This is a genomic window from Verrucomicrobiia bacterium, from assembly GCA_036268055.1.
GTDB lineage: Bacteria > Verrucomicrobiota > Verrucomicrobiia > Limisphaerales > Pedosphaeraceae > DATAUW01.
In genome coordinates, this window is the sequence record DATAUW010000009.1 from 1 (window position 1) to 57,671 (window position 57,671).

The 57,671-nt window shown below is 55.0% G+C and carries 44 protein-coding genes, 1 tRNA gene and 2 pseudogenes (1 of these 47 running past the window's edge); 26 read left to right on the top strand and 21 right to left on the bottom strand.

Translation table 11 applies throughout. The features are described 5' to 3' along the window. The 5 genes from VH413_03265 to VH413_03285 form a co-directional block, all read left to right on the top strand. Positions 1 to 1,042, top strand: a 1,042-nt coding sequence (locus VH413_03265) for a GspE/PulE family protein (GenBank protein ID HEX3797697.1), incomplete at its 5' end; no start/stop codon positions are given. Positions 1,043 to 1,133: 91 nt separating this feature from the next. Beyond that, positions 1,134 to 2,921: a hypothetical protein gene (locus VH413_03270; protein ID HEX3797698.1), complete on the top strand. Its 1,788-nt coding sequence runs from the start codon at positions 1,134 to 1,136 to the stop codon at positions 2,919 to 2,921. After that, positions 2,918 to 3,664, top strand: coding sequence for a hypothetical protein (locus VH413_03275; protein HEX3797699.1), 747 nt, complete (start codon positions 2,918 to 2,920; stop codon positions 3,662 to 3,664). The genes VH413_03270 and VH413_03275 overlap by 4 nt, the downstream gene beginning before the upstream one ends. Further along, positions 3,661 to 5,943, top strand: coding sequence for a secretin N-terminal domain-containing protein (locus tag VH413_03280; protein ID HEX3797700.1), 2,283 nt, complete (start codon positions 3,661 to 3,663; stop codon positions 5,941 to 5,943). Before VH413_03275 ends, VH413_03280 begins: the two co-directional genes overlap by 4 nt. 49 nt (positions 5,944 to 5,992) lie before the next feature. Then, a complete protein-coding gene (locus tag VH413_03285; GenBank protein ID HEX3797701.1) occupies positions 5,993 to 8,839 on the top strand; it encodes a carboxypeptidase-like regulatory domain-containing protein in 2,847 nt (948 codons plus the stop codon). Positions 8,840 to 8,918: 79 nt separating this feature from the next. Here VH413_03285 and VH413_03290 read toward each other — a convergent pair whose 3' ends face one another. Beyond that, complete coding sequence (locus VH413_03290; protein HEX3797702.1) at positions 8,919 to 9,959, bottom strand: hypothetical protein; 1,041 nt, start codon at positions 9,957 to 9,959, stop codon at positions 8,919 to 8,921. 139 nt (positions 9,960 to 10,098) lie between these two features. Here VH413_03290 and VH413_03295 point away from each other — a divergent pair, with 139 nt between their 5' ends. From VH413_03295 to VH413_03305, 3 genes are all read left to right on the top strand, one after another. Next, positions 10,099 to 10,815, top strand: a complete 717-nt coding sequence (locus tag VH413_03295; GenBank protein HEX3797703.1) for a tetratricopeptide repeat protein — start codon at positions 10,099 to 10,101, stop codon at positions 10,813 to 10,815. Positions 10,816 to 10,903: 88 nt separating this feature from the next. Continuing rightward, entirely contained in the window at positions 10,904 to 12,193 is a 1,290-nt protein-coding gene (locus VH413_03300; protein HEX3797704.1) for a UDP-glucose/GDP-mannose dehydrogenase family protein, read from the top strand. Between the two features lie 34 nt (positions 12,194 to 12,227). Beyond that, positions 12,228 to 12,677, top strand: a complete 450-nt coding sequence (locus VH413_03305; protein ID HEX3797705.1) for a (deoxy)nucleoside triphosphate pyrophosphohydrolase — start codon at positions 12,228 to 12,230, stop codon at positions 12,675 to 12,677. A gap of 178 nt (positions 12,678 to 12,855) precedes the next feature. Here the strand turns inward: VH413_03305 and VH413_03310 are convergent, their stop codons facing one another. The 4 genes and pseudogenes from VH413_03310 to VH413_03325 form a co-directional block, all read right to left on the bottom strand. Continuing rightward, positions 12,856 to 14,028, bottom strand: coding sequence for a nucleoside-diphosphate kinase (locus tag VH413_03310; GenBank protein ID HEX3797706.1), 1,173 nt, complete (start codon positions 14,026 to 14,028; stop codon positions 12,856 to 12,858). 81 nt (positions 14,029 to 14,109) lie between these two features. Beyond that, positions 14,110 to 14,250, bottom strand: a pseudogene (locus VH413_03315) (DUF5679 domain-containing protein). 170 nt (positions 14,251 to 14,420) lie between these two features. After that, complete coding sequence (locus VH413_03320) at positions 14,421 to 15,941, bottom strand: long-chain fatty acid--CoA ligase (GenBank protein ID HEX3797707.1); 1,521 nt, start codon at positions 15,939 to 15,941, stop codon at positions 14,421 to 14,423. Between the two features lie 107 nt (positions 15,942 to 16,048). Next, a pseudogene (locus VH413_03325) lies at positions 16,049 to 16,519 on the bottom strand (VOC family protein). A gap of 207 nt (positions 16,520 to 16,726) precedes the next feature. Between VH413_03325 and VH413_03330 the strand changes: the two are divergent. Continuing rightward, positions 16,727 to 17,782, top strand: a complete 1,056-nt coding sequence (locus VH413_03330) for an HRDC domain-containing protein (GenBank protein HEX3797708.1) — start codon at positions 16,727 to 16,729, stop codon at positions 17,780 to 17,782. 155 nt (positions 17,783 to 17,937) lie between these two features. Here VH413_03330 and VH413_03335 read toward each other — a convergent pair whose 3' ends face one another. From VH413_03335 to VH413_03345, 3 genes are all read right to left on the bottom strand, one after another. Continuing rightward, complete coding sequence (locus VH413_03335; GenBank protein HEX3797709.1) at positions 17,938 to 19,197, bottom strand: class I SAM-dependent rRNA methyltransferase; 1,260 nt, start codon at positions 19,195 to 19,197, stop codon at positions 17,938 to 17,940. Between the two features lie 573 nt (positions 19,198 to 19,770). Then, entirely contained in the window at positions 19,771 to 20,652 is an 882-nt protein-coding gene (locus tag VH413_03340; protein HEX3797710.1) for a rhomboid family intramembrane serine protease, read from the bottom strand. A gap of 130 nt (positions 20,653 to 20,782) precedes the next feature. Next, positions 20,783 to 21,202: a MarR family transcriptional regulator gene (locus VH413_03345; protein ID HEX3797711.1), complete on the bottom strand. Its 420-nt coding sequence runs from the start codon at positions 21,200 to 21,202 to the stop codon at positions 20,783 to 20,785. Positions 21,203 to 21,282: 80 nt separating this feature from the next. On the opposite strand from VH413_03345, the gene VH413_03350 reads away from it, so the two are divergent. The 3 genes from VH413_03350 to VH413_03360 all read left to right on the top strand — a co-directional run bounded on the left by VH413_03350 (position 21,283) and on the right by VH413_03360 (position 24,291). After that, the gene (locus VH413_03350; GenBank protein HEX3797712.1) at positions 21,283 to 23,094 is read left to right on the top strand and encodes a chloride channel protein; all 1,812 of its coding nucleotides are present in this window, start codon (positions 21,283 to 21,285) and stop codon (positions 23,092 to 23,094) included. Between the two features lie 158 nt (positions 23,095 to 23,252). Then, entirely contained in the window at positions 23,253 to 23,645 is a 393-nt protein-coding gene (locus VH413_03355; GenBank protein ID HEX3797713.1) for a hypothetical protein, read from the top strand. Continuing rightward, on the top strand, positions 23,635 to 24,291 hold the full coding sequence (locus VH413_03360) for a class I SAM-dependent methyltransferase (protein ID HEX3797714.1): 657 nt from the start codon (positions 23,635 to 23,637) through the stop codon (positions 24,289 to 24,291). The genes VH413_03355 and VH413_03360 overlap by 11 nt, the downstream gene beginning before the upstream one ends. Here the strand turns inward: VH413_03360 and VH413_03365 are convergent. Further along, the gene (locus VH413_03365) at positions 24,281 to 25,840 is read right to left on the bottom strand and encodes an alpha-L-fucosidase (protein HEX3797715.1); all 1,560 of its coding nucleotides are present in this window, start codon (positions 25,838 to 25,840) and stop codon (positions 24,281 to 24,283) included. The genes VH413_03360 and VH413_03365 overlap by 11 nt on opposite strands. 147 nt (positions 25,841 to 25,987) lie before the next feature. Here VH413_03365 and VH413_03370 point away from each other — a divergent pair, with 147 nt between their 5' ends. Genes VH413_03370 through VH413_03380 form a run of 3 tightly spaced genes read left to right on the top strand, consistent with a single transcriptional unit; the run spans position 25,988 to position 28,936 of the window. Continuing rightward, positions 25,988 to 26,827 carry an efflux RND transporter periplasmic adaptor subunit gene (locus VH413_03370; GenBank protein HEX3797716.1) on the top strand — a complete coding sequence of 280 codons (840 nt, stop codon included), beginning with the start codon at positions 25,988 to 25,990 and terminating at the stop codon, positions 26,825 to 26,827. Continuing rightward, on the top strand, positions 26,824 to 27,819 hold the full coding sequence (locus tag VH413_03375) for an ATP-binding cassette domain-containing protein (GenBank protein HEX3797717.1): 996 nt from the start codon (positions 26,824 to 26,826) through the stop codon (positions 27,817 to 27,819). Before VH413_03370 ends, VH413_03375 begins: the two co-directional genes overlap by 4 nt. 4 nt (positions 27,820 to 27,823) lie before the next feature. Continuing rightward, positions 27,824 to 28,936 (top strand): ABC transporter permease, encoded by a 1,113-nt coding sequence (locus tag VH413_03380; GenBank protein ID HEX3797718.1) that lies wholly within the window; start codon positions 27,824 to 27,826, stop codon positions 28,934 to 28,936. Between the two features lie 38 nt (positions 28,937 to 28,974). On the opposite strand, the gene VH413_03385 is transcribed toward VH413_03380, so the two are convergent. Then, positions 28,975 to 29,205, bottom strand: coding sequence for a DUF4926 domain-containing protein (locus VH413_03385; GenBank protein HEX3797719.1), 231 nt, complete (start codon positions 29,203 to 29,205; stop codon positions 28,975 to 28,977). A 754-nt stretch (positions 29,206 to 29,959) separates the two neighbouring features. Here VH413_03385 and VH413_03390 point away from each other — a divergent pair. From VH413_03390 to gyrA, 4 genes are read left to right on the top strand one after another with little or no spacing between them, the layout of a single operon-like run. Next, on the top strand, positions 29,960 to 32,500 hold the full coding sequence (locus VH413_03390) for a DNA gyrase subunit B (protein HEX3797720.1): 2,541 nt from the start codon (positions 29,960 to 29,962) through the stop codon (positions 32,498 to 32,500). Further along, positions 32,500 to 33,078: an AAA family ATPase gene (locus VH413_03395; GenBank protein ID HEX3797721.1), complete on the top strand. Its 579-nt coding sequence runs from the start codon at positions 32,500 to 32,502 to the stop codon at positions 33,076 to 33,078. The genes VH413_03390 and VH413_03395 overlap by 1 nt, the downstream gene beginning before the upstream one ends. Next, positions 33,075 to 33,371: a hypothetical protein gene (locus VH413_03400; GenBank protein ID HEX3797722.1), complete on the top strand. Its 297-nt coding sequence runs from the start codon at positions 33,075 to 33,077 to the stop codon at positions 33,369 to 33,371. Before VH413_03395 ends, VH413_03400 begins: the two co-directional genes overlap by 4 nt. Positions 33,372 to 33,378: 7 nt before the next feature. After that, positions 33,379 to 36,048, top strand: coding sequence for a DNA gyrase subunit A (gene gyrA / locus VH413_03405; GenBank protein ID HEX3797723.1), 2,670 nt, complete (start codon positions 33,379 to 33,381; stop codon positions 36,046 to 36,048). 84 nt (positions 36,049 to 36,132) lie between these two features. Here gyrA and VH413_03410 read toward each other — a convergent pair whose 3' ends face one another. The 5 genes from VH413_03410 to VH413_03430 form a co-directional block, all read right to left on the bottom strand. Then, the gene (locus tag VH413_03410; protein HEX3797724.1) at positions 36,133 to 36,753 is read right to left on the bottom strand and encodes an acyloxyacyl hydrolase; all 621 of its coding nucleotides are present in this window, start codon (positions 36,751 to 36,753) and stop codon (positions 36,133 to 36,135) included. A 132-nt stretch (positions 36,754 to 36,885) separates the two neighbouring features. Beyond that, complete coding sequence (gene pdxH / locus VH413_03415) at positions 36,886 to 37,536, bottom strand: pyridoxamine 5'-phosphate oxidase (protein HEX3797725.1); 651 nt, start codon at positions 37,534 to 37,536, stop codon at positions 36,886 to 36,888. Between the two features lie 40 nt (positions 37,537 to 37,576). Further along, entirely contained in the window at positions 37,577 to 39,517 is a 1,941-nt protein-coding gene (locus tag VH413_03420; GenBank protein HEX3797726.1) for a family 20 glycosylhydrolase, read from the bottom strand. Between the two features lie 15 nt (positions 39,518 to 39,532). Further along, entirely contained in the window at positions 39,533 to 40,087 is a 555-nt protein-coding gene (locus tag VH413_03425) for a 3-isopropylmalate dehydratase (GenBank protein HEX3797727.1), read from the bottom strand. A 63-nt stretch (positions 40,088 to 40,150) separates the two neighbouring features. Next, positions 40,151 to 40,399 (bottom strand): hypothetical protein, encoded by a 249-nt coding sequence (locus VH413_03430; GenBank protein HEX3797728.1) that lies wholly within the window; start codon positions 40,397 to 40,399, stop codon positions 40,151 to 40,153. A gap of 53 nt (positions 40,400 to 40,452) precedes the next feature. On the opposite strand from VH413_03430, the gene serS reads away from it, so the two are divergent. The 5 genes from serS to VH413_03455 all read left to right on the top strand — a co-directional run bounded on the left by serS (position 40,453) and on the right by VH413_03455 (position 46,128). Beyond that, positions 40,453 to 41,754, top strand: a complete 1,302-nt coding sequence (gene serS / locus VH413_03435; protein HEX3797729.1) for a serine--tRNA ligase — start codon at positions 40,453 to 40,455, stop codon at positions 41,752 to 41,754. Positions 41,755 to 41,790: 36 nt separating this feature from the next. Next, complete coding sequence (gene glgA / locus VH413_03440; protein ID HEX3797730.1) at positions 41,791 to 43,230, top strand: glycogen synthase GlgA; 1,440 nt, start codon at positions 41,791 to 41,793, stop codon at positions 43,228 to 43,230. A gap of 52 nt (positions 43,231 to 43,282) precedes the next feature. Then, the gene (locus VH413_03445; protein HEX3797731.1) at positions 43,283 to 44,314 is read left to right on the top strand and encodes a hypothetical protein; all 1,032 of its coding nucleotides are present in this window, start codon (positions 43,283 to 43,285) and stop codon (positions 44,312 to 44,314) included. A 250-nt stretch (positions 44,315 to 44,564) separates the two neighbouring features. Continuing rightward, positions 44,565 to 45,557 (top strand): site-specific DNA-methyltransferase, encoded by a 993-nt coding sequence (locus VH413_03450; protein HEX3797732.1) that lies wholly within the window; start codon positions 44,565 to 44,567, stop codon positions 45,555 to 45,557. Then, positions 45,466 to 46,128: a PmeII family type II restriction endonuclease gene (locus VH413_03455; protein ID HEX3797733.1), complete on the top strand. Its 663-nt coding sequence runs from the start codon at positions 45,466 to 45,468 to the stop codon at positions 46,126 to 46,128. The genes VH413_03450 and VH413_03455 overlap by 92 nt, the downstream gene beginning before the upstream one ends. Before the next feature lie 93 nt (positions 46,129 to 46,221). Here VH413_03455 and lepB (VH413_03460) read toward each other — a convergent pair whose 3' ends face one another. From lepB (VH413_03460) to lepB (VH413_03480), 5 genes are all read right to left on the bottom strand, one after another. After that, on the bottom strand, positions 46,222 to 47,448 hold the full coding sequence (gene lepB, locus VH413_03460) for a signal peptidase I (GenBank protein ID HEX3797734.1): 1,227 nt from the start codon (positions 47,446 to 47,448) through the stop codon (positions 46,222 to 46,224). 31 nt (positions 47,449 to 47,479) lie between these two features. Further along, the gene (gene lepA, locus VH413_03465) at positions 47,480 to 49,270 is read right to left on the bottom strand and encodes a translation elongation factor 4 (GenBank protein HEX3797735.1); all 1,791 of its coding nucleotides are present in this window, start codon (positions 49,268 to 49,270) and stop codon (positions 47,480 to 47,482) included. A 198-nt stretch (positions 49,271 to 49,468) separates the two neighbouring features. After that, on the bottom strand, positions 49,469 to 50,209 hold the full coding sequence (locus tag VH413_03470; GenBank protein ID HEX3797736.1) for a M14 family metallocarboxypeptidase: 741 nt from the start codon (positions 50,207 to 50,209) through the stop codon (positions 49,469 to 49,471). A 96-nt stretch (positions 50,210 to 50,305) separates the two neighbouring features. Beyond that, on the bottom strand, positions 50,306 to 51,409 hold the full coding sequence (bioB, locus tag VH413_03475; GenBank protein ID HEX3797737.1) for a biotin synthase BioB: 1,104 nt from the start codon (positions 51,407 to 51,409) through the stop codon (positions 50,306 to 50,308). A 110-nt stretch (positions 51,410 to 51,519) separates the two neighbouring features. Further along, a complete protein-coding gene (gene lepB, locus VH413_03480) occupies positions 51,520 to 52,134 on the bottom strand; it encodes a signal peptidase I (protein ID HEX3797738.1) in 615 nt (204 codons plus the stop codon). 186 nt (positions 52,135 to 52,320) lie between these two features. On the opposite strand from lepB (VH413_03480), the gene sufT reads away from it, so the two are divergent. Both sufT and VH413_03490 read left to right on the top strand, forming a co-directional pair. Continuing rightward, the gene (gene sufT, locus VH413_03485; GenBank protein HEX3797739.1) at positions 52,321 to 52,863 is read left to right on the top strand and encodes a putative Fe-S cluster assembly protein SufT; all 543 of its coding nucleotides are present in this window, start codon (positions 52,321 to 52,323) and stop codon (positions 52,861 to 52,863) included. Positions 52,864 to 52,950: 87 nt separating this feature from the next. Then, positions 52,951 to 53,026, top strand: a tRNA-Ala gene (locus VH413_03490). An 83-nt stretch (positions 53,027 to 53,109) separates the two neighbouring features. Here VH413_03490 and VH413_03495 read toward each other — a convergent pair. Continuing rightward, positions 53,110 to 57,671: the 3' portion of an NHL repeat-containing protein gene (locus tag VH413_03495; protein HEX3797740.1), read on the bottom strand. The gene runs 10 nt beyond the window's last position; only the last 4,562 of its 4,572 coding nucleotides appear in the window; the start codon falls outside the window, past its right edge; it ends in the stop codon at positions 53,110 to 53,112.

The following is a 57,671-nucleotide window of genomic DNA, read 5'->3' on the forward strand; positions in this document are numbered from 1 at the left end:
GCGTTATCAGGCGGCGTTGATCTCGCGTATCAAGGTCATGTCCGGCATGAACATCGCCGAGAAGCGCTTGCCGCAGGACGGGCGCATCAACGTCCGCATCAAAGGCGAGGAAATCGACATCCGCGTTTCCACGGTGCCGACGGTTTATGGCGAGAGCGTGTCGCTTCGCTTGCTGACGCGCGGCAAGATTTTCCTGAGCTTGGACAAGCTGGGCTTCTCGCAATTGGAAGAGAACGCCATCCGCGATATTATTCTCAAGCCGCACGGAATTTTCCTCGTCACCGGCCCGACCGGTTCCGGCAAATCCACTTCGCTTTACGCGTTTCTCAGCAGCATCAATTCCGTCCACAAGCGCATCATCACGATCGAGGAGCCGGTGGAATATGAATTGAAAGGCATCAACCAGATCGCCGTGCGCGCGGACATCGGGCTGACATTCGCGATGGGCTTGCGCCATATTTTGCGCCAGGACCCGAATGTGATCATGGTCGGGGAAATTCGCGATCTTGAAACGGCGGAAATCGCCATCCGCGCGGCGCTGACGGGTCACTTGGTTTTTAGCACGCTCCACACGAACGACGCGCCGAGCGCATTCACGCGTTTGATTGATATGGGCATCGAGCCGTTCCTGGTGGCATCGTCCGTCGAGGCGGTCATGGCGCAACGCCTTGTCCGAAATATTTGCCAGCATTGCAAGACCGAGCAAAAGGTGGAGCGCGATTATCTCAAGCGCATCGGTTTTCCGGCGGCGGACATCGAGACGGCGAAGTTCTGGCGCGGCGCAGGCTGCGAGGAATGCCGCCAGCTTGGTTATCAGGGACGCCAGGGCATTTACGAATTGCTGATCTTGAATGAGACGTTGCGTCCGCTGATTTTGAATCGTTCCGCGGCCTCGACCATCGCGCAAAAGGCGATGGAAAACGGCATGCGTACTTTGCGGACGGATGGCTGGAACAAGGTCAAAACGGGCAAGACCACCATCGAGGAAGTGTTACGCGTCACGCAGATCGAAGAACACATGGACGCGCTTTCGGACGACTGAAAAAGTTTAACCCAATGATCATCGGTCTTAATCAACGTCGTCCTTCTGCGCCACCGGTGCGCGACAAAATCGCGAAAAATTTTTCTTTCCGATGAGCGCGCATAAACCCACCCCCCGCTGGTTGTCAGTGTTGTGCCTCACACTCGGGCTGATTTTTGTCCTGGGCGCGCTTTACGGCATGACGGACACTGGCATGAAGGGATATGCGCTGTGGAAAAAAGCGCACGCTCCGGTGGCTGCGGTCACACCGCCACCCAAGACTCCGGTAAATCCGAAAGCGCCGAAGACCGCGTCTCCCGCCGCGCCCGCCCCCAAAGTCCATATCTCAATGGATGCCATCGCTCCGCTCGCGGAATATTTTATTGCGGAACTGGTGATGTTTTTCATCGGTGTTCGACTTCTGCAAGTTCCCGGCAAAAAAGCGAAGGCCGCGAAAGAAGCCGCAGCGTTCGGTGAAACGTCGCCGGTTTCTGCCGTGGCGGCGAAGACCGCGCGGGCATCGGCGAAACGCTGGCAGTCGTCAAATGTGTTGCAGGTCGGCGCGGAATCGCGGCGTCTGTGGTCTTTTGGCGCGGCCAAGGGCGGTTTCACTTTGGCGCAGGATCAAAATATTCCCACCGCCGCGCCATTGCCTCCGAACGTGGTGGGACGCGATTGGACCGCGCTCTTTCAACCCAAGCTGAACATCGCGTGGCTGCCGGTTGAGCAAGTGTTCCTGCGCGTCGCGCAACTGCCGATCGCGGATTTTGACGAGACGCTTTCGATGGTCGAGTTGCAACTGGAAAAACTTTCGCCGCTGCCCGTCACACAAATTGTCTGGAGCATTCAAGTCCTGCCGCAACGCGTGGACAATCTGCAAACGATCATCGTCATCATCATGGCGCGCGATCTGGTGGAAAAATTTTTAGGCGAACTTGAAGGGCAGGGGTTTCTTGCCGACCGCTTGGAGTTGCCGATCCTCGACCAGATGCAAGCAACGGCGGTGAAGGCGGACGGCGCGTATATTTATCCTGATGCGACCACGGGAAAATTATCCGCGCTGGTCGCGTGGTGGTATGGCGGCACGTTGCGGAATCTTGGTTTGTTGCACGTTCCCGCTGGCGAACGCCGCGAAGCGGTTCTGCGCGAGCAACTCACGCAAATGGCCTGGTCCGGCGAACTCGAAGGCTGGCTTACGAGCGCGCCGCGCTGGTTTCTTGTCGCGGATGAAGACACGGCCGTGACGTGGGAGCCGTTGTTCCGGTCGTGGCTGGGGACGAATCTGGAAGTGTTGCGGCCAGCGCCGCCGACGCAACTCGCCACGTTGAACGCCAATCGCGCCGCGCGGGCCGAGTCCGGCGCGGGCATTCTCCCGCCGGAATACGCCACACGTTACCAACAGGAGTTCGTGGACCGCCTTTGGATGCGCGGTCTGGGTGTGGTGCTGGCGGCGTATCTGGGCGGAGTGACGATCTATCTCGCGGGCGCGGCGGTGCAGAGTTATCGCGCGGAAACTTTGGTGGAAGAAGTCTCGAGCCATAGCCGCGCCTACACGAATGTGCTGCAACTCAAGGCGCAGTTGGGAATTTTGCAGAACCGGCAGGCGCTTAAATTTGCCTCGCTCGATTGCTGGAAAAAAACCGCGGAATTGCTGCCGGAAAATATTTCCATCGGCACGCTGGAATTCAAGGACGGCAAACATTACAGCTTGAGCGGAACCGCGCAGGCCGATCAAAGCGGCGCGCTGACAGATTTTAACGAGGCCTTGCGCAAGGCCACGCTCGACGGCGAGCCGATGTTTGAAACCCTGAGCCTGCCGCAAATCAAATTAAATCCCGGCGGCGCGACGCTGTCATGGAGTTTTAACGGGGACCTGGCCCGTGCGGAGGAGGCGAAATGAAACGCTTTCTTGCCGGCTTGACCACGCAGGAACGCCGCTGGCTCGTGGGCATTGGCGTCGTGCTGTTCCTGATCATCAATTATTTTTTTGTCTGGTCGCATTTTCACGACTGGGCGCGGAACACGATGCTCATGCAGCGCACGGAAAAAACGAACGAGGTTTATAGCACGGAACTTCGTCATCAGGCGGAATACCAGCGCAAGATCAACGAACTGCAATCAGACGGTTCCTCCGTGCTACCGGAAGACCAGGCGATTGATTTCGTGCATTTCTACAACAGCCGCGCGATCAGCAATAAAATCATCGTCGTCAACCAGGGCGCATTGGTGACGCACACGAATGAATTTTTTCTCGAGCAGCAAATGGGCATCACCATCCAGGCGGATGAAACCAATCTCGTGAAATTTTTGTACAGTCTCGCCGCGGGTAATTCGATGATGCGCGTGCGGGCGATGAGCCTGCATCCCGATCCCAGCCATCGTGAACTCAGCGCGAACGTCACACTCGTGGCGAGTTACCAGAAAAAAAAGCCGGTGCGTGGAGCAACCCCCACTGCGCCGCATACCGTGGCGGTGGCGCCGAAGCCCGCGCCCGCTCCCATCGCCCAAAAACCACCGACGCCACCGGTTGAGCCGCCAACGGCCAATGTGCCGCCGCGCGAACATAGCAATCACATGTCCAATCCCTTTTCCCGACTCCTCGGCACCAATAAAACGGCATCGCTTAAATCAAACAGACCGTGAAAACCATTCTCCTCATCCTTTTCGTCGCTTGCGCGAGCGCACTTGCGCAAACGCCGGCCATCACCGATTCCACCGATCCGGCCACGCGCGATGCCATCATGCGAAATGCGTTGCGCACCGCGATGGGCCTCACTAATTCCAATACTGTGACCGCCTCCGCGCCAGTCACGCGAAGCCCGGCGGTTCCACCCGCCGCGGCGACGCCCTCGTCAACGCCGCCGACCATCATTGCACAAGCCAATCCGCCTGCCTTGACCAATCGCACGACTCCCGCGTTTCCCGCATTCCCAACACTCCCGGCTGCGGGCACGCGCGGACGTCCACGCCCGACCCGTGCTGATATGAATGCCGCTGCGGCCAACGCAGTGAAGGGGGCAAATGTCCCGCCGCTTGGGACAGCCACCGAGACCGAAGGCAAGTCCGCAGAGACGATTATTCCGCCGGGCGACATTGATTTTCCAGCGGTGAGCATCGAACAGGTCTTGCCGATTTACGCGGAACTGGTGGGCCGGACAATTTTGCGCGCGCAAATTCCCCCCATCACGATCAGTTTGAAAACGCAAACGGCACTGACGAAAACCGAGGCCATCCAGGCTTTCGACAGTGTGCTGGCGATGAATGGCATCACCATGATCAATGTCGGTGACAAGTTTGTGAAGGCAGTGCCAATGAATCTTGCCGCCGCGCAAGCCGTACCGTTTGGAACCAATTCGGATTCGGAGATTCCTGAGTCTGATCAATACATCACGCACATCACGCAGTTGCAATACGCCAAGCCCAGCGAAGTGGTGCCGGTATTGACGCCGCTGGCGCAAATTCCGAACAGCATCCTCGCGATTGACAGCAGCGGTATTTTAATCATCCGCGATTACGCTTCCAACGTGAAACGCATGCTGGAATTGATCAAGCAAATAGATGTCACGGCGCCGTCGGAATACGACTCTGAAGTTATTCCCATCAAATATGCGCAGGCGCAGGACATCGCGAGCGCGTTGAGCAGCTTGAGCGGTGGCGGAGGCGGCGGCACGACGATCGGCCATAGCGGAGGGGGCGGAACACATACCGGCACGACGGGAGGGTTGGGAGGACTTGGGGGTGGAATCGGAGGAGGCATAGGAGGTAGCACCGGTTACGGCGGATCGAGCGGGTTTGGAGGTTCCACTGGTTTAGGCGGTTCCACTGGCGCGACCGGGGGGCGCACTTCGAGTTTCACGGACCGGTTGAATCAGGTGATTTCCAAGGCGGCCGGGCAGGGAGATTTCCAGGTGCTGGGCAAAACCAAGATCATCGCGGATCAACGCACGAATTCGCTATTGGTTTTCGCGAGCAAGGAAGACATGGCGATGATCAAAAAGATCGTGAACCAACTGGACGTCGTCCTCGCGCAAGTGCTCATCGAAGCCATCATCATGGAAGTCACGCTGGACAACAGCCAGTCGGTCGGCGTCAGTTACAATCAATTAAATCCAAGCCAGCCGGGAAATTATTTTAGCGGCATCGGCGGTATCAACAACGGGACCTTTCTCAATCAGCAAAGTTTCGCCGCATCCGCCGGTTCCAACTTGGTTTCTCAAATTCCCGGTGGCCTGAGCTACGCCGCGCAATTCGGTGGTGATTTTGACGCCACCATAACCGCGATCGCAGCCAACGACCGCATCAATGTGTTGTCGCGTCCGACTATTCAAACCTCCCACGGTGTCGCAGCTTCACTGCAGGTGGGCGATACCGTTCCCGAAGTGTCGGGCACTTATTTCGGCGGCATCAACGGCCAGGCGAGTTCGCAATATCAACAGACGTTCGTCGGCATCAATTTGCAGGTGACGCCGCTGATCAATCCAGACGGACTCGTGGTCATGGATATTTTGCAGGATGTCCAGCAGCTTGGGCCGAGCACGATCATTGACGGCAACCCCGTGCCGACCACGAGCAAACGCACCGCGCAGGCGACGGTTTCCGTCCGCGACCGCGACACCATCATCCTCGGCGGCATGATCAGCACGAGTAAATCCACCAGCCGTTCGGGGGTGCCGTTCCTCAAGGACATTCCCGGGCTCGGTTATCTTTTCCGCAGCACCGTGGATTCGAGCAAGCGCGTCGAACTCATCGTCCTGATTCGTCCAACCGTGCTGCCGACTCCTGAAGCGGCGGCGCTGGTGGCGGCACATCGGCGCGACAAGATGCCGGGCATCAAAGCCGCTGAACGCGAAGAGCGCTTGGATGCCAACGAACGGTTGAAACAATCGGACAAACTCAAGATGCCGAAAGAGACGGATTATTAATTGAAGGCTGATTAAATTTTATCGCTGCTTTAAATGCAGCCCCTGACTTATGAGTAATCCATTTGATGTTTTTAAAATGCGCCTGGCGCAATGGATGGTTTGCGGATTTGCGCTGGTTGCGATGATGTTCGCGCGCCCCGCTGCGGCGCAAAATCCGCAACCGGTGGTTATCACGCGGGCCAACGTGAATGATCTGCAAACGGCGCTGGGTTTTCGCGGCCTGACGACGACTCAGTTGGTTCTGTGCGAATTCAACGGCACGATTGTGTTGAACGGCTTGCAGTCCATCGCAGGCAATATCATTTTGGAAGCGCAAACTAATTTCAACGTGACGATCCAGGGGCCGACGAGCAGCCGCACGGCCAGCCATATGTTCCAGGTTCAATCGAATGTCACATTCACGATGGAGAATTTGATCATTAGTGGCGGCGTAAGCCGTGGCACAAACGGCGCAAACGGCGGACCGGGCGTAAATAATTCTTTTAAAGTTGGCGGCAACGGAACCAACGGCACGAGTGGCGGCTTCGGTTTCGGTGGAGCAGTTTATAATTTGGGCACCAACATCGTCATTAATTGTATTTTCCTTACGAACAGCGCGACGGGCGGCAATGGCGGCAATGGCGGCGGTGGCGGAAGCAGCGGCGTTTCGACTGGCGGGAATGGTGGTTCCGGTGGCAATGGTGGCTTCGCCTCAGGCGGTGCGATTTATAATCTTGGCACGCTGGTGCTGAGTAATTGCACTTTCGCTGGCAATGGAACCATCGCCGGCAACGGCGGAACGGGTGGCACGAATGGAGCGGGTGGGACTGCTTATGCCGGCGGCGGCGGCGGCGGCGGGCTGGCACTGGGCGCGGCGATTTACAATCAAGGCAAGGCGTTCATTCAAGCCTGCACTTTTGATTTCAATTTTTGTGAAGGCGGCAATAGCCAGACTGCGGGTGGCGCTCCCGGAGGAAATGGAAACGGCCCGGCCGGCGCCATCGGCGGCAGCGCCGACGGAGCGGGAATTTATAGCGTTGGAGCCAGTGCGAACATCCAAATGATCAACTGCACTTTCAGCCAAAATGTTGCCATTGGTGGCGGCGGTGGCAATGGCGGCGTCGGGACGGTGTTGGCGGGTGCGGCAGGCAATGGCGGCAACGGGGCCGGTGCAGCAGTTTTTAACGACACTGGATCTGTAGTTGCCGCAACCAACTGTACTTTCGCGGAGGGTTCCGTGTTTGGCGGGACAAATGGCAATATCGGAGCTTCGGGTCTTACCGGAGGTGTTTTCACCGGTTTGATCGGTGAGGAAGTGGGCGGCAATATCGTGAACGTGGGCACGTTCGTGCTCGCAAATTCGATTCTCGCCTACGTGACCAACGGTGGAAACATTTACGGTAATATCACCGACGCCGGTTTTAACATCAGTGACGACGGGACGCCCGTTATCCATAATGCCACCACGCAGGTTAATCTCGATCCCATCCTGTTTAATCTTTCCACGAATGGCGGTCCGACTTCGACTTACTATCTTGATTCGAGCAGTCCCGCGATTGATGCCATCACCAACACCAACACGGCATTTCCCGCGTTCGACCAGCGGGGCTTTCCGCGTCCCATCGGACAATTCGCCGACATCGGCGCGGTGGAGTTCGGCACACCGAGTTATAGCATCAGCGGGCAAATCCTGCCCGCAGTGGGCAACTTTGTGCTCAATGAATATACGAATGTGACGATCAATGCCGTGGGAAGCGGGCTCACGTATACGGCCATGCCTAATGCAGTTGGAGTGTATAGTTTTCCAAACCTGCCTCCGGATATTTATACGGTGACCCCGCAGCCGACGAACGGATTTAGTTTCAATCCCCTCAATTTTACGGTGACCCTGGCCAATACCAATCCGATCGTCACTGGGAGTAATTTCCTGGCCACGCCTTCCTTTACACTTGGGGGAATTATTTCCAACCTGACCAGCACCGCGACGGTGGCGTTGTACGTGACCAATAATGGGAACAATACGTTTTTTGCGCAGACGACCACCGCGCCGAACGGCATATATATGTTCACTAATGCGCCCACGCAAAATTACATTATCACCCCGGTTCCCAGTTCGACGACGTCCTTCAGCCCCCCAAGTTTATTTGTCTCAAATCCGACCGCTGACAATACCAACTTGAATTTCAACGCCGTGCTTCCGACCTATCTGGTCACTGGATTGATCACCAACAATGGCGGCGCGATCATTACGGTGAATGCCAATTCCAGCGTGTCAGCAACCACCCACACAGATGCCAATGGCAATTATGCCTTCAACCTCATTGCGGGAACTTACGTGGTGACTCCCCAAGCTGCCGGATTTACCTTCTCGCCACCGAGCATTCAGGTCAGCGTACCACCAGCGACGAATCTTTCCGTCTTCACCGCGCAAGGAAGCGCGACGAGCGGGGCCATCACCGGCCAGGTGATGCTGGGAACTACTGGCTCGCGTGCTTACGCCAACGCCATGGTCATCGCGACGAGCGGGACGAGTTCGTATCTCGCAATGACGGATTCCGGCGGCAATTATACCATCAATGGTTTGCCATCGGCGAGCTACGTGGTGAGCGCGCAACCGGCGGCGCTTTTCAGCCCGAGCGGCACGAGTGTGCCGTCGCTTTCCGGCACAGTCGGGAATATCAATTTTCGATTGATGGAGACCAACAGCAGTCTGGCGATTGCGCGCGGGACAAATACCGGTTCCATGAACCTAAGCTTCGAAAAATGGATCCCGTTCCAGAAGTATCGAATCCAATCTTCCGTCAATCGCACAAATTGGCAGGACTTTTCTACGAACACGCCGGGGACGAATACAGCGGTTGTTCCCATTCCTTTAGATACCACGACGAACCATTTCTTCCGCGCGGTAACGCCTTGAGACTAGAAGTTTAACTGAGTTGATAAAAGACTCGATGATGCTTATCCATCATTGAGATTGGGCGAAGCGCCAACTGTTGTTAGTGTTTAAGCGTGCCAGTACTGAAAGAACCGGGCAGCGGTGGCGGAGCCGGAGGCGATATTGAACCGCCGACACCAGTCTCATTGCCGGTTCCAGCAGAACTTCCACTACTTCCAGGAACTACAAAAGGCGGCGGCAATGGAGGGAAAGGAACTCCAGCATTATCCGCCGCCTGCTTTTGCAAATTCAAAATAGCGCCGGTCACTTCCGGCGCCGCCGCTTCGGGGGCCGGAACCATCGTTTGCGTCGGTGCAGAACTGCCAAAACCTGGAATCGCCAAGCCGGGAGTGTTTGCGGACGCCACACCACCGCCTGCGACTCCGCCAAAACCGCCGCCCGCATATCCGCCATTATAACCGCCTTGATTGTAGTTTGCGCCTTGCGGGGTGTAGGCTCCATTGCCGCCGCCGCCGGGGCGCATTACCCGGGCGGGCATCGGCACGCCACCGGCGGGATTGAAACCTGGCGGATTAAATCCCGGCGAACGCGGAATACCTCCGACAGGCAAAGTGCCAACTCCCGGAGCGCCGCCTTGCGGACCGATGGCGACTTGATTTGTTTTAAAAGTAATGGTCGAAACCAAGTCGGATACCTTGATCCTGACGGTCTTGGCCTTGGGACTGATTTCCAGGACTTCCAATTCACCCTGCCGCTGGCCTTCGGTAAGGATGTAAGATTCCGGCTTGCCCGCCGGTTTGCCGGGTCCTCCCGATTCCTGAACCATGAACAAGGCCCGCTTCGTGCCTAAAAGTGTGGTGATGCCGGTTAATTCCACATTGGGCGGCGGTGTATTCGTCGCAGTTGTCGGCGGCGGGGGTGGGGGCGCGGGTTTCAGGTCAAAAACATTGCGCAACCAGATCGCGCTATAAGGACTATCAGGATTCTCAGTGCTATCGGAATTGTCCGTGGCCTTGGCGTTGTCCTCTGAAGTTGCCGGAGCAGATGCAGGCGCATCATTCACCACGGCACGGACTTTTGGGGTCAGCGCAATGATGCAAAGCAGACAAATTAAAGTCTTTCCACCGCGTCTCATGCTCATTCAATATACTGGCTCTTCAAACAAACACCACCATCAAATTTAAGTTGCGCTAAGATTCGAGCCATTCCTGTGGGCCGAAAAACCCGTATTTCAAGCTTGCGTTTTTAATTCCAGAACGGATGATTCACGGCCCTAACTTATGGATAATGATGTAGCGCGGACAGCGGAATTCTATCAATTAGTCAAATGGTATCATGCCAACCGGCAGCGAGTCATCTCGGTCTCGGTGGGTGTGCTGGTCATCGGCGCCGCGATTGGCGGTTTCATCTCGCACAAGCAATATGTCGAGTCCCAGGCGGCCGAGGCTTTTTCCAATGTGAAACTTCCTCCGACCGCGCAAGCCGCCGCGAATCCCAGTGCTTCCGATGCGCTTCCGTACATCAAGGTCGCCGACGATTATTCCGGCACGCGCAGCGCCGCGCGCGCTTTGCTCATCGCCGGCAGCATTCAGTTCGACGCGGGCCAATTCGATGCCGCTCAGAAAACTTTCCAGCGGTTCATGTCTGATTATTCCGCAAGTCCGCTGGCGAATCAGGCGCTGCTGGGCATCGCTTCAAGTCTGGAAGCGCAAGGCAAGGTAGATGCCGCCGCCGCCGCTTATGATGACTTGATCAAACGCCACCTTGCGGATTCCACCACGCCCCAAGCCAAGTCGGCGCTTGCCCGCCTTTACGTCGCGCAAGGCAAGCCCGAGCAGGCCATGCATCTTTACGAGGAATTGGCGCGCGCCAATAACAACGACACTTGGAGTGCCGAAGCCGGAATTCAATTACAGGAATTGCTCGCCAAGTATCCTAACCTGACCAAACCTGCGGCGGCGCCAAAGCCTTCTGCGACTCCTCTTCCTTTAAAGTAGCGCCAATAGTTTCACTGCCGCCGGTAAGGTGATCGCGCAATACCCGTTAAAATCTTGGCCTGATGCTTTTCGGACTCCTTAATAATTTATGAAGCTGACGATCATTGGAACTGGTTATGTTGGTTTGGTCACCGGCGCGTGCTTTGCCGAAGTCGGCCACAACGTCATTTGTGTTGATCGCGACGAAGCCAAAGTCAAACTGTTGCAGGGCGGGGGAATACCCATTTACGAACCGGGCCTCGAAGAGTTGGTCAAAAAACAAGTTGGCGCCGGTCGCCTTAGCTTCACCAGTTCAACCAAGGAAGGCGTCGAGAAATCCGACGTTATTTTCATCGCTGTGCCCACGCCGCCGCAAGCGGACGGCTCGGTGGATTTGAGCTTCATCGAAACAGTTGCGCGCGACATCGCGGCCTCCATGACGAACTACAAGATCATCGTGGACAAAAGCACGGTTCCGGTGAAGACCGGTGATAAAGTTGCCGAAACGATCAAGCGTTATTGCAAAGCCAAGGTGGAATTCGACGTCGCGAGCAATCCTGAATTTCTCCGCGAAGGTTTCGCCGTGGATGATCTCATGAAGCCGGACCGCATCGTCATCGGCGTGCGTTCCCCACGCGCGGTGCAGGCGATGAAGGATATTTATACTCCGTTCAATGCGCCTATCATCGTGACAGACATCAACTCCGCCGAGTTGATCAAGCACGCCGCAAATTCATTTCTCGCGCTGAAAATTTCCTACATCAACGCCATCTCCGTCATCTGCGAAGCCACCGGCGCAAACGTCCAGGAAGTCGCCAACGGCATGGGCATGGATGAGCGCATCGGCCGCCGTTTTTTAGATGCGTCGCTCGGCTTCGGCGGCAGTTGCTTTCCGAAAGATCTCAGCGCGTTCATCAAAATCTCCGAGCAGCTTGGTTACAATTTCGGTTTGCTCAAGGAAGTTCAGCGCATCAATTCCGAGCAGATGGATCGTTTCGTCAAAAAAATTCAGGAGACGTTGTGGGTGCTCAAGGATAAAAAAATCGGCGTGCTCGGACTCGCGTTCAAGCAGAATACAGATGACATCCGCCTTTCGCCCGCGATTGATCTTTGCCAGCGTTTGCAAAAAGAGGGAGCCATTCTACGCGTCCACGATCCCAAGGCGATGGATAAGGCCAAAGCTGTCCTGCAAAATGTGACTTATGTTGACGATATGAACGACGTCGCCGACGGTTGCGATGCCTTGGTGATTGCGACCGAGTGGCCCGCCTTCAAAAAGCTCGACCTTGAGCGAGTTCGCAAATCATTGACGCATCCGATTCTTTTCGATGGCCGCAATCTTTTCGAAGTTGAACAGATGGAAAGCCTCGGATTCATTTACAAGAGTATTGGCCGTTAAAAATTGCGACGTTATTGCGTTGGGCAACTGAAATATGTCTGCTGATGTGCCGCAATCTGGAACGCCGCAGACAAAAAGAAAGTTGATTGAAGTCTCCGCCGGTGTGATCTTTCGTCGCGGCCTGCTGCTCATCACTCAACGCCGGCCGCAGGACCATCTCGGTGGCTTGTGGGAATTCCCTGGCGGCAAACGTGATCCGGACGAGTCGGACGAAGCCTGCCTGCATCGCGAACTTCTCGAAGAACTCGACATTGAAGTGACCATTCATGGTTTGATACAAACGCTCACACACGAATACCCCGGGAAACTCGTCCAGCTAAAATTCTTTCATTGTGACTGGCTGCAGCGCGAGCCACGCGCCCTCGCAGTGCATGATATAGCTTGGGTGCGCCGCGAAGAATTGGTAAATTACACTTTTCCAGAAGCCGACGCGCAACTGCTCCAAAAGCTTCAGGCGACGCCAGAGTTTTGGATTGGGAAATAGTAGGCGTTGCTTCGGCCATTACATTAATCATCCAATTATTGCCCGTAGAAACCGTGGGTGAGCGCCGATTTCAATCGAACAATTTCTGCCGCGTCTTTGGATTCTGCCAAACGATCCATTCAATATCATATGATGACATTAAGCGCAATCACGCCTTTGAGTGGCTATAGAATATTCCTCAAATCTTCCCGTAAAACTCCTCGACCACCTTACGGAAATTATTCTCGGCCACACGAATGATGCCCAACTCGCGTTGCGCATTTTCCTCCGAGTCACTCGCGTGCGCGGCATTCACCATGATCGTCTGGCCGAATTCGCGGCGGATGGAACCGGGCGGCGCCTTGGAAGGATCGGTCGGTCCAAGCACGTCGCGAATCTTGCGCACCGCTTCCACACCTTCATAAACCAGCGCGATACATTTTTCCGTGCCCGGCTGCGTCATTTGAACGGCATCGCATTCGGAAGGAGCGCGGCCGGACATGAACGCCACAATGTTCTCGAATTGATTGTCGCCAAAGGTCGGCCCGAGAATTTCGCCCAGTTGTTTCTCTTCATGAGGCGGCACTTTGAAACCAAGTTCTTTTTCGATGGCCGCCTTCGCTTTCGCCGCGACGACATCTTTTAACTTCGTGCGCAACACTTCCTTCACCGGCCCATAAAATTCCATCGCCTCGGCCACGCTCATGCGATGCACTTTGATGCCCACGATGTAAAGTCCCGTGCGCGAAAAGAAATCGATGACGTTGCCCGGCCGTCCCGTTGGGAACCGAAAATTATCCGGCTTGATCAACACCAATGTCCGCTGCGGCTTCTCGCCGGGCGGATACGTATTGGTGTTCTCCACGATGCCACCGTCCGCATCGGAATATTGCGCCCAAAGCTTTGCCTTGATCTCGGCTTCTTCGACGTTCGGAGCCGCCAGCACGGCGGGCTCAAAATATTTCACCTGATCTTTATCATCAATGATGAGGTCGCCGTAAGTATCGCGAATCGTTTCACCACCGCGGCGTTCCGCGCTGATATTGCCGATGACCGAACGCGTCTTGCGCACGGCGTCATCGCCCTTGAACAAAAGCATCATCAGGCGGCGGCGGCGGCCGGTCTTGGGATCGGGCGCGAGGTTGTGAATGATATAATCGTAAATCAATTCCTGGATGCGCCGATCCTGCGGGTCATTCGTAGAGACAATGGCCTGAGAATATTTCGTGACCAATTCCAGGCTCGGCGCGAACATGCGTGCTCCCGCCAGTTCCAATCCCGTGCGGGTGATCAGGCGGCTGAGGATTCCGCCTGTGCGCGACTTGTGCAGCGAGTAAGGCGTGATGATGACATAAGCAAGTTGTTGGGACATAATGGAGTTCTAAATCTTAATCAAAAATCAGTTTGTGCCTGTCGGATTCGTTGGCGGAGCGGCGGCGGGCGTTGGAGCCTTGCCGCCAAGGATCTTAAACATCACCGTTCCGCAAGTCGGGCATTTGCCCTTGATCGCGCGCCGTCCGTTCTTCATGACTTCTTCCACCGCATCCACGATTTCCTTTTTGGCTTTGCATTTGACGCAATATCCTTCAGGCATAAAAATTGGCCGGCACAGCGCCTCATGCGCCGAGCCAGTTAATGCAAATACCTTACGGTTCGCGCCTCCCCAGCGTCAACTGGTAAAGGGAAAATCGTCGAAAACCGAGAAACTAAATTTTAACAAGCCACTAAATGCTAATTACTTGCAGATAATCGAGCCGAGGCGTCTCAGGTCGCTTGCGGCTCGGTTTTTGTGGATCCTTCACCCTGCGCCGCCATGTCACGCAAGGTGGTTTTAAGAATCTTTCCCGTTGCATTTCGCGGCAACGCCGGTAAAAAAATCACCCTCCGTGGCACTTTGTAGTCCGCCAATTTCGAGCGCACGAATTGTAACAAAGCTTTCTCATCCAACGTCGCGCCCTCACACGCCGCGACAAACGCCAATGGCTGTTCACCTTTGCGCGCATCGGGCACACCGATGACCGACACTTCTTTCACGCCGGGAAATTGATACATGACTTCCTCCACTTCGCGCGGATAAACATTGATGCCATTGACGAGCAGCATGTCTTTTTTGCGATCAGTAATGAAATAAAATCCGTCTTCGTCGCAATAACCAATATCTCCCGTCAACAGCCAGCAACCGCGCATCACTTTTGCCGTCTCCTCCGGCTGGTTCCAATAACCCATCATCACATTACCACCCTTGACGCACACCTCGCCGATTTCTCCAGCGGGCAGAAGATTCCCCGCATCATCCTGAATGCTCACTTCCACATTTGGAATGGGCTTGCCGATCGAGCCAGCCTTGCGCGGTCCGTTCAATGGATTTTTGGTCACCACCGGGCTCGCCTCGCTCAAGCCGTAGCCTTCGATCATCGGAAAAGAAAATTTCGCCGCAAATTCATTCAGCACTTGCACCGGCAACGGCGCTGCGCCGCTAATGGCCATGCGCAACGAGGGCAGGGGAATCGTTGCGGGCGCGCTGACCATGCTGCGAAAAAATTGTGGGATCGCCGGCAAAATGGTCGCCTGCCGCTGGATGATTTCCTGAAACACATTTCGCGGCGGATGCAACGATCGAATCAAAACCATTGAGCCACCCACCAGCAGCGGCAAAAAAACTCCCACCATCAGCATAAAACTGTGAAACATCGGCAGTAACACCGCCATGCGATCTTCATTCACGCATTGCAGCACGAGACGGCAACTTTCCACATTGTGAAGCAGGTTGCCGTGCGAGAGCATCGCCCCCTTCGGCCGTCCCGTCGTTCCCGACGTATATATAATAACCGCCAAATCCGTCTCCACTCGCAGCGGCGGCTCCGGCTGTTTTACTTCGAGCGAGCCCTGCGCAAAAATCTCTACCTGCACGCAACGCAAATCCGGCCGTAAATCCGAAATCGCCGGCAAAGCCTCCGCCAATGCCGCGTCGGTCACCAGCACATCCGCGCCCGCATCGGCCAAAATGAACGCGACCTCGGGCGCCTTGAGAAAATTATTGATCGGCACCACGACGCCGCCCGCCTGCAAAATCCCGAACAGCACCGGCACAAATTCCGGGCAATTTTTCAGCCAGAGCGCCACTCGATCGCCCGGTTGCACACCCACGACGTGCTGCAAATATCCCGCCACCCGCGAAGTCTCGTTCAGCAATTCTTCGTAAGTATATTCGCGGTCGCCCCAATACAACGCCGTCTTATGCGGATTCGACCGCACGACCTCTTCAAATTTAGTCGCTAAATTCATTGATAAAATGAGTCGCAAAAACTAACTCGCCCGCCCGCCCTTCGCCAAGCCTTAACCGCTTTGCCGAGGAATATTTCGTTCGTGCAAAAATTCATTTGCTCAAAAGATTATTTTTCGTCATGCGCCTTTCTCATGGTCGCGATGTCCAGCTTCACCATTTTCATCACCTCGCGCATGACGCGATTCGAGGCGGCGGGATCACCGCACAACAACTCCGGCAGAATGGCCGGCACGATTTGCCACGACACACCAAACTTGTCCTGCAACCATCCACATTGAATCTCTTTGCCGCCACCACCGGAAAGCTTTTCCCAATACTCGTCAATCTCTGCCTGCGAATCGCAATTCACGACAAATGAAATCGCCGGCGAAAACGTGAACTGCGGCCCGCCGTTCAAAGCACAAAACTCCTGTTCTTCGAGCAAAAATGAAACCGTCATGACGCTTCCTTTCGGCCCCGGTCCCGTGTCGCCGTAATGTGACGTGTTCACAATCTTCGAATTCTTAAAAATCGAAACATAAAAATTCGCCGCCTCTTCCGCCCGGCCATTGAACCATAAAAAAGGGAGTAATTTTTTGAATCATGCAAGCATCCTAGTTCAATCAATCCAGATTTCCCAGTTTCCATTTTGCGGTCTTTTAAAATCAGCGTTAAAATACGTGTTCCGTGGTGGCTAATTTTCATGCCTTCGCAGCCCTCCGCGCCTCCGTGTCTCCGCGGTTAGTTTCTGCGCTCAAAATTATTGCAACTTGAACTTTGACTTAAAAACATGACATTTATGTAAGTGATTGATAATGACGTAAAACTAACCGAACTTTCAGCCCGCCTGCGTGCCGCGCCGTGGGTCGCGCTCGATACCGAAGCGGACAGTCTTCACGCCTATCCCGAAAAGATTTGTCTCATCCAAGTCACCACGCTCGATGGCGATGAACTCATTGACCCGCTCTCCGGCATTGGTCTCGCGCCGTTTCTCGAAGAGCTTCGCACGCACCGGCTCATCATGCACGGATCGGACTACGACCTGCGACTCTTTCGCAAGCACCACGAGTTCGTCCCGACCAGCATCTTCGACACCATGCTCGCCGCGCGGTTGCTCGGCATCACGCAATTCGGCCTGACCCACCTCGTTGCCCAATACCTCGGCGTCACGCTCGACAAAGGTTCGCAAAAAGCCGATTGGGCCCAGCGCCCATTGACCGAGCGCATGGAAGCTTACGCCCGCAACGACACCCATTATCTCAAGCCATTGTCCGACCGCCTCAAAGCCGAATTGGAAGCCAAGGGCCGCCTCAGTTGGCAGGAAGAATCCTGCGCGCGCCTCATCGCCGACTGCGCTGAATTGCATCCGCCCGATCCTGATCAAGTCTGGCGCCTCAAAGGCAGCAGCAATCTCAGCCCCGCCAGCCTCGCCGTTCTGCGCGAACTCTGGCGCTGGCGTGAAACCGAAGCCACCGCTGCGAATCGTCCGCCCTATTTTATCCTTCGCCACGAAAGCCTGATTCAACTCGCCATCGCCGCCGTTGCCGGGCAGCCGCTTGAACCATTGCTTCCGCAAAAATTTTCCGACCGACGCCGTCATTCCGCCCTCGCCGCCATCCGCCACGGCCTGGCCGTGCCACGCAATGAATTACCCCAGCCCATTCGCCACACCTTTCGCCGCGTGAGCGACGCCCATAAACGCCGCGCCGCCGACCTTCAACAGCGCCGCGACACCCGCGCCCAGGAACTCGGCATAGACCCCACCCTCATCGCCAGCCGCGCCACCCTCCTCGACCTCGCCGAAGACTGGGACAAACACCAGGCCACCCTCATGTTCTGGCAACGCGAACTTTTAAAATAACACCAAATCTCGCGAAACTCCGAAAATTTTTCCCACGTTCGCGCATATACGCACCCATTCCCACTCAGTAGCCCGCATTCCAAAGGATTGCCCCGCTTTTCCCCTCCGTGTTCCATCCGTGGCTAAAACATTCGCCCTCAACCCCATCCACACAGTTACCGCACCACCTCAAACGCAAACCCCTTCAAATACTCTGTCTCCGAAATCGCCGGGATGATCGGATGATCCGGCGATTGGCTGTAAGTCGCCACCCGGCGCAACGTCCGCCGCGCATCATACGCCGCGTCCAAAATCACCGATTGAAACATATTCGCATCCACATGATGCGAGCAACAGAACGTCGCCAGCGTCCCACCCGCGCGCAACAGCTTCAACGCCCGCAAATGAATCTCCTTGTAACCTCGCATCGCGTCCGGCACCGCCGCGCGACTCCGCGTGAACGACGGCGGGTCCAGCACGATCGCGTCGAACCGCGGGATCACGCGCTCATGCGGCTTCACCGCCGTGTGCGCCTTGAGCCAGTCAAAAACATTCACCGTCTCAAACGAACAGTTGCCTGAAAGCCCATTCGCGGTCGCATTCCGCGTCGCCGCCGCCACCGCATCCGCGCTCTGGTCGAGCATGTGAACGTGCGCCGCCCCCGCGCGCGCCGCGTGCAAACCGAACCCGCCGAGAAAACTAAAACAATCCAGCACTTGCCCGCCCTTAACCAACTCCGCCACCTGCTGATAATTCACCTGCTGATCCAAATACAAACCCGTCTTGTGTCCGCCCAAAATATCCACCTCAAATTTCAGCCCGTTCAATTTAATGCCCACCGGCCCATTCAATTCGCCCGACAACATCCCATTCGCATCCGCCAACCCCTCGAATTTGCGAAACGCCGAGTCATTCCGTTCCACGATGCAGCGCGGCGAAAAAATCTCCTGCAACGCCGCGACGATCATCGCCTTCCGCTGGTCCATTCCTAGCGCCGAAGTCTGCACGACCAGCACATCCTCATATTTATCCACGATCAACCCGCTCAGAAAATCGCTCTCCGCATTCACAACGCGAAACGACGTTGCCTCCGGCAAATGTTTCTTGCGCACCGCCAGCGCCGCGCGAATCCGCTCTTCAAAAAACGACGCGTCCACCGTCACGCGCTCCGGCGAAAGCAGCCGCACCAAAATTTTCGAGCGCGAATTATAAAAACCCACCCCAAGAAATCGTTGGCGATGGTCCTTCACCTGCACCAGCGCGCCCTCCGCCGCCTGCTGCGTCACGCGCAACACCGACCCGCTGTAAATCCACGGATGCCCCGCCACCACGCGATCGGCCTCACCGGGACGCAGCAACACCGTCGGCAATGAAGAATTTGGAGCAGAACCCTCCGGCTCAGTCGAAAGGGCAGGGGACGAATCGGTTTTTTTCATAATTTTTGTAAACAGTAATTTGTATGCCTCGCTTAAACGCGAAACAGCCGGCCACTATAACTCACCCACTCAACAATGAAAGACCATTGTCAGCGTATAACAACAAACCTAAAGCCGCCTCGTTAAGTTGGCTTCCAACCAAATTTGTAGGAACGAAATATTTCAGGGCGGACAAGTCGGAACTGCCGCTCCGCCATCCGAAGTCCCGCAGGGACGGCAGATCTTAGCCCAGCAATTTATTGCTGGGTTCCAATCGCTCCCATTCCAAGTCCCGTAAGGGACGAAAGAAAACCTCCCAAACACAAAACCGATTCAGCCTCAAGCAAGCCATCCTCAATCAGTGCTGACGGTGCCTTCCAAATAATTTAACGAACGGTGGTACACTGACCATATCCAAATCTGTAAAACTATGTTCAAACCACCCAACACTTCTCATTAACCCCCGGCTTCAGCCGGGGGAACTCGACTCCTCATCAAACCCACTATTCCGAGCGCAGCGAGGCAAGCCCGTACGCCACCACCAAAATCCAATCACCACAAGTCTCTCCCCCTTAAACCCACCACACAAAAAACCTACCCCCGCCTCACCGCCGCCAACCACGTCGCCGTTACCATCGCCACCAAACCAATTACACAAACAAAATTCACCCGCTCACTTCGCGCCCATCCTTTTGGAATAAAAACCAATCCCGCCCCCAGCGCCAGCCCGCCAATAAATCCTCCCAGATGCGCCGCCGTATCCGCCTCTGGCGAAACCCCAAATAAAATAAACAACATCACTCCCGCCGCCACGCCGCCGAGCGCATATTTCACAGACCCGCGCCCCCAATTTTCGCGCCGCAACGATTGTGCCGCCAGCAACCCCAGCGCGCCCATCACCATCCCCGACGAACCCAGTCCCACGAACGGATGCGCGTTCAGCGCGAGCGACGCCAGATTTCCCATCGCCCCTGCCAGATACGCCGCAAACAATCCCGTGCCCGTTCCATAAACACCCATGGTCAATCCGACCAGCACAATTCCCAGTGATAAATTTTCCGCCAGATGCGCCATGTCCGCGTGCAACGTCATCGCCGTAAAAATTCGCCACCATTGTCCGCCCGAAACTTTCGCGCTATTCATCACGCCGCTGTTTTCGATTGCCGGAAACTGCACGCTTAACCAATAAAATAAAATCATCACCGCCGCCCACGCAATACAACCCCAGCTAAAATAAGCCTCGCCGTTCGGCAACACTTCCCGCCATGGCCATCCACGATTTTCGATGCGATACAGCCGCAGCGTCTTGAGCGCGCGCTCCATTTCTTGGCCGGAAACTTCGAGCATCCAACCTTCATCACCAGCGGGAGAGAGCACCGTCGCCTCAATGCCCTGGCTCAACAGCACCAGGCTCCAGTCCATCGCCTGCCGACGCGACCGCACGGGAATTCTTCCCGCGCCATAAGCCGGAGCCATTGCTTGATGAAAATCCTGCACCTGCGCCAACGTAATCCTCCTCCAAAAAATTTCCAATTCATTACAAGAGCCAAATTATTTTAAGTCTTCCTGAACTGAAAACTTGAAACTTGAAACTGAAAACTTCTTCTCACTCCCCCAACTTCTTCAACACCCCCGCCAACTTCGGCCCGACCCGTTTTAATTGCCGGCTATGCGCCCACGAAAGTTTCGCCAGCACACCTTCGCCCCGCGGTGTCAATCGGATGATCACGCGCCGCCGATCTTCCGCCGAAGGCCGCCGCACCACCAGCTTCTCTGCCACCAGCCGGTCCACGAGCCCGACTGTGCTGTGATGTTTTAATTGCAAACGCTCCGCGAGTTCACCCACCGTCACCGCCTCGCGTTTCGGAAATCCTTTGATCGCGAGCAGTGCCTGATGCTGCTGCGACGTGATGCCCGCGTCGTGCGCCGCGTTTTCGCTGAAATGAATGAATCGCCGCAACGCGTAACGAAATTCCGCGAGCGCCTCATATTCTGCCTTGCCAAGCTGCTGTTTGATTCGTGCCATGCGCAAACAAGATAACATGAACGATTAAGGGAGGCTACACTGTAATTGACATATATCGTGGCACGATATATTGTCATTCTGTGTTAACACAAACAGAGACACTTGATCCTGCGGCCGCGACCCCTCGTCCTGCAGATGTTGAAATCGGGGCTGAATCGGATCTTCGCGATTTTACCACCAACCGCCGCGTTCTCACCTTGTCTGCGATGGCCTTGGTCATCGGCTCCATAAGTGCGGTCGTAGCTTACGTCCTGATCTGGCTGATCGCCGTCATCACCAATCTTTCCTTTTATCAAAAATTTTCCTCCGCCTCGGCGGTGCCCCAGGGAAATCATCTCGGCGCGTGGGTGATCATTGTCCCGGTCATCGGCGCTTTGATCATCGGCGTGATGGCGCGTTTCGGTTCCGATAAGATTCGCGGTCACGGCATCCCGGAAGCGTTGGAGGCTATTCTTCTCGGGCGCAGCCGCATCCAGCCCAAAGTCGCACTTTTAAAACCGATTTCCGCCGCCATCTCCATCGGCACCGGCGGCCCGTTTGGCGCGGAAGGCCCGATCATCATGACGGGCGGCGCGCTCGGTTCGATCTTCGCGCAGCAATTTCACATGAGTGCCGCCGAGAGAAAAACCTTGCTCGCCGCCGGTGCGGCGGGCGGCATGGCCGCTATTTTTGCAACTCCGGTCGCCGCGGTCTTGCTCGCCGTCGAGCTTCTGTTGTTCGAGTGGAAGCCGCGCAGTTTTATTCCGGTCACTGTGGCCGCTGTGATGGCCTCCGTATTGCGCGTGCCGCTGCTCGGCGCGGGGCCGATTTTCCCGGTGCCACCTCACCTTGCATTGTCCGGTAATGAACTCCTCGTTGCGGCGGGCCTTGGCATTGTCACTGGATTTGCCTCCGGCCTTGTCACCAGCATCGTTTACGCCTGTGAAGATTTCTTTCACAAAATTCCGATTCATTGGATGTGGTGGCCCGCCATCGGCGCGGTCTTCGTCGGCATCGGCGGCTATATTGAACCGCGCGTCCTGGGCGTCGGTTACGATACGATTCACAGTCTTTTGAACGGCGACCTCATCGGCACGGTGGTGATCAGTCTGCTGGTTGCCAAGGCGGTTGTCTGGGCAATCGCGCTGGGCTCAGGAACCTCCGGCGGCGTTCTCGCGCCATTATTGATCATCGGTGGCGCGCTCGGCGCATTGCTCGGAAAATGGATTCCCATCGGCGACGCCGGTTTGTGGGCGACGATTTGCATGGCCGCAATGATGGGCGGCACAATGCGCGGTCCGTTGACTGCGGTAGTCTTCGCGGTCGAACTGACGCACGACTTCAATATCCTCCCCGCCTTGCTCATCGCTTCGGTGGCCTCGCTGGGCGTCACGGTTTTGTTGATGCGCCGTTCCATTCTCACCGAAAAACTCGCGCGCCGTGGCCAGCACGTCACTTGCGAATACAGTATTGACCCCTTCGAATTCGCGCGCGTTGGCGATGTCATGGAACGCGATGTTCCCACCGTGCCCGCGACTATGCTGCTGACCGAACTTTCCGATCGCATTGCCCAGAACGACCCCGCGCTGACCCGCCGCCAGGGCACGCTGGTGACGGACGAGCAAAATCGTTTATACGGCATCATCACCCGCGGCGACATCGTCCGCGCCCTGCGCCAAAACGAAAATTCCACGATGACCGTTGGCGAGGCTTGCAGTAGCAATCTGGTCGTCGCTTATGCGGATGAACCTCTGCAAAACGCGCTGACCAAAATGCTCGACCGCAACATCGGCCGCCTTCCCGTCGTTGGCCGCAGCCAGCCGTCGAAAGTCATCGGCTATCTGGGCCGCGCCGCGATTCTCTCCGCTCGCCGGCGTCTGCACGAAGAGGAAAATATTCTTCAACGCGGCTAAAATTTAATGCGATTGCCAAAATCGGGCGGCCTCTGGCCGCCTGAATTTACTCGCCAATTTTTCACGCCCAATTACACTTTCACCGATGTTCAAGATCATTCTGATAAAATTGTTGATCGCCGCGATTTCCGGCACGGTGATTCTCTGGGCGCTTTGACATGCGGCCGTTTCTTTATTTTCGCGATCCACTTTTCCTCATCGGTTGCGCTGCCTACGCCCTCAATCGCTTCGTCGTCAAACACTACATCCATCGCGGATTTTTCCACGACCACTTCAACGATTGCTGGCTGATCCCGTGCGCCTTGCCGCCCGTTCTCTGGCTGCATCAACGCCTTGGTCTTCGCCCGCACAACGCGCCGCCGCAATTTCTCGAAATCTTTGCCCACCTGATTTTCTGGTCTCTGCTCTTCGAGTGGATTGGACCAAAATTTGTTCACGGAACCACCTCCGACCCGATGGACGTGGTCGCTTATTTCACCGGTGGCCTCATCGCCTGGATATGGTGGCAGCGAGATAGCTGGCTCAAGGCTCGTCCCGCCCATGAGTTTTGACACCCTTGCGCCGTATTATCGCTGGATGGAAATGGTCCTCGCCGGACAAACCATGCACCGCTGCCGCACGGCTTTTCTCGACCAGGTTCCTACCGCGCGAAATATTCTTCTCCTCGGCGAAGGCCACGGTCGCGCGCTCGTCGAATGCCGCCGCCGTTTTCCCGCTGCGCAAATCACCTGCGTTGATGCCAGCCATAAAATGCTCGATCAGGCGCGGCGAAATATAGCTCGCCACCAATTATCTTCAGCCCGCATCGAATATCTCCCGGTTGATGCTCTCGCCTGGCAGCCTCCCGCAAAAAACTACGACCTCATCATCACCAACTTTTTCTTCGATTGCTTCCCTGCGGAGCAATCAAAAATTCTCGTGGAAAAACTCGCCGCTGCTTCCACCGAAGACGCCAATTGGCTCGTCGCCGATTTTCAAATTCCAACGCAACGCTTAAAACGGCTCCGCAGCCAGCTAATCGTCTGGATGCTCTATCGTTTCTTCCGCATCGCAACTCGTCTGTCCGCGCGCGCTCTTACTCCACCCGATGATTTTTTGCGCGCTTCCGGCTTTAAACTTTCGCGCCGCCTCGAAAACGACTGGGGTCTTTTCCGCAGCGATTGGTGGCAGCGCGATCCTCAATTCCTCAGCGCTTAAACTTGATCACGAAGACCACGGCGTCTTTCGCGGGCCACGAATGCGCCGGTTGAATCACTAGCGCGTCCGGTGTTTGCTGCCATTGCAATTTTTCCCGGCTTCCCAGCAAAGTCACTTCAGTCACGGCCTTGTCCGCCGCGCCGCTCGCGAGGCCCAATGATTTTATTCGCAGCGCATCGCTGGGCACACCCAGCGCAATGGCATAAAGCGTTTTCCCGCGCGTGGTGAAACGAATGTCATTCGCATTGAACGCATAATTTTCCTTAAAGTTTCCGCCCGCCACGACCGTCGGCCCTTCGCCATAAATTTTCCACGGACGCGTTTTGAAAATCGCTTCGCCATTCACCTTCATCCACGCCGCCATCTCTTTCAGAAAAACTTCCATTTCCGGCGGCAAACTTCCGTCGGGATATTGGACGACGTTCAAAAGCAAATTTCCATTTTTGCTCACGATGTCCGCCAACAGATGGATCACTTGCCCGGTCGTCTTGTATTGATCGTTCGTCCGAAAAAACCAATCGCCCGTTGAGGTATCCGTCTGCCACGGGTAAGGCTGAATATCGTGCATTCCTCCGCGCTCCACATCCTGCACGCACGAACTGTCAATGAACTCGCCCGAATTAACTTTTTTACAATTATAAACCGCCTCCAACCGGCCGTGATGCCGAAGCATATTCGCATTATAAAATTGAGCCACCAGCGTGCGGCCCACGTCCCCGAACGGCATTCCGCCATCGCTATAGAGCAGGTCGGGATGATATTGATCCACGACATCATAAATGCGCGCAAACCATTCCTGATGCCATTCGGAATTGGTCGAATACCATGCTTTATCGCCCGTATCCGCAAGCGGATGATAAAGGTCCTGATACTTCGGGTCTGCGCCATCATAAGGCACACCAGCAAACGGACCAGTTTTGTCCGAGCGATGGCTGGCTTGAAACCACGTGAAACTCGCGCCGAGATGTTCCGAGACGCCAAAACGCAGTCCTTGTTTCAACGCCTCCTTTTGCCAAAGTCCTACAATATCTTTATGCGGCCCCATCTCCACGGCATTCCACTTGTGATATTTTGAATTCCAGTTATCAAAATTATCGTGATGCACCGCCTGTGCGACGAAATAATGCGCGCCCGCCTTTTTATAAAGCTCCATCAATCGCGCCGGGTTCCATTTTTCTGCATGCCATTGAGGAATAATGTCCTTGTAACCATTCGTCGAAGGATGCCCGTAATCCGCGAGATGAAATTTATAATCCGGGCTGCCTTCCTCGTACATGATTCGCGCATACCAATCGCCATGTTCGGGAACTGCCTGCGGTCCCCAATGCGCCCAAATGCCAAACTTCGCGTCACGAAACCAATCCGGACATTGGTACTCCTTTAGCGAATCGGTGGACGCCGTAAACTTTCCCTGAACCAAAGGAAGCTGCCCCGGCGCCGGAATCAAACGCGCGTTCGTCTCCGGCGGATACGCCGCCTGTGCGGCAGTTGCCAAAACGACAAAAGATAAAATCGCCGCGAGCACGCAAGCTGATGAATTTGTGGGCATGAAAAATATTAATCGAGAGCCGGGCGGTAAATCAATCCCGGCCTTGCGCCAATTAATTCGCAATGATGTTGATAAATTCCGCCACTGAAGCATCCTATGGCGTGGCGTACGCGCCTCCATCCAACACCGATGAAGAAACTTTTTATTTTGATACTGATCGCCGCGGCGGTTGCCGGCGGCATTTATTATAACGAAACGCACCAACCCACGGCGATTGTACTGACCGGCATCGTCACCACCGATGAGACGATTGTAAGTTCGGAAATCCAGGGCCGCTTGCAACAACTTCTCGTCAAGGAAGGCGACGCCGTCACCAACGGCCAGTTGCTCGCGGTCATTCAGTCGCAGATGCAACAGGCGGACGTCGCCTATTACGCCAGCAGTGAACAGGAATTTGCGGCGCAGGTTGCTCAAGCCCAGGCCGACCTCGAAAACGCGAAGTTGACTTACGACCGCGAGGAGGGGTTGCACAAACAGGACGTCGAATCCCAGCAGGCTTACGACCAGGCGCGCACCGGTTATGCAGGAGCGAAAGCGCGCGTGGATGCCCTCGCCCGCGGCGTCGAAGCCGCCCGCGCGCAAAAACAAAAAGCGGACGTCCAACTCGGCCACACGCAAATTTTCGCGCCGATCACCGGCATCGTGGACACTCGCGCCGCCTTGCAAGGCGAAGTTGTCAATCCCGGGCAGGCGATTGTCACGCTGATTGATCAGGACAATTTTTGGGTCCGCGCCGACGTCGAAGAAACTTACGCCGACCGCATTCATCCGGGCGATAAATTGCCGGTGAGATTGCCTTCGGGTGTCGAGCGTGACGGCACGGTTTTCTATCGCAGCGCCGATGCCGATTACGCCACCCAGCGCGACGTCAGCCGCACCAAGCGCGACATCAAGACCTTTGAAATCCGCCTCCGCTGCGACAACCACGACCGCGCGCTGGCGCTCGGCATGACCGCCTACGTCACCTTGCCCCTGGCCAAACCGTGAGCACCTTCGACATCGAAGTAAAAGATCTGGTGAAAAAATTCGGCGACTTCACCGCCGTGAGTGGACTGAATTTTAACGTCGCCCACGGCGAAGTCTTCGGACTGCTCGGTCCCAACGGCGCCGGCAAATCCACGCTCATCCGCATGCTCACCACGTTAGTGCCGCCGACCTCCGGCACGGCGTTGATCAATGGCTTCGACATCGCCCGGCAGGCGACCGACGTGCGCCAATCCATCGGCGTCATACCGCAGGCGATGACTTCCGACCTTGATTTGAGCGCGGTCGAAAACATGACCATCTTCGCCAAGCTCTACGGCATCCCGCGCGAAAAACGCAACGCGACGATCAAACAACTCCTCAAGGAAGTGGACCTCGAAAAGTGGGCCGACAAACCGGTGAAGAACTTTTCCGGCGGCATGCGGCGGCGTCTTGAAATCGCCCGCGGTCTCGTGCACGAGCCGAAAATATTCTTTCTCGACGAACCGACCACCGGCCTCGATCCCGTCTCGCGCGTCGCCGTGTGGGAGATGCTGGTTCGGCTCAAGCGCGAGCGCGACTTGACGATTCTCGTGACCACGCATTACATGGATGAGGCGGACAAACTCTGCGACCGCATCGCCATCGTGGATCACGGAAAACTCGTTGCGCTCGATTCGCCGTTGCGATTGAAAGCTTCCATTCCCGGCAAAAATATTCTCGAAGTCAGTTTTGGCCATGTGCCCGAACATTGGACGGAAACTTTGAAAACCTTGCCGGAAGTCGCCGAAGTGAAAGCCGATCAAAATATTTTCCGCATCGCATCGCATAACGGCCCGCGAACCACGATCGCGTTGATGGAAGCTTCGCGCGATGCGAATGCTCCCATCACGTCGCTATCCGTCCAGAGCACCACGCTCGACGATGTTTTTGTGCACTACACGGGCCATCAACTTCGCGACTCGTTGCAGGCGGCCACCGCGGCCAACAGTCCGTTCCTCATGCAACGCGGATAATTTTATGCATCGAGTTTGGGCCATGATTGAACGAGATTTGCGGCGCTTCCGGCGCAGCCCGGTTCTCGTCGTGGTGTCCATCATCATGCCGCTCGTGCAACTCGTCGTGCTCGGTTATGCGTTCGGCGGAAAAATAAAAAATCTCCACGTTGGCGTCGTTGACCAGGATCACGGTGTGCCCGCGATCAAGCTCAAGGAAATGTTCCAGGCCATCTCCGTCAACGCGCGCACGTTTGACCCCGTTCCTTACGCCGACCTGGCGAGTGCCATGTTTGATTTGCGCAACGGCAAAATCAACGGCGTGCTGGATATACCGCCGCTGTTTTCCCGCAAGCTTCTCGCCGGCGCGAATCCGCGGATTGCGCTCGCAGAAGATAACACCGATCAATTTTCCGCCTCCGCCTTGGAAGGAAGTTTTTCCTCGATGCTCGGCACGTACAATGCGCCGCGCGTTCCCGGACGCACGAGCGGCGCGGCGACCCTTTCCGTCGTCGAAGTCTATCCTTACGTGCCCTACATCCAATACCTGCTGCCGGGCACGATCGTGCTTGCGATTTTTGTGTCAGCGATGATCGGCGGCGGAATTATTTTCATTGATGACAAAGCGCGAGGCTTGCACGAAGGCTACCTCGTCACGCCGATTCGTAAATTTGAATTGATCCTCGGCTTCACCCTCTCCGGCGCGGCCAAGGCGATCATCGCCGGGTTGGTGCTGATCACCGTTGGCTCGATCATCGCCGGAATTCCCGATCCCTTGAATCCATTGCGGATGGCGCGAATGTTTTTGCTGGTGATGGCGACCTCCATGGCGCTTATCAGCATGATGTTTCTCATCATGGTTCGCATCAGCGATCCGCTCGTGCCGCGCGCGATATTCGGCATGCTCAATACCGTGTTGTATTTTCCGAGCGGTGCCGTTTATCCCGCCGAATCCTTTCCGGCCTGGATGAAAGTCATTTCCGTGGTGGACCCTTTTACCTACGCGGTGCACGGCTTCAAAGAACTCGTGCTCAAAAACACCGACCTCATGGCCATCCGTTACGACCTCGCGTTTCTCGTCGGCTTCACGATGCTAACCATGGCCTTGGCGACGCTGCTTTTTAAGAGAACATTGTGACGGAAGTCGCGATATCTACTGTGCGGCATCAAGAAGATTCACGCTGCACTCAACTCACGCGCGTGAGGGATGTCGTTTGTTTGAAGGGGACGAACTTGGTCGCGTTCTAAAGTAAGCAGCGCAACCGTATGCCCGCCATAAGCGACAAATTCCACTTCAAAAGCTAATCCCTGGCGATAAACTAGCACAACCGCACCCACGTCACCGCGAGTCAGCCTGTAATTAGGCAAATCGCAGGTCAAAGCCACTGCGTCTAATTCTTTAATCATGCTCGTAGTCTCGTAGATAAGATATTCCTTTGAACGAAGGCATTTAACACATTGGTTCTAAATTCAGACACCTCGCGCGCATCTCAATTTCTGCTCCTAACGAAACGTGCAGAGCAAAAAGTCTTACCGTGCCGCTTTTCCAAAACCTGGCCATTGTCGAAACTGATTCTATAAACATGACGCGTCTGCCGGAGCTTTAGAGGAACAGACAAGTGCGTTTTATGGTTCCAAGCTCCGTTAGGAGCGCCATGTTTATAATATTATTTACGTTAATCTCCCAAGCTCCAGAGGAGCGGCATCTACCGAAATGTGCCCTTTCGAACTTGTAAGAAACTCAGTTGCGCTTAATCAGATTCACGTAAATCAATTACCGAGCGTTTAAAGATACCGCACACGAGGTTGACTTTTCACGCCTTCTGAAGAACATTTACCGGCAAGGAAGCGCGGGCGCAACTCAGGCGTTCGCAAGGCCACCTTCGCACGACATTCAAGTCGCATTTGATTACTCGTTCCGTGTGATTTTGCCGACTTGAAGTCAGCGTTGATTTTACGGCCAAAGCCCCTTGAGAAATCCTGTTTCAGGACAACGCCCAAAAAACCCAATATGTCTGGTAGAGTCAAGTTAAAACCCCCAACTAATGGTGTTTTCTCGCTCAAAAAAACGACAAATAATCGTTGTGTTTAAGTGCGTTTTTTCCTATTGTTTGAGCATCAATTTTGAGCCGCAAATGGCTCGTTTCAGTCGCTGCTTTTTATGTCAAAAGAATCCGAATTAGACGATAGCACTTCCGTCGTTGCGCCCGCCGCCGCAACCGAAAATTATGACTCTTCCAAACTCGGTAAATTGGAGGGGTTGGAGGCTGTCCGCAAAAAGCCGGGCATGTATATCGGCGGCACGGATGAGCGCGCCTTGCATCATTGCGTCACTGAAGTGCTGGATAATTCCGTGGACGAATATCTCGCCGGCAAGTGCGATCAGATTGACGTCACGATCCACGTGGACGGTTCCATTTCCATCCGCGACAACGGCCGCGGCATTCCCGTTGACATCCATCCGCAATATAAGATTCCCGGCGTCGAATTGGTTTTGACGACGCTGCATTCCGGCGGAAAATACGGGCAGGGCGGTTACACCTATTCGGGCGGTACCCACGGTGTCGGCGCCAAATGCGTGAACGCGGTGTCCGAATGGTTCTCAGTGGAAGTCTCGCGCGATGGGCAGGTGTATCACATGCGCTTCGAGCGCGGCAAGACCACCAAGAAACTCGAAGTCATCGGCAAATCCAAAGGCACCGGCACGCTCGTCACGTTCAAGCCCGATCCGGAAATTTTCCGGGACACCACGGATTTTAAGGCGGAACGCATCAGCCAGCGTCTGCGTGAGCTTGCGTTTCTCAATTCCGATCTCAAGATCACGTTCCTTGATGAACGCGTCCCGACCGCGACGCGCGAAGTGTTTTATTACAAGGATGGCATCCAGGAATTCGTCAAGCAGTTGAGCAAAGGCAAACAGGTTTTGCATCCCAAACCGATTTCCTTCACCGGCCGCCGCGCCTACGAAAATCAGCAGGACGGTCCCAAGGCCGACATCATTGCCGATCTCGTGATGCAGTATAACGATAGTTACAACGCGCAACTGCTCAGCTACACCAACACCGTCCACAATCCCGATGGCGGCACGCATCAGGCGGGTTTCCGTTCCGCATTGACGCGCGCGGTGAACCAATACGCCAAGCAAAACGAGTTGCTCAAAGAAAAAGATCCCAGTGTCACCGGCGATGATTTGCTCGAAGGCTTGGTCGCGGTGATTGCCATCAAGCATCCCGATCCCAAGTTCAATAATCAGCCCAAGGAAAAACTGCTTTCACCCGAAGTCGAAGGCATCGTGAGTTCCATCACTTACGAAGGCTTGATGTCGCACTTCGATGCGAATCCTCCGGTGGCGAAAAGAATTTTGGAAAAAGGTCTCAACGCCGCCCGCGCTCGCGAGGCTGCACGCAAGGCCCGCGAAGCCGTCCGCAAATCCGCGCTTACGGGCGGTGGTTTGCCCGGCAAGCTGGCCGATTGTTCCGATCGTGATCCGGCGAATACTGAGGTCTATATCGTCGAAGGTGATTCCGCCGGTGGCTCCGCCAAACAGGGACGCGACCGCAAGTTCCAGGCGATTTTGCCGATTCGCGGCAAGCTCATCAACGTGGAGAAAGCGCGTCTGGACAAGGTGCTTCAGAACAACGAAATCCGCACCATGATCACCGCGGTCGGCACGGGAATCGGCGACGGCGAAGGTGAGGGGGCGTTCAACATCGAGAAGCTCCGCTATCACAAGATCATCATCATGACCGATGCCGATGTGGACGGTTCGCACATCCGCACATTGTTGCTGACATTTTTCTATCGCCAGATGCCGGAACTGATCAAACGCGGTTTCATTTACATCGCGCAGCCGCCGCTCTACCAGATCACGCGCAAAAAACGCGTCGAATACGTGGAAGACGACGCGCAACTGAATCGCATTCTCATCCAGATCGGCACCGAGGAAGTGCGCTTGCGCGTTCTCGCCGACAACAAGGAACTGTCGCAGAGCCAGCTCGCGGAAATTTTGGAACTGCTCGAATCGCTGGATAAGTATGCTCGCGCGTTGCGCCGTCACGGCGGTGACTTCAATGATTTCGTCGAGCGCCGAACGGCGAACGGCGAATTGCCGCGTCATCTGGTCAAAGTGCGCTCCGGCAACGACGAGACAGTTCATTATTTTCACACCGAGGAAGACCTCGCGAAATTCAGCGCGGAAAATGCCGACTTGAAACTGTTCGGCGAAGAAGAAGGCGATACCGATTTCATCGAAAAAGCGAAAACCGGCCCGACCCGCCGCGGCAAACACGTCGAGTTGCACGAGAGCAAGGCCATCGGTGATTTGCTGGGCAAGCTCGGCCGCAAAGGCCTCAACGTCGAACACTACTCCGCGCAGGACAAGCCGCTGTTCGAGTTGCTCGAAGGCGCAGGCGAAAAAGAAACGGCCAAGCCGCTGTTTTCCATCGCGGAGATTTTGAACGGCGTGCTGGAAGTCGGCCGCCAGGGTTTGCAGATCAAACGCTTCAAGGGACTGGGAGAAATGAACCCGTCGCAGTTGTTTGAAACCACGATGGACCCCAACAAGCGCAAGCTTCTGCGGGTGGACCTCACCGACGCCGTCGAGGCCGAGGAAATGTTCACCAAACTCATGGGCGACGAAGTCGAGCCGCGCAAACAATTTATCGAGGACAACGCACTGAACGTGCGGAACCTGGATATTTGATGCCGACCCTGCATGTCATTGCCGGACCCAACGGAGTCGGAAAAACGACCTTCGCGGACCGGCATTTGCCGCAGACCATACGGGAACTGGAATTTGTGAATGCTGATTTAATAGCGCGTGGATTGTCGCCTTACGATCCCGACTCCGTTTCGATGGAGGCGGGGCGCATCGCACTGTTGCGCATACGCCATTTGATCGCGGAACGCCGTTCCTTTACGTGGGAAACGACGATGAGTGGCAGGAGTGCTGTGACGTGGTTGCAAGCCGCGCGAAAATCGGGTTACGAATTAAAATGTTATTTTCTTTGGGTGCGCGATATTCAGACCACTCTGGATCGAATTCAGCAAAGAGTTTCGGAAGGCGGGCACAATATTGAACCGAGCGTTTCCAAGCGCCGCTTTTATAAGACCATTCAAAATTTCTTTGCGATCTACCGCCCATTATTTGATGCGTGGAAACTGATTCAGATCGAGAACACCGGCACTCGTCTGCTTGCGGTTGGCAAGAACGGTCGAGAAGCTATCCGTGATCAAAAATCCTTCGACAAAATCGCTTTAGAGGCAGGCTTGGATTTATGAAAAAGGAATTTGAACTATTCGATGAATCCACAATGGATGTGGAAGACCTTCAAGTGGAGCGCGACGCCCAACTTGCCGGGGTTGATGCCATTCGCCGCGCGCGCCGTTTTGGCACGTTCTATGTCATTTGTGAAGACGACAAGACAAAAAAGATTCCTCCTGACCAAACGGTTCCCTACGAAGAAAACCTCCTCGCCAGCGCCGCCCGGCTTGACCGCCGCATCGCTGAACTCCAGCAATCACAATCATCCGCTGCCGCCTTGAACGACCGTCCGCTGACCAACAATAGTTAATATTCCCATGGCTGATTCCAATAATCCCAACGACCCGCAAAATCCTGATCAACGTCCTCCAGGCGCGACTCCGCTATTCGCCGCCAACGAAAAAGTCGCGAAAATCAACGTCGCCGACGAAATCAAAAATTCGTTCCTCGACTATTCGATGTCCGTGATCATCTCGCGCGCTTTGCCCGACGTGCGCGACGGTTTGAAGCCTTCACAGCGGCGCATTCTTTTTGCGATGCACGACCTTTCGCTTTTTCCGAATCGCCAGCATCGTAAGTGCGCGAAAATTTGCGGCGATACCAGCGGTAATTACCATCCTCACGGCGAAGCGGTGATCTATCCGACCCTGGTACACATGGCGCAACCGTGGGCCATGCGCGAGCGGCTTATTGATGGCCAGGGAAATTTCGGTTCCGTCGAAGGCGACCCGCCCGCCGCCATGCGTTATACCGAAGCCCGCATGACCCATCTCGGCGCCGCCCTGATGGAAGACATGGACAAAGACACCGTTGATTTCGTCGCCAACTATGACGAGACACGCACGGAGCCCACCGTTTTTCCCGCCGCGTTTCCAAACCTGCTCATCAATGGCGGCACCGGCATCGCCGTCGGCATGGCCACCAACATGGCGCCGCACAATCTCGGCGAAGTCGTGGACGGCATTTGCGCGCAAATTGATAATCCGAACATCACGCTTCCGCAGTTGATGAAATTTATCAAGGGGCCGGACTTCCCGACCGGTTGCACCATCTGTGGCCTTGAGCCGATCAAAAAATATTTCGAAGACGGTCGTGGCAGCGTCAAGGTTCGCGGCAAAGTGGGCGTCGAACAATTAAAAGGCGGGCGCGAACAAATCATCATCACCGAAATTCCTTATAACGTAAACCGCGCGATCCTCGTCGAACGCATCGCCGAACTGGTCAACGAAAAGACCATCACCGACATCACCGCCATTCGCGACGAGTCGGATGAAAACACGCGCGTGGTGATCGAGTTGAAGCGCGACGCCATCGCCAAGGTGGTTATCAACAATCTCTATCAATTCACCGCGCTCGAATCCAGTTTCGCCGTCAATGCGCTCGCCATTGATCATGGCCGTCCCAAGACCCTTGGCCTCAAAGCCATTATCAGTTGTTACATCGAGCATCGCCGCGAAGTTGTGCTTCGCCGCACGCGCTTCGAGTTGCGCAAGGCTGAGGACCGCGCCGAAACGCTCGAAGGCTATCTCATCGCGCTCGCGAACATGGATGAATTCATCCGCATCATCCGCGGTTCGGCGAATCGTGAGGAAGCGCGCGTGAAACTGCTCGCGTTCGAATTTACCCGCGCGCAAGTGGAACAACTCGGCATTCTTATCCGCAGCGAAGCCCGGCTGACTGGCGGGCGTTATGCCTTCAGCGAAGCCCAGGCCAATTCCATTTTGGAACTTCGTCTCTATCAGTTGACCGGTTTGGAAATTGACAAGGTTCGCGCCGAATATGGACAGCTTATCGAGCGCATCAAGGACCTGCTCGATATTCTCGCCAAGGAATCGCGCGTGCTCGCGATCATCAAGGCCGAACTTCAAACCATCAAAGATAAATACGCCTCGCCGCGCCTGACCGATCTTGTTCCCGATGAAGGTGAAATCGCCATCGAGGATTTGATCGCGAACGAAGGCGTCATCATCACCATCACGCACAGCGGGCTTATCAAGCGCACCAATGTCAGTTCGTATCGCGCGCAACGGCGCGGGGGCAGGGGAGTGATCGGCATGACTACTCGCGAAGGTTCGGCGGGCGAGGGTGAGGCGGATGATTTCATCGAGCATCTTTTCACCGCCAGCACGCACGATTACCTGATGTTTTTCACGAACACCGGGCGCGTCTATGTCGAGCGCGTGCATGAGATTCCCGACATGGGCCGCGCCGCGAAAGGCCGCAGCATTGCCAACCTGCTCGAATTGAAGGCCGACGAAAAAGTTGCCGCGCTCATCCGAGTTATCTCCCGCACCGGCCCGAACAAGGAAGACGTCACCTGGCAGCAACCAGAGTTCCTATTTTTTGCGACGCAACAGGGAACCGTCAAGAAAACCGCGCTCGGAGAATTCAGCAACATGCGCAAGGGCGGCATCATCGCCATCGGCATTGACCCGGGTGACGCGCTGATCGCCGTCAAGCTCACCAGTGGCAATAACGAAGTTGTTCTCATCACGCGCGAAGGCCAAAGCATCCGCTTCTCTGAAGCAGACGTTCGCTCGATGGGCCGTCCCGCTGCCGGCGTTCGCGGAATCACGCTGGAAAAAACCGACGCCTTGGTGGCGCTGGAAGTGGTCGTGCCGAATGCCACCTTGCTTGTGGCCGGTGGCAACGGCGTCGGCAAACGCACCGACTTCGGTGAATATCGCGTTCAATCGCGCGGCGGCAAGGGCATCATCACCATGAAAACCACCGACAAAACGGGCGGCGTCGTCGGCGCGCTCACGGTACAGGATTCCGACGAGATCATGCTGATCACCGTCGGCGGACAGATGGTGCGCATCCCGGTCGCGGGCATCCGTGAAGCGGGCCGCAATACCCAGGGCGTAAAATTGATCAATCTCGATGCGAACGACAAACTCCAGGCGATCGCGCCCGTGATCAACGAGGAAAAAGAGGTCGCGGACAATGGCGAGCCCGGCGAACCGACTCCGCCACCGGCTGGTTGATCCGCCGGATTATTTTGCTCCGCAATTTTAAATCACAAACGCGCGGCTGCTTAAAACAGCCGCGCGTTTTGTTTACGCAATCGCTTAAAAGAAAAAAGAGACGCCCACTGCCGGGCCGGTTGCATTCACGCCGATATTACGGTCCCACAAGTCCGCGTTGGAAATATGTTGAAAGCGGTATTCGGCATTCAACGCGCAGCGCGGCGCGATGAAGTAATGAAAACCGAGCGCGGCATCCAGGTTGAAATTAAAATCCTTGCCGTCGTAATTGTGCGGAATATCGAGCGTCGTGCCGCCGCCACCGAGTTCGAGATACGGAACGAACTTCCAGTCTTGCGGGACGAAATTATAGCGGAACCAAAGTGTCGCGCCCGCGATATAACTTCCCGGCCCCTGATGAATCGTGGCTCCAAAAATTTCCGGCACCAATTCAAAGCTGCCGCGAAAAAAACTGTCGCCCTTGGGTTCCGTGACCATGAAGCCGGCCTCCGCGTAACCCATCGCGTAATCGAGGTTCGGCCGGTTCGAGCCGCGAATCACGTTCGCGTAAAAACTCGCGCCGCCCAAAGTGAATTCATGCCAGCCAAAACGAAAATTATCGTCAACGGAGTAAGTGGAAGACGAGTCCGCCTGGGCGAACAATGGCGCCGCCGCAGCCGCCATCACCAATAATTTCAAGCTATAGTTTTTTACAGTCCGTTTCATGTGCGCAAATTATATTTATCCAATTTTGTGGAGCTAGAAAAAAATGTCTGCCTAACGTCTCCGACATTAAAGCCTTACGAATTCCCGGAACAAAGTGAAAGTGTGCCGCCAATTTGAAATTTGTCAAATGCGTCACGGCGAAAGCCGTTCGATCAGCCAGGCTTGGCCGGGTTGGCGAACGTAACAAAAGCGATCATGCAGGCGGTTTGGACGTCCCTGCCAAAATTCAACCCGCGTTGGCGTTACGCAAAAACCACCCCAATACGGTGGCAGCGGCACGGTCTCACCGGGATATTTGGCCTCGAGTTCCGCAAGTTTTTTCTCGAGCGCAGCCCGGTCGGCAACCGCCTCGCTCTGATGCGAAACCCACGCGGACAGGCGGCTGCCCTTGGGGCGGCTGTTGAAATAATGCTCCGACTCCTCCCGCGAAACTTTGCTCACCGTGCCGGCGATGCACACCTGACGTTCCAGTTGCGGCCAAAAAAAAGTGAGCGCGGCATTTGGATTCGCATCCAGCTCGCGGCCCTTGCGGCTGTCGTAATTCGTGTAGAAAATGAATCCCCGCGCATCGGTATTTTTTAGCAGCACGATCCGCGACGAGGGACGTCCGTCCGCATCGGCGGTGGCGAGCGTCATGGCATTCGGTTCAGGAACGGCGGAAGCCACCGCCTGTTGAAACCATCTTGAAAATTGCGCAATGGGATCGGCGTCGAGGTCGGCACGACGCAAGCCCGCGAGCGTATATTCGCGGCGGTAGTCGGCTAAAGGCTTTTCTCCTGACATATTTTAATAAGCGAATTATGGCGCCGATCTGAATCAAAAATCAATCCGCGCTGGTCGAGCGGCGATCCACGCCCGCAATCTCCGGAGGAAAGGCCAGCGTACCGCGCCGATAATCCTTAATGCGCCATTGCAGGCACGGCCAGTATTTTTTGTGATTGCCCTGGTTGCGAGTTGGCCAATAAGTGTAAAACTCGCGATCAAGTTGTTGCAGTTCCGCAATATTCTTTTTCGCGTCGCGCTTCGCGGTGGCCGATTGTCCCGCGGCAAGCGACTGCTGCCATAACATAAATTTGCAAGAGTGCGCAGCCATGCGTGCGGCGAGATTCAATTCGGTTTTTAACATCTTTCCACTAGCGGAAGATGGCCGTGCTTGCTGAAGAATGGAAAGTTGTTTTTCCATTTCAGCCAAGGCGGCGCACACATTGTCTGGCGCGATCCGCGCGTAATATTTCAATCCATCGCGGCAAAACAGTTCGAGCAATTTTGGCGGCGGCGCTGCAATCGTCGCACCGAAAGGAGTGACGTTGGGAGCAAAATATTTAAATTTAGTGTGCGCGAATCCCAGTGCAAATGCAGCCTCGCCAGCTTTGCCACTCGGGTCTTCAAAAATGTCGCGATTAGCGACGGGCACGAGCAAATTTTCATCATAACTCGCCGCGCACCAACTCAAGGCGGCACCGGCAACATACGGAATGTAGCTCGCGGCCAGCGGTTGCATGTGGCCACCGTCGCCCCAATCGGTGTTGAGATAGCCGATGGCCCCGTGCTTGCGTCCCACGAGCGCGGCGGCTTTGAGATTGGCGAGCGCGGTGTCGTGACGTCCGATCAAAGTCATCCACGTGGACGTGCCGGGACAGACGTAAAAAGGAACCTTCGAGCGGGCAAAAATTGCGGCTTCTTTTTCAAAAGGATGATTCGCCTCGTAACCCCAATTCAGCGCGACGACATCGCGCGGCAATTCTTTTACCAATTCGGGATAATGCAAAATAATATCACCCCAAAAAAGCATCTGCTTTTTGCGCGCACGCGTTTCGCGATAAATCTTTTTTAAGAAATCAACATAGACCTGGCCTTTGCCAATTTTTTTGCACAAGGCTTCGCTTTGACCGCGGCCAAGATCCCAGGTTTCATCACAACCCACGTTAAAACGGTTGCTCGTAAAATTGGGAAGCAACTCATCATAGAGGCTGCGAAGAAAGGGCAGCGTGCCTGGATTATTTGACGCGAGCGTCGCGGGTTGACGCAGAAATGCGCCGCCCTGATCGGGCCACGCAGCGGAAGTTTCGGCGAGGCGTTTGAGCGGGGGATAAGCGAGCCAATAGCGGAGATGGCCGAACGAATTTTGGTTGGGAACAAGTTCGATGCCGAGTTTGCGGCAATGGGCATCCAATTTTAAAATGTCCTCACCCGTTAGCGCGCCCCAATCGCGCCACACCTCGGAATAATTCCGATAGGCAAATGTGTGCTCGGTGTAGAGTTGAAATTCATTGATCTTGAAATCGGCGAGCTGGCTGGCCAACTCGAATAAAGTTTCCAATCGCGGCACGCGTCCGCGCGAGACATCCAGCATCACGCCGCGATGCGGAAAATCCGGATAATCATGAATGATCGCACAAGGGATGCGTCGCCCATATTCACGAAATAATTGGCGCAGCGTCGCCACCGCCGCACGCAAACCTTCCTCATCGTGATAACCAATTTTAATTCCGTCCGCCGCGACCGTCAGCGAATAACTACCGGCAGATTTTGGCGCATCAAATTTAGGCGACGCCTGAATAGTCGGCTGAAAACCTTTTGGAACCGCAACCGCCAATTCAAGCTTAACACCAATCGCTTCCGCAGCGGATTGCAACCGAGCAGCGATCGGCAAAAGGACGTTGTCCCGTGGCAATGCGGGGTCGAGCAGCAACGTGGCATGCGGAGGCAACTCCAACGTGCCGGACCGACGTTTAAGCGACCGAGGGTAGGGGAGAAGTTTCAATTTGCCGCGCCCGCATCAACCTTGCGCCGGGATCATTCCCGATTGGCGGGCGTAATTGAAAAGACCGCCGGCGTCCACTACCGGCCGCACATCGCCGAGCGGTTTGAACGAACACACTTTGCCGGTCGCCTTCACCGTGACGCTCGAGGCATCAAGATCAACCGTGACGACATCGCCCGTCTTGAGGACGTCGCAAAGCCGGTCTTTGCACTCGCAAGGATAAAGCTCGCCGGTGGCAACGCAGTTGCGGAAAAAAATCCGGGCAAAACTTTCGGCTAGAATAATCCTGCAAGCGGCCGATCCCAGGGCAATCGGCGCGTGCTCGCGGGAACTGCCGCAGCCAAAATTGCGCCCGCCGACGACAATGGGATATTCGCTATCAAGCTGGCCGTCCTTGACAAAACGGGTCGGATACAGCGATTCGGGCAAACCGCACAACGCATAAGCGCCGAGCTTGATATATTCGTCGGGAATGGTCGGGACGAGGTTCAGGTATTGCGCGGGAATGATTTGATCGGTGTCAATGTTGTCGCGCACCACATAAACCGGACCAGTAAAAACTGTTTGCATGCGGACAATTTGACCCGTCGCGCGTGAGTTTTCAACCAGATTTAATTCGCGAGACGATTTGACCTATCGCCGCCCGCCGCGGCGTCGCTGCTTCTTGGCCCGATTCTTCAAATGACCATCAATCAACACCGCGGCGATGAACACGACCGTTATCAATACGATCACCATCAGCACGGCAATGGCAGGATTCTCTTCGATCGCGCGTTCCCACCGCAAAATTTCGGTATGCATGTCCATGCCTGTGCTGAACGCTCTTATAAAGAGAAACTTAAACGGCGTCAACCCTGCGGATTGCGCCACAGCCAAAAGCATTTTCTGAATCGAATCCCGCTTGCCCTGTGAAGGCGGCTTCCTATAATCGCGCGATGTTGGATATCAAATTGATCCGCGAACAAACGGATAAGGTCCGCCAGCGGCTCGCCACGCGCGGGGCAGGGGACGAGACCAAGCTTGACGAAATTTTGAAATACGACGAGCAGCGGCGCAAGCTGCTTGTCGAAGTCGAAGGTTTGAAGGCGCAACGCAACCGTGTGTCCAAGGAAATCGGCGCGTTGATGGGCCAGAAAAAAAATGCTGAAGCCGAGGAAAAGAAAAAGGAAACGCGCGATCTTGGCGACAAAATAACGGACCTCGACAAACAGGCCGCGGCCGCTGAGGCCTCGCGCGACGATTTGATGTTGCGCCTGCCGAATGTTCCGCACGATACGGTGACGGTTGGCAAAACTGCGGAAGAAAATCCCGAAATGCGCACGTGGGGCGCAAAGCCGGATTTTGCTTTCAAGCCGAAATCGCACACGGAATTATGTGAGAGTTTGAAGCTGGTGGATTTTGCGCGCGGGGCAAAGCTTTCCGGCAGCGGATTTTTGCTTTACACAAATTGGGGCGCGAAGCTCGAACGTGCGCTGATTCAATTTCTGCTGGAGTTGCACACGAGCCAGCACGGTTACACGGAAGTTTCACCGCCCTACATCATCAGCCAGGAATGCATGACCGGCGTGGGGCAATTCCCAAAATTTTTCGACCAGGCTTACGCGGTGCAGGAAGGCCAGGACAACTCCACGCTCGGAAAACTTTATTTGCTGCCGACCGCCGAGGCGCCGGTGGCAAACATTCATCGCGAAGAAATTTTGCCGGAGAAACAATTACCGATTCAATATTGCGCCTACAGTCCATGCTTCCGCGCGGAAGCGGGCGCGGCGGGCGTCGGCACGCGCGGGATGATTCGCGTGCATCAGTTCGACAAAGTCGAACTCATCAAAATCACGAAACCCGAGCACGGCTATAATGAATTGGAAAAACTCGTCGCGAACGCCGAACGCGTGTTGCAAATGCTCGGTCTGCATTATCGTGTGATCATGCTATGCACGGGCGACATGGGTTTCACCAGCGCGAAGACTTACGACATCGAGGTTTGGGCGCCAGGGCAGGGACAGTATCTCGAAGTTTCAAGTTGCTCCAACTGCGAAGATTTCCAGGCGCGGCGCATGGGCCTGAGATTCAAGACCGAGACGGGCGAAAATAAATTTCCACACATTCTCAACGGCAGCGGAACCGCGCTCGCGCGATTGTTCGTCGCCTTGCTCGAGACGTATCAACAGGCGGACGGCAGTGTGCTCGTGCCGGCGCCGTTACAACCTTTCCTCAAAACCGATCGCATCAAGAATTAACGGATATTTTCTCCCCGTCGCGCCGTTAAATCCAAAATGAAAATCCTGCTCGCCAGCAGCGAAGTCCATCCCTACTCGAAAACGGGCGGCCTCGCCGACATGGTGGGCTCGCTGGCCAAGGCCCTCGCCAGCGCGGGTCATCAAGTGGGAATCGTCACGCCGCTGTATCGCGGCATTCGCGAGCGGTTTCCGCGTATTCGCAAAATGGATTGGGCGATGGAATTGCCGCTCGGCACGCGCAAGGTGCAGGCCGAAGTGTGGAAATCCGAACCGGAACCTGGCCTGACAATTTATTTCATCAACCAGCCGGATTTTTATAATCGCGGCGGATTGTATCTCGACAGCAAGGGCGACTACGCGGACAACGCCGACCGGTTCATTTTTTTCTCCAAAGCGGTGGCGCAGCTCGCGCGTTTTTTGCCGTGGCAACCGGAAGTGGTTCACGCCAACGATTGGCAAACGGGATTGGTGCCGCTGTTGATGCTGCATCAAAAACTTCACGAAGGCTGGATCAACATTCCCAAGACCTGTTTCACGATCCACAATCTCGCGTATCAAGGCTATTTTTCCGCTGCGCAATATGAACTGACCAATTTGCCCAAGGAATATTTCAACCAGCACGGCGTGGAATCCTACGGGCAGATGAATTGCCTCAAGGCAGGCATCGCGTTCGCTGATGTTATCACAACGGTGAGCCCGCGCTACGCGCGCGAAATCACCACGCAGGAATCCGGCTGCGGCCTCGATGAATTATTGCGCCGTCGGCAAAAATCGTTGTTCGGAATTTTAAACGGTGTGGACTACGCGGAATGGAACACGACGGATAACTCGTTTTTGCCGTTCCCATATTCGTGGCGCAGCCTCGCAGGAAAAGCGAAGGACAAACTCGAGTTGCAAAAGGAACTCGGCTTGCCAATCGCGGCAAACGTCCCATTGTTCGGCAGCGTAACGCGGCTGGCAGACCAAAAAGGACTCGATATTCAATTGGGCGCGCTCGAGGAAATGTTGAGCACGAACATGCAGTTCGCCTTGCTCGGCAGCGGCTCACCGATTTTTGAAAAAGCGTATCGCGATCTTCAAGTGCGTTATCCCGGCAAAGTTGCGGCACGAATCGGATTCGACCAGGGGCTGTCGCATCGCATCGAGGCGGGTTGTGATTTTTATTTGATGCCGTCGAAGTTTGAGCCGTGCGGGTTGAACCAGATGTATAGCCTGCGTTACGGGACGATTCCCATCGTGCGCATGACCGGCGGCTTGGATGATTCAGTGGTGGACATCGTGGAAAATCGCGACCGCGCCACGGGCATCAAATTCGAGGAATATTCCGCGCGCGCGCTGGCCAAGGCGATGCGCAAGGCGCTCGTCCTATATGGCGAGCCGAAGCTGCTGCGCCATTACCAGCGCAACGCCATGCGCGCCGATTTTTCCTGGGACAGCATGGTTGGGCGTTATCTCGAAGCTTACCGGGCGGGCTGAGCCGTTTGTAAATGTGCTTTTCGGCGGGCCGCGATTTTGATTTCATGGGGGCATGTCCGATGCTGTGATTCGACGTTGTCCGCGCTGTGGGCGAAAGGCCCATGACCGGATGCTTTTGCAATGTCCCGACTGCCGCGTGCCGTTCGTCTTCGAGGAGGAAACTTTTGGCGGCCTCACCCAGGAACAACTCCGACTTATCGCCGGACAAATTTTCGGTTCGTGGAAATTCTGGGCGGTGCTCATCGTGCTCGTGGGCTCGGCGTCATGGGCGGTCGTCACTGTGGCGGACCGGGTGATTGACGCGCGCGCCAAACAATATCTCAACACGCTCGAACAAAACGCCACCAACCACATCGGTGCCGCGTTCGGACAAATCTCGAACCAGATCGCGCTGGAATTTCGCCAGCCGCGCATCCGCAACACGATCGAGCAAGTCGCGCGCAACCGGGCAGGGGACATCCTCACCAATGGCGTGCGGCCAACGCTCGAAGCTTTTCAGGATGCGCTCGATTCCGCGACCAGCGCGCTCCAACGGTCGAGCAACGCCATCGCCAAACTCGAAGCCGACGCCCTCGCTGCGCAACGCCGGATTCCCCCGCCCGCGCCGGTCGTGCCCGTGACGGCTCCCATCGCGGTCGTTCAAACCAACGTCGTCGCACCACCCGTTGTAACCACCTCGCAATCTCCCGCCACACCGACTGCGCCGCCGACCGTCAAATTAGCCTTGGCCAACCGCACCATAACCCAGGCGGGGCAGCATTATATTCTCACGCTCTTTTTTCGCGCGACCTTCGTGAACGGCGCGACCAGCGGCATGGTGGACGTCGCGGCGGGAACCTACAATCAAACCGCAAAAATTCTAAACTTTGCGTCCATGACCTCGAGCCCCAGCGAAGCCGCCTCGATCAACGCCGAGGCTGACGTAGCCCGGCTGCGCTTCGGCGTCTCCGACCGCGAAACCCCGACCCTGGTCATCGAATTCTCCGGCCCGACCATCGTCCGCCTCGTCAGCGATTCGTTGGACACGGATTTAACTATTCCAATCGCGGCGGACAAGATGCCGATTGCGCCGGTGGCCAAATAGATTTGCGTTTATGACTAAGCCTCGCCGCAAATACGCTTCAAGAAAGCGAACAGAAAGCTCAAAGGTTAAACTTATTCTCACTCCGGGCAAAATGCCTGTTTTCTCAGTCCCGGGAGGAATTAAGCAGCTTACGCCAAATGCTGTGAAACGTATAGCTGAAATCTGACGTATCGCGGCTGGCAAGTAGGGTGAGGCGGCGATATTCGTGAATTGACCAAACATTGACGAGATGAGACCTTTTCGCACGTTAATGACATTGAAAACAGACATTATCCTGGGCGATTGCCGGGACATTTTGAGGCAATTTCAACCAGCGACTTTCGATCTCATCGTCACATCTCCGCCTTACGCAGACCAGAGAAGCAAAACCTATGGAGGGATTAAGCCTGACAAATATGTGAGTTGGTTTTTGGAATGCAGCGCGGAGTTTCGCCGGGTGCTGAAACCGTCCGGGACTTTTATTTTAAATATCAAAGAAAAGGTGCAAGAAGGTGAACGGCACATTTACGTTTTGGAATTGATATTAGCGCTTCGAAAACAAGGCTGGCTTTGGACGGAGGAATTTATTTGGCACAAACGAAATTGTCATCCCGGGAAATGGCCAAATCGCTTCCGTGATGCTTGGGAACGCTGCTTGCAATTTAATATTCAGCGCGATTTCAAAATGTTTCAGGAACAAGTGATGGTGCCAATGGGCGATTGGCGGCACGCTCGATTAAAGAATCTAAGCGAGACGGATAAGAGGCGCGACAACTCGAAAGTCGAAAGTGGTTTTGGAAAAAGAATTGCCAACTGGGTCGGTCGCGATCTCGCATATCCGTCGAACGTGCTCCACTTTGCAACCGAATGTAGTAATAAAAATCACTCGGCGGCATTTCCCAAGGCGCTTCCAGAATGGTTTATAAAGTTATTTACGCAATCCGGAGATTGGGTTCTCGACCCATTCGCCGGTTCGGGCACCACAAATGTTGTGGCTCGCGAACTTGGCAGAAACTCGGTGGGAATTGACAAAATGACGGAAAACGTCATCCTCGCAAAAAAATATTTAGACCAAACAGATCGGATACCCAATGGCACTGGTCAGCATAACGGAAATCACAAAGTTCGTAGAGGCAAACATCCCAAACTTTCACAATTCAAAGTTGGAACGATTGAAGCAACTCCCGCTTCTGAAAGTGCTCTCACGCAAGAATCCCTATTTATTGAAAGCAAAGGGCCTCGCTACACCTCGAAATCTCGTTAAAGCCATTTTAGATGCGCATTTGTCGTCTCAGGAGGAAACCATACTTGGTGGATTCCTCGAAGATTTGGCGATTTTTATTTGCACAAAGGCCTACAAAGCGCACGGAAAATCTACAACGACTGGATTGGATCTCGAATTCGACAAAGATGGAAAGCGTTGCTTGGTGGCTATTAAATCTGGCCCCGCCTGGGGCAATAGCAGTCAGATCGAAAAAATGAGATCGGATTTTAAAACGGCTGCGAAGGTTTATCGCCAAAATAGAGCTGCGCTTCCGGTAATGTGTGTTAATGGATGCTGTTACGGGAAGCAGGCCAAAAGCGTTGAAGATAAAGGTGACTACGTAAAACTTTGCGGACAACGATTTTGGGCGTTCATTTCAGGAGACTCGCAACTTTATATCAAATTAATTGAACCAATCGGTCACAATGCGACGGAAAGAAACGCGCAATTTTTAGCACAGTACGAATTGGTTGTTGATGAATTTACAGATTTATTTCGGAAGAATTTTTGCGATAAAGATAATAATATACTTTGGGAAAAGTTGACTAAAGCCTCGTCTCAAGCCCCATAAGAGATTGCGACAAAATATGTTAGATATAACTAACATTGTGCGCATATAATATATTCTGATAACGGAGCCATTGGAATGATTCATTTGATAATCTTACTTAATCCCACACCCAAACCGCTTGCTGAATGGCCAATAGACGAAGAAATATTTGCCGATGACGTTAGTGCGGCTGAAATCGCCCCAGGCGCGGGAGTCGAAGCTGTTGGCGGTGTTGTCGCCCATGACCATGTAATGATTGGCCGGCACGGGATACACGGTGTTCTGGTCGGGAAATAATGGCAGGCTGTTGGCCAGTTGAAATTCGCCCATCTGGTCGGCCACGGTCTGGTTCAAATGGCCGGAATAATGGCTGTCGTTGGCCCGGACTGTCGGATCGAAAGAATAGACGTTCTCAAAGTGCGGCGTGTCCTTGTCCAGCCGTTTGCCATTGATGATCAGGTGGCGGTCGTTGCCGATTTGAACATTTTCGCCGCCCATAGCCACCATGCGCTTGATGTAAAATTGATCCGGCGGAAGCTGGAAGTATCCGTTGCCGATGCCCTTGGTTTCAAAAACAATGATCTCGCCGCGTTTCGGGTGGCGAAAATTATAGGACATGCGGTCCACGAACAAATGGTCTCCGGCGGTTTCCTTGAAATCAATGATGGCCTCGCCTTTCTTAAACTTCTGGCCTTTTTCAATGCCAATGTGATCGCCGGACGCGCGGCTGATGAAGCCATCGTCGGGCGTCATCCAAAAAGTATAAACCTTATCGCCGCTCGGATAATGGACGAGGATGCTTTGCTTATTGAAAAATTTCAGGAAATGATCCGGCTGCCCGATGCCCGCCAATTCACCGCCGTCTTCCTCGCATTCCTGGTAATGATAAAATGAGCCGAAGACGCACGCCTCATAAATCCGTTCAAACACACCCGGCGGTTTGACGCCCGGTTGCTCGCGAAAATTTTGATACGTCACGCCAAAAAGCGTCGGCTGCATCGAGCCGGTGGGAATCTTGAACGGCTGCGCGACGAACGTGCGGATGCCCATCGCAACCGCCAGCGCGACCAGAATGACTTCGATATTTTCGCGGATGCCCGCGTTGGGATACGGCTTGAGCTTGGCGTTGGCAATCGTTTCAAGCTCGGCTATGCGCTGCTTGATGATCTCATCACCAGCGTGCTGGGCAACGGCGGTCTTGGTTTCGCGCAGGGCAGTTTCCACGGCGTCCACAGCCTCGGGCGAAAGCAGGTCGCGCTGGGCAGCGAGGATTCGTTTGACGTGCTTGCACAAATCCTCCGCCGTGCGCACTGTCTTTGACGCGAACCATTTCAAACTCATAAGCAGATAGACACAAAAACCGAAGGCCCGTTCACGCTTTCAACACCTCGATGAAAGCTTCCTGGGGAATGTTGACCGAGCCGAAGGCCTTCATACGTTTCTTGCCTTCTTTTTGTTTCTCGAGCAATTTGCGCTTGCGCGAAATATCGCCGCCGTAACATTTCGCGGTGACATCCTTGCGCATGGCACTGACGGTTTCGCGCGCAATGATTTTTCCACCGATCGCGCCCTGGATGGCCACGACGTATTGCTGTTTGGGAATGACTTCCTTGAGCTTCGCGGCGAGCGCGCGTCCCCTGCTCTCCGCCTTGTCGCGATGGACGATGCATGAAAACGCATCCACGGATTCGCCGTTGACGAGCATATCGAGCTTGACCATGTCCGACTCCCGGTAAGCGGCATGCTCGTAATCCATCGAACCGAAGCCGCGCGTGATGCTCTTGATGCGGTCGTGAAAATCAATGAGGATTTCGTTAAGCGGAATCAGGCTCGTCAACATCACGCGGCGCGCATCGAGCGTTTCCGTGTGGTCCACATTGCCGCGTTTCTCGGAGATCAATGCCATCATGTCGCCGATATATTCATTCGGACAAATGACGAAGGCCTTCACCATCGGCTCCTCGATTTTCAAAATGTAATTCGGCTCGGGCATAAACGCCGGATTGTCCACCTCCTTGAACGTACCGTCGCTCAAGGTCAAATGATACACCACGCTCGGATACGTCGCGATGATGTCCATGTCGTACTCGCGACGCAAACGCTCCTGGACAATTTCCAAATGCAGCAACCCAAGAAATCCACAGCGAAAACCAAAACCCAGCGCAACGGAACTTTCCGCCTGATATACAAACGCGGAATCGTTGAGTTGCAACTTGCCGAGATTCGTTTTGAGATGTTCGTAGTCGGCGGTATTGATCGGATAAATGCCGCTGAACACCATTGGATTAATTTCCTGAAACCCGGGCAGCGCCGGCGAAGGATTGCGCGCGTCGGTGACGGTATCGCCCATTTTCACTTCCTTCGAGCTTTTGATATTCGCCGTGAAATAACCGGTTTCGCCGACTTCAAGTTTCTCGCGGATGTACGGCTTGGGATTGAAGCTGCCGACTTCCTTGACTTCGACGTTCTTGCCCGAGTGCAGCAACTTCACCTGCATGCCCGCGCGCAATTCGCCGTTGAAAACTCGCACGTGCGTGACGACGCCTTTGTAGGTGTCAAAATAAGAATCAAATCCGAGCGCTTGCAATGACGGCGCGTTGGTTGGTTTCGGCGGCGGAATCCGCTCGACAATCGCCTCGAGAATTTCCTCGATGCCGATGCCTTCCTTGGCGCTGCAAAGCATGGCGGTATCACCGGGAATCGCGAGAATGTCTTCGAGTTGAGTCTTAGCCAGCGCCACGTCGGCGTGCGGCAAATCAATCTTGTTGATCACCGGAATGATGGTGAGTTCCTGCTTCATCGCGAGATGGACGTTCGCGACGGTTTGCGCCTCGACGCCTTGCGCGGCGTCAATGATCAGCAGCGCCCCTTCGCACGCGCTCAAGCTGCGCGAAACTTCGTAGGAAAAATCCACGTGGCCGGGCGTATCAATCAGGTTCAACTCGTAGGTCTCGCCGTTCTTGGCCTTGTAATTCATCGTGACCGGGTGGGCCTTGATGGTGATGCCGCGTTCGCGTTCGAGATCCATCGAGTCGAGCAACTGCGCCTCCATATCGCGCGTGGCGATGGTTCCGGTGCGATGCAACAGCCGGTCGGAAAGCGTCGTTTTCCCATGATCAATATGGGCGATGATGCTGAAATTTCTAATATGTGCGGCGTCCATCAGTAACAATTCTCAAGCTGCAATCTAGCGTAATTCGAGGCATTTGCCTAGAACCCATCCACAATGGGAAACGAAAAGATAACGGCGCGCCAAGTTAAAGAAAGCCGAAAATGAGGCGAATGGGTTCATGCCACTATGTTGGCTGAACGGAATTGTCGTCCCACCACCCCTCCCCTGCTCTTCTAAATGAACAAATGGCTATTTCTCCAAAGATTCCAGCACCACCCGCAACGCCGCCACTTCCGCTGCCACGCGAGTTTTGAGTTCGTAATCCGATGGCGCTTCGACGGTGTAGGACAGCCGGGTTTTGTACATCAACAAATAAAGTGCTTCCGGCCAATCCGGTCGCGTTTGCGGAGTGATGATGGGGCTGATGATGCCGCGGACGGCGTCGCGCCCCTCGATCATCTCCGAAAGATCGATCGGGCAGATTTCTGCCACCCGATCAATAATGCGTTGCGCCAGCGACGGCTGATGGTCGGGATTCAATTCGTAAAGATAAAATCCTTGAGACTCCCAATCTTCATGAAGGCAAACGCACAGGTCAAAACTCGGCTGACGCTCGAGCCAGTTAATATGCGCGCGCGTTTCTTCGGCGGTGGGATTCAAATACTGTCGGTTGAGGTCCACGCCGTTGGCATTCTCGCGCGCGTTGCGGGTAAAACCCGCCGGGTTCAGGCACGGGCAAAGCCAGATGTCCACGTCCGCCGGCCAGCGATTTTCTTGCAGTAATTGTAAAACCGCGAGCGGTCCGGCGGGTTCATCTCCGTGAATGCCCGTCGAAATGTAGAGACGTTTTTTTGGATTCGCAACTCGGCGGGTTAATGCGAGCAGTGGATGATTTCCGCTCGCATGAAATTTTTCGATTTGCCAGCCGTGAGTTTGCGCGGCGATTTCAATATCGCGAAGAACGCGTTCGAGGTCCAATCCTTCACCCAAATATTTCCCGATATTTTTACCAAGCCGCTGCATCCGCTGAATGTGCCCTAAATGTCCACAGGCGCAAGTCGGTGATTCACCCAAAACAAACTTCGCTCACGCCGTGGCGTGAGTCGCACAACCTTCGGACGAGCAACCGCAGCCAGCCTCATCCTGGTCGGCAAAATCATGGTTGTCCCAGCTCGGATCGAGGCCAAGGTCTTTGAGCATCTGCAAATCTTTTTCCACTGGCTGATTCAAAGTGGTGAGATAATTCCCCACCATCAGTGCGCTTGCGCCCGCCGTGAAGATCATGCTCTGCATGTCGCGTAAATTAATCGTGCGCCCGCCCGCAATCATGATTTCTTTCTTCGGCAGCACGAAACGAAAACACGCGATGGTCTTCAATATTTCCATCGGCGGCAGCGGTGGATTTTTCTCGAATGGCGTGCCGGGAATCGGATTGAGAATATTGATCGGCACCACATTCGCGCCGACTTCTTTAAGAGAAAACGCCAGGTCACAACGGTCTTCGCGCGTCTCACCCATACCGATGATGCCGCCGGAACAAATCTTGATGCCCGCTTTTTTCAGGTAACCGATGGTTTCAATGCGGTCCTCGTAACTGTGCGTGGTGCATTGGCTCGGGAAAAAGCGTCGCGATGTTTCAAGATTATGGCCATAGCATTCGAGCCCGGCTTCCTTGAGGCGATCGGCAACTTTTTGGCTTTTGATGATGCCCAGCGAGGCGTCGGGGCGCGTCTTCCCGCTTTGGGCAAGATCACGAATCCGGTCGCACACTTCGTCCAGCATCGGTCCTTCATTCAAACCCTTCCACGCAGCCACCAACCCGACTGCGGTGACACCGTGTTTGTTGGCTTCATCCGCCGCGTCCAAAACCGGCTCTGGATCAACGAATCCATAGCGCGGTGAACCCGTTTGATGAAACGACGATTGCGCGCAAAAACTGCAATTCTCAGAACAAGCGCCCGCCTTGGCGTTGACGATGGAACAGAGATGGATTTTGTTGCCTTTGAAATGCTCGCGGATGCGATTAGACCACGACATCAAATCAAAAATATCCCCGGCGCTTTCGAGGCTGAAAAGCCAAAGCGCCTCGTCACGGGTGACTTGGCCGCCGTTAAGAACGCGGCGTCCCAATGCGGCCAATCGGTCGTGATTATTTGCGTCAATCAATGTTCCGCTCATGGTTGACAGCATAACGAAATAGCGTGGGAAGGCAAGCTAAACGCGGTTGCAAAAAAAAGTCCCGGACCGTGATGCGGCCCGGGATTGTGCTCGTAACTAAAACTATGATCCGCCTTCGAAAATCAGTGCTTCACCAAACCTAAAATATCCTCACGCGAAACCGGGCCGTAAGAGCGGCTGTCAATGCTCCGCAAACGGTTGTCACCGAGGACGAAGTACTGTCCTTTGCCGCAAGTGATGAATTGCTCTTTCGCCTGCGAGTAAGTGAAGGTGTGGGTGCGGGGCAGCAGATATTTTTCATCGAGTTTTTTGCCGTCCACATATACCTGCCCTTCCTTGAACAAGATGGATTCGCCGGGCGTGGCGATGATGCGCTTGACCGAAAGGCCGTGGTCGCCCGGGTCGCGGATGACGACGATTTCCTCGCGTTGCGGATCGCGGTTGCGGAAGGCCCAAAGGTTCAGGAGGTAATGATTATGTTCGCCGAGGGTGGGCACCATGCTCACGCCCACGACTTCGACTGACTTCACGAAATATTTGCTGACGAGGTAATAGGACCCCAGGCTCAACATGGCCATCACGCACACCAGACCCACTTGTTGCACGAAGCGGATGATGGTGTAGGTGGAGACATTGAGGCGTGAGCCGCTGACCCTGACCGGGCGGACCGGCTCGAGCGGAGCGGATTCCATTACCAGCGGAATACTCATCTGTTTTTCAGCAATCTGATTATTCATGCGTGAGTAACGATTGCATCCTTTTGAGTCGGAACAAAGTTGAATCATTACGGAGCGGCATCGGGTCGGATACGGACGAATTCACAACGGGTAATACTGACGAGCATTTGCGCGCTCAACAAAGCTTTTGGCAAGTGCGGAGGCATCGGTTACGTTCAAATCGAATCGCGCGGAAAAATTTATTTTATGCACAACGTCACCTCAGTCGAACTCAAACGGGATTGCGAAGCGGTGCAAATTCCCGCGGGCACGGTCATCACCCTGCCCTCCGGCACATCGGTGGATATTACTCAAACGCTGGGCGGCACGTACACCATTCACGCTCGCGGGGGGTTGTATCGCATCCATTCCAAAGACGCTGACGCACTCGGCCTCGAGTCCGCACAATCACCTGCGCCAGGAAAATTGGAAGGCCCCGCGGATGAAAAATTGATCTGGGAAACTTTGAAGACCTGTTACGACCCGGAGATTCCGGTGAACATCGTGGACCTCGGCCTGGTGTACGACATGCATCTTGAAGCCTTGCCCAGTGGCAACAGCATCGTGTCCGTCAAAATGACTTTGACGGCGCCGGGTTGCGGCATGGGCGCAACCATCGCCGGAGACGCCCAGCAGAAATTACTTTATCTGCCCGGCATTGAAGAAGCCATTGTGGAAATCGTATGGGACCCGCCGTGGCATCAATCCATGATCACCGAGCAGGGACGAAAGATTTTAGGAATAGATTAAGCGCTTCTTCGTCGCGGCACTTGCACAATTCGGACAAATGGTTTGACAAATGAGCGGCGCATTCATAAGTTTTCGCCGCAATCGGATGGGGTCGTAGCTCAGTTGGTAGAGCACCACAATGGCATTGTGGGGGTCGCAGGTTCGATCCCTGTCGGCTCCACCATCTTATGAAGCCCGCAGATATGGCAACTTGCTAATATTTGCGGGCTTTTTTCTGCTTAAATATTGATACTGTTCCAACTAATGCTACGGCAGCCAGACGGCGCGATAAAACATCACCGGCGCATTGGTTAACGGCCCCGAAACAACTTCATTGAAACCGCTGTTGGTGATGGTGTTGGTGCTCATGGGAGTCCAGCCTCCGCTCATCAACGAAGGACGGCTCTGAATTTGATAAACCGTCCCGGTGGTTCCAGTCAGGCCGATGCCTCCGACACTGTTGGCCACGAGCATGGGGCCCACAACTGTGTAGAATGCGCGGAAAGTGCTGATATTGCCGGGAACCAGGGCCACGGCTTGATTGGCCGGCAAATTCCAGCCGGGAACCGATTTGAATTCTATCACAGCGTTGGTCGAGGACACCGCTCGGGTATAATTGGAACTGGTGGAATAAGCCGAATCGCCTTGCAGCCGCCACGCCGCTCCCGCCGCCACGGCTGCCGCCGGCTGGATTTGAAATTGCAAGAAGCCCGGCTGGCTCGCACTGATGGTCTGGTTGGCCACAACCGTAACCACTCCCCCGCCCGTGTGATTGGTGCCGCTATCGCCCAACACCGCCGCGTTCGTGATCAAGCCCACGACTTCGCTATCAATCGCCCGAACCAGCGAGGCGTAAGGCGTGTTGCCGCTGTACAATGTTCCCAAATAGATGCCCGCCGGATAATAATAGCCATTGAATTGTGCGTACACCGGGCCGCCGCTGTTGCCGGGATAACTCAAAAACCACGGTGCCAGATAAACTTTCTGTTGCTCGTTGACCGGGTCGGTCGCCAAACTTAGCGGGAAAGGTTGCGGGGCGGTTTGATACATCAAACCCGGCAAAATAGACGCATCGCCAAACTGCGAACCATCTACCGGATAACCCACCAGCATTTTTAAACTATCGCCGGTCAGCCAGGGATTGGGCACATCGTCTGACGGCAGGTAGCCGCCATACCCGCCATCGGCCACAGGAGAATAAAAATAGACAGCGGCGACATCCAGATTCCGCGACTCTGGTGTGGATTCGTCGGGACCGTACAATCCACTTAACAAATTAGTGGTTCGTTCGGTCGCATAACCGCCCAACACATACCAGCCGCGAGCAGCGATAGGCTGCGGCTGAGAAATCCCCGTTTCCTCCTGAAAGTACCAATAGACTTGGCTGACGTACGCGAGAGTCTGGTCATTGAAAACCAAGTGCGCGGCGGTAAGCACGACGTTGGTCTCCACTGCCACACCACTCCCAAAACCCGTATCAGATTGCAACTGGCCATTGAAGCCAAACGGAAAATTCGCCACGTCACGAATGCTCGCCGGAGGCACGGGGATGGGCAGAATCACGTTCTGCGGGGCCGCAGCAGCCAACGGATAATTCTCGGACAAAATCGTGGGCAATCCGGTCGAGACCTGCACTGATAAATTCGGCGGCGTCGCGCGACCGCTGAACGGTCCCTGAAATTGAATCAAATACGTACCCGGCACCAGATTGGTCGTGTAGCCGGACGGAAAAAAAGCGCCGGTATCGCCCAGAAAGCGCCAACCCGCTCCTAGCGGCGGACTGGGGCCCAGATTGACAGTAAGCGAGCCCATGCTGTTTGTGTCCCCGGTGATGGCCGTCGGAAAATATTGATTGGTAATAAGCCTTAGGTCGCCGGGAGTCACCTGCACTGAAGGCAGGCTTGAAGGAATCGGCAGCCAACCGGGCTGGCTGCGGAAATCCACTTCGTAATTACCGGACGCCAGGTTGGAGATCACGTCTCCGCTGTTATGCCAGCCGATTTCCCACGGAAACCGCCATTGTCCGCCCGCCTCGCCTGGGAGCAAAGTCACCTGCAAACTTCCGTTCATCGCTGGCGGAAGAAAAGCCACCTGGCTGGCCGAACTGAATGCGGTGAAGGTTCCTTTGCGGATCGTATTGTTGTCTGAATCCGAAACGTAAAGATTGCCTGCACTGTCCACGGCGATTCCAACAGGTTGATTAAATCGTGAGGCACTGCCCGCACCGTCAGCGCTGGCGTAATCTCCGGCCAGCCCGCCAACCGTGATGACCACCCAGTTGCTTCCCACAGGTGAGACCTTGCGAATGGTGGAATTAAACTGGTCCGCCACATACAAATTTCCCAAACCGTCTTCCGTTAAGCCAGCGGGCCCTAAAAAGCGCGCATTGGATCCCACGCCATCGGCGTTGCCAGTGACAAATCCCAGACCGGCAACGGTAGTCACGATGTCGTTGGTGTCAATTTCACGAATCGCTTCATTGTCGAAATCCGCAACATAGATATTTCCATTCGCATCCACAGTCAGCCCTTCGGGAGTATCAAATTGTGCGGCTGCACCCAGGCCATCAATGCAGCCGAGTGGATTTGAGGCCGAACCGGCGATGGTTGTCACTGTCCATGTAGTTATAAATTGGCCCCCAATAAAACGAGACCGCGGTGTTACTTTCCGAATCGTATTGTTTCTGGTGTCCGAGACAAAAATAATTCCAGCATTGTTGACGGCGATACCTCCCGGACCATTGAAGCGTGCCGCGCTGCCGACGCCATCGGCACTGCCAGTAACTCCCGGCGCGCCTGCAATGGTGGTGACCACTCCCGCTTGAGTTACCAATCGAACCGCATCGTTATCCACTACGTAGAGAGTGCCGCTATTGTTGACGGCGATTCCCCCAATACCGGTAAATCGTGCGTTATTGCCCACACCGTCATTGGTGCCCGGCGCGCCCGCCGTGCCGGCAATCGTGGTGACTTCGCCGGCTGGTGAAACTATCCGAATGGTTTCGCCGCCGTCCGCCACATAAATATTGCCCGCGCTGTCCGCCGCCATTGGCCCGGGAAAATTAAACCGCGCCATGTCGCCAGTGCCGTCCGTGCTGCCCGAAGGCACGGTAAAACCAGCCAGAGTGGCCACCACTCCGGCTGAAGTGATTTTGCGGATTTCCACGTAATCGGCCACATACAGATTTCCCGCGGCATCCAAACCGACGCCATCAGCACTGGAAAAAAGCGCGGAAGTCCCGGTGCCGTCACTTGAGCCGCTAGTGCTGGATGAACCGGCAAGGGTGGTCACCACGCCCGCAGAAGTGATCTTTCGAATGACGATTCCATCGGTAACATAGATATTCCCGATCGCATCCAGCACGAGACCTTTGGGACTGGAAAATTTCGCAGCAGTGCCTGTTCCGTCCGCGTAACCCGGCGCGGTCGAGCCAGCCAAAACGCTTGCCGTCCAACTTCCACCATTGGGAGTAATTTTAAGAATATGCGAGGCGTCTGCCACATAAAGATTGCTGGCGGTATCCACGGCGATTCCGTAAGGAAACTGGAAGGTCGTTCCTGCCGCGACGGTGCTGACTACCCAACCGTTGGTTCCCACCGGTTTGAGTTCGCGAATAAGGGCATTCCTGCCGTCAGTCACATAAATATTTCCCGCGCTATCCAAGGCAATTTTCTGCGGCAGATTAAACTGCGCATTTGTTCCCGGACCATCTACATAACCTCCGCTGGGCGGGCAACTATCACAGTTACCGGCGAATATCGAACCGGAACCCGCAATCGTGGTTACCATCCAATTAGTTCCCACGGGTGTCATTTTTCTAATGCGATTGTTGTCGGTGTCGGCCACGTAAAGATTGCCGGAATTATCCATGGCAATTCCTTCGGGATCGAAAAATCGCGCGTTGCTGCCCACGCCATCGTTCGTGCCTGAATTCCCGGCAAAACCCGCGATAGTGCTGGATACTCCCGCACGCGTGATCTTTCGAATCGTGCTGTTGACGGAATCCGTCACATAGACATCGCCAGTGGCCGAGTTCACTGCCACACCGGCGGAGCGCCCGAATTGCACTGCGCTACCCACGCCATCCTGGCTGCCGGTGAGCGAACGGCCTGCAAGCGTCGTCCAGGTATAGGCAGAATTGATATTGGTCTGTGCCGCCGCCAAGGGTGCAACCGGTTGGATTTGAAAGCCGTTGATGTCACCCTCCGTCGTGCGAGTTCCTTGGAACATAATAACGAGATTTCCCGAGGCATCGGATAGAACCGATGGAAAGTCCGCGTAATCAACGTCCAGACTTAAAGCGGAGTTGGTTCCATCCCACGAACCGGCTTGTCGGTAATCCTGGTTGTCTGGATTAATTGAAAAATAAGTGATGCGCCCTGCGGCTGCGCTGTCTGCGGCATTATACAGGACCACCTGGTAAGTCGCGTTTGTGGCCAGACCAGAAAGGGTAATCGTTGGGAAGGTATTCGCGGTGGCGACAATATAATCTTCCACCAAGGCGTCATAAGGAGTGCCCGCCAGCGGCGTGGAGCCGCTGAAACTTCTTACGTCGTATCCGCCACCCGAGGTAAAGGTCATCGTCACGGGTGACGCCGTGCCATCGGCGTAATTCAACGAAATATTGCTGCCGGTGTTGGCACTGATGGCATTCCACTGGTCGCCCGCGGAACCGAGCACGGCAGCGCCGGACATGGTCGGGCCCACACTCGGGCCGCCGTTCGCCGCGCCAAAACTATCGTTATTGAAATCCACATTAATCAACTGGGCTTGAGCCGGGTTGCCAAGGGGAAAAATAATTCCAGCCAGGAAAATACGGAGGATTCGGA

What these genes read in the sequence shown, in the direction of transcription:
- VH413_03270 (HEX3797698.1), top strand. Translation starts at nt 1,134, where the DNA reads ATGAGCGCGCATAAACCCACCCCCCGCTGGTTGTCAGTGTTGTGCCTC.
- VH413_03275 (HEX3797699.1), top strand. Translation starts at nt 2,918, where the DNA reads ATGAAACGCTTTCTTGCCGGCTTGACCACGCAGGAACGCCGCTGGCTC.
- VH413_03285 (HEX3797701.1), top strand. Translation starts at nt 5,993, where the DNA reads ATGAGTAATCCATTTGATGTTTTTAAAATGCGCCTGGCGCAATGGATG.
- VH413_03290 (HEX3797702.1), bottom strand. Translation starts at nt 9,959, where the DNA reads ATGAGCATGAGACGCGGTGGAAAGACTTTAATTTGTCTGCTTTGCATC.
- VH413_03295 (HEX3797703.1), top strand. Translation starts at nt 10,099, where the DNA reads ATGGATAATGATGTAGCGCGGACAGCGGAATTCTATCAATTAGTCAAA.
- VH413_03300 (HEX3797704.1), top strand. Translation starts at nt 10,904, where the DNA reads ATGAAGCTGACGATCATTGGAACTGGTTATGTTGGTTTGGTCACCGGC.
- VH413_03305 (HEX3797705.1), top strand. Translation starts at nt 12,228, where the DNA reads ATGTCTGCTGATGTGCCGCAATCTGGAACGCCGCAGACAAAAAGAAAG.
- VH413_03310 (HEX3797706.1), bottom strand. Translation starts at nt 14,028, where the DNA reads ATGTCCCAACAACTTGCTTATGTCATCATCACGCCTTACTCGCTGCAC.
- VH413_03320 (HEX3797707.1), bottom strand. Translation starts at nt 15,941, where the DNA reads ATGAATTTAGCGACTAAATTTGAAGAGGTCGTGCGGTCGAATCCGCAT.
- VH413_03335 (HEX3797709.1), bottom strand. Translation starts at nt 19,197, where the DNA reads ATGAAAAAAACCGATTCGTCCCCTGCCCTTTCGACTGAGCCGGAGGGT.
- VH413_03340 (HEX3797710.1), bottom strand. Translation starts at nt 20,652, where the DNA reads ATGGCTCCGGCTTATGGCGCGGGAAGAATTCCCGTGCGGTCGCGTCGG.
- VH413_03345 (HEX3797711.1), bottom strand. Translation starts at nt 21,202, where the DNA reads ATGGCACGAATCAAACAGCAGCTTGGCAAGGCAGAATATGAGGCGCTC.
- VH413_03355 (HEX3797713.1), top strand. Translation starts at nt 23,253, where the DNA reads ATGCGGCCGTTTCTTTATTTTCGCGATCCACTTTTCCTCATCGGTTGC.
- VH413_03360 (HEX3797714.1), top strand. Translation starts at nt 23,635, where the DNA reads ATGAGTTTTGACACCCTTGCGCCGTATTATCGCTGGATGGAAATGGTC.
- VH413_03365 (HEX3797715.1), bottom strand. Translation starts at nt 25,840, where the DNA reads ATGCCCACAAATTCATCAGCTTGCGTGCTCGCGGCGATTTTATCTTTT.
- VH413_03380 (HEX3797718.1), top strand. Translation starts at nt 27,824, where the DNA reads ATGCATCGAGTTTGGGCCATGATTGAACGAGATTTGCGGCGCTTCCGG.
- VH413_03385 (HEX3797719.1), bottom strand. Translation starts at nt 29,205, where the DNA reads ATGATTAAAGAATTAGACGCAGTGGCTTTGACCTGCGATTTGCCTAAT.
- VH413_03390 (HEX3797720.1), top strand. Translation starts at nt 29,960, where the DNA reads ATGTCAAAAGAATCCGAATTAGACGATAGCACTTCCGTCGTTGCGCCC.
- VH413_03395 (HEX3797721.1), top strand. Translation starts at nt 32,500, where the DNA reads ATGCCGACCCTGCATGTCATTGCCGGACCCAACGGAGTCGGAAAAACG.
- VH413_03400 (HEX3797722.1), top strand. Translation starts at nt 33,075, where the DNA reads ATGAAAAAGGAATTTGAACTATTCGATGAATCCACAATGGATGTGGAA.
- gyrA (HEX3797723.1), top strand. Translation starts at nt 33,379, where the DNA reads ATGGCTGATTCCAATAATCCCAACGACCCGCAAAATCCTGATCAACGT.
- VH413_03410 (HEX3797724.1), bottom strand. Translation starts at nt 36,753, where the DNA reads ATGAAACGGACTGTAAAAAACTATAGCTTGAAATTATTGGTGATGGCG.
- pdxH (HEX3797725.1), bottom strand. Translation starts at nt 37,536, where the DNA reads ATGTCAGGAGAAAAGCCTTTAGCCGACTACCGCCGCGAATATACGCTC.
- VH413_03425 (HEX3797727.1), bottom strand. Translation starts at nt 40,087, where the DNA reads ATGCAAACAGTTTTTACTGGTCCGGTTTATGTGGTGCGCGACAACATT.
- VH413_03430 (HEX3797728.1), bottom strand. Translation starts at nt 40,399, where the DNA reads ATGCTTTTGGCTGTGGCGCAATCCGCAGGGTTGACGCCGTTTAAGTTT.
- serS (HEX3797729.1), top strand. Translation starts at nt 40,453, where the DNA reads ATGTTGGATATCAAATTGATCCGCGAACAAACGGATAAGGTCCGCCAG.
- glgA (HEX3797730.1), top strand. Translation starts at nt 41,791, where the DNA reads ATGAAAATCCTGCTCGCCAGCAGCGAAGTCCATCCCTACTCGAAAACG.
- VH413_03445 (HEX3797731.1), top strand. Translation starts at nt 43,283, where the DNA reads ATGTCCGATGCTGTGATTCGACGTTGTCCGCGCTGTGGGCGAAAGGCC.
- VH413_03450 (HEX3797732.1), top strand. Translation starts at nt 44,565, where the DNA reads ATGACATTGAAAACAGACATTATCCTGGGCGATTGCCGGGACATTTTG.
- lepB (HEX3797734.1), bottom strand. Translation starts at nt 47,448, where the DNA reads ATGAGTTTGAAATGGTTCGCGTCAAAGACAGTGCGCACGGCGGAGGAT.
- lepA (HEX3797735.1), bottom strand. Translation starts at nt 49,270, where the DNA reads ATGGACGCCGCACATATTAGAAATTTCAGCATCATCGCCCATATTGAT.
- bioB (HEX3797737.1), bottom strand. Translation starts at nt 51,409, where the DNA reads ATGCTGTCAACCATGAGCGGAACATTGATTGACGCAAATAATCACGAC.
- lepB (HEX3797738.1), bottom strand. Translation starts at nt 52,134, where the DNA reads ATGAATAATCAGATTGCTGAAAAACAGATGAGTATTCCGCTGGTAATG.
- sufT (HEX3797739.1), top strand. Translation starts at nt 52,321, where the DNA reads ATGCACAACGTCACCTCAGTCGAACTCAAACGGGATTGCGAAGCGGTG.